Annotated in this window: 54 protein-coding genes, 3 tRNA genes, 1 other RNA gene and 2 pseudogenes (1 of these 60 running past the window's edge); 24 read left to right on the forward strand and 36 right to left on the reverse strand. The window is 70.0% G+C overall.

Annotation, left to right across the window (positions count from 1 at the left end; translation table 11 throughout):
* The 3 genes from NZH93_RS46935 to NZH93_RS46940 all read left to right on the forward strand — a co-directional run.
* The coding region (locus NZH93_RS46935; protein WP_372507021.1) for a replication initiator at window positions 1–589 on the forward strand (589 nt) is incomplete at its 5' end.
* Complete coding sequence (locus NZH93_RS51365; protein WP_372507023.1) at window positions 586–777, forward strand: excisionase family DNA-binding protein; 192 nt, start codon at window positions 586–588, stop codon at window positions 775–777. The genes NZH93_RS46935 and NZH93_RS51365, both read left to right, overlap by 4 nt.
* Window positions 778–2,076, forward strand: coding sequence for a tyrosine-type recombinase/integrase (locus tag NZH93_RS46940; protein ID WP_259629866.1), 1,299 nt, complete (start codon window positions 778–780; stop codon window positions 2,074–2,076).
* An 81-nt stretch (window positions 2,077–2,157) separates the two neighbouring features.
* Here the strand turns inward: NZH93_RS46940 and NZH93_RS46945 are convergent.
* The 4 genes from NZH93_RS46945 to NZH93_RS46960 form a co-directional block, all read right to left on the reverse strand.
* Window positions 2,158–2,233 (reverse strand) — tRNA-Ala (locus NZH93_RS46945).
* A gap of 163 nt (window positions 2,234–2,396) precedes the next feature.
* On the reverse strand, window positions 2,397–3,197 hold the full coding sequence (locus NZH93_RS46950) for a DsbA family protein (protein ID WP_259629867.1): 801 nt from the start codon (window positions 3,195–3,197) through the stop codon (window positions 2,397–2,399).
* Window positions 3,198–3,269: 72 nt separating this feature from the next.
* Entirely contained in the window at window positions 3,270–4,526 is a 1,257-nt protein-coding gene (locus NZH93_RS46955) for an MFS transporter (protein ID WP_308214311.1), read from the reverse strand.
* Between the two features lie 106 nt (window positions 4,527–4,632).
* A complete protein-coding gene (locus NZH93_RS46960) occupies window positions 4,633–5,454 on the reverse strand; it encodes a GNAT family N-acetyltransferase (protein ID WP_259629869.1) in 822 nt (273 codons plus the stop codon).
* Window positions 5,455–5,526: 72 nt separating this feature from the next.
* On the opposite strand from NZH93_RS46960, the gene hrpB reads away from it, so the two are divergent.
* Both hrpB and NZH93_RS46970 read left to right on the forward strand, forming a co-directional pair.
* Complete coding sequence (hrpB, locus tag NZH93_RS46965) at window positions 5,527–7,914, forward strand: ATP-dependent helicase HrpB (protein WP_259629870.1); 2,388 nt, start codon at window positions 5,527–5,529, stop codon at window positions 7,912–7,914.
* A 35-nt stretch (window positions 7,915–7,949) separates the two neighbouring features.
* A complete protein-coding gene (locus NZH93_RS46970; protein ID WP_259629871.1) occupies window positions 7,950–8,486 on the forward strand; it encodes a DinB family protein in 537 nt (178 codons plus the stop codon).
* Here the strand turns inward: NZH93_RS46970 and NZH93_RS46975 are convergent.
* Window positions 8,459–9,025 (reverse strand): TetR/AcrR family transcriptional regulator, encoded by a 567-nt coding sequence (locus tag NZH93_RS46975; RefSeq protein ID WP_259629872.1) that lies wholly within the window; start codon window positions 9,023–9,025, stop codon window positions 8,459–8,461. The genes NZH93_RS46970 and NZH93_RS46975 overlap by 28 nt on opposite strands.
* A 98-nt stretch (window positions 9,026–9,123) precedes the next feature.
* On the opposite strand from NZH93_RS46975, the gene NZH93_RS46980 reads away from it, so the two are divergent.
* Window positions 9,124–10,134, forward strand: a complete 1,011-nt coding sequence (locus NZH93_RS46980; RefSeq protein ID WP_259629873.1) for a glycoside hydrolase family 113 protein — start codon at window positions 9,124–9,126, stop codon at window positions 10,132–10,134.
* Here NZH93_RS46980 and NZH93_RS46985 read toward each other — a convergent pair.
* Entirely contained in the window at window positions 10,125–10,724 is a 600-nt protein-coding gene (locus tag NZH93_RS46985) for a TetR/AcrR family transcriptional regulator (RefSeq protein WP_259629874.1), read from the reverse strand. The genes NZH93_RS46980 and NZH93_RS46985 overlap by 10 nt on opposite strands.
* 160 nt (window positions 10,725–10,884) lie before the next feature.
* Here NZH93_RS46985 and NZH93_RS46990 point away from each other — a divergent pair, with 160 nt between their 5' ends.
* The 4 genes from NZH93_RS46990 to NZH93_RS47005 are packed head-to-tail and all read left to right on the forward strand — an operon-like array spanning window position 10,885 to window position 14,792.
* Window positions 10,885–12,102: a cytochrome P450 gene (locus tag NZH93_RS46990; RefSeq protein WP_259629875.1), complete on the forward strand. Its 1,218-nt coding sequence runs from the start codon at window positions 10,885–10,887 to the stop codon at window positions 12,100–12,102.
* A gap of 28 nt (window positions 12,103–12,130) precedes the next feature.
* The gene (locus tag NZH93_RS46995; protein WP_259629876.1) at window positions 12,131–12,325 is read left to right on the forward strand and encodes a ferredoxin; all 195 of its coding nucleotides are present in this window, start codon (window positions 12,131–12,133) and stop codon (window positions 12,323–12,325) included.
* Complete coding sequence (locus NZH93_RS47000; protein WP_259629877.1) at window positions 12,325–13,485, forward strand: NAD(P)/FAD-dependent oxidoreductase; 1,161 nt, start codon at window positions 12,325–12,327, stop codon at window positions 13,483–13,485. The genes NZH93_RS46995 and NZH93_RS47000 overlap by 1 nt, the downstream gene beginning before the upstream one ends.
* A gap of 59 nt (window positions 13,486–13,544) precedes the next feature.
* Window positions 13,545–14,792 carry a multidrug effflux MFS transporter gene (locus NZH93_RS47005; RefSeq protein ID WP_259629878.1) on the forward strand — a complete coding sequence of 416 codons (1,248 nt, stop codon included), beginning with the start codon at window positions 13,545–13,547 and terminating at the stop codon, window positions 14,790–14,792.
* Here NZH93_RS47005 and NZH93_RS47010 read toward each other — a convergent pair.
* The 3 genes and pseudogenes from NZH93_RS47010 to NZH93_RS47020 all read right to left on the reverse strand — a co-directional run bounded on the left by NZH93_RS47010 (window position 14,758) and on the right by NZH93_RS47020 (window position 16,642).
* Window positions 14,758–15,090 carry a DPP IV N-terminal domain-containing protein gene (locus NZH93_RS47010; RefSeq protein ID WP_259629879.1) on the reverse strand — a complete coding sequence of 111 codons (333 nt, stop codon included), beginning with the start codon at window positions 15,088–15,090 and terminating at the stop codon, window positions 14,758–14,760. The two genes, NZH93_RS47005 and NZH93_RS47010, sit on opposite strands and share 35 nt — an antisense overlap.
* A 65-nt stretch (window positions 15,091–15,155) precedes the next feature.
* Window positions 15,156–16,463 (reverse strand): annotated as a pseudogene (locus NZH93_RS51370) (serine hydrolase domain-containing protein); the annotation flags it as partial.
* A complete protein-coding gene (locus NZH93_RS47020) occupies window positions 16,463–16,642 on the reverse strand; it encodes a serine hydrolase (RefSeq protein WP_276025357.1) in 180 nt (59 codons plus the stop codon). The pseudogene NZH93_RS51370 and the gene NZH93_RS47020, both read right to left, overlap by 1 nt.
* On the opposite strand from NZH93_RS47020, the gene NZH93_RS47025 reads away from it, so the two are divergent.
* Window positions 16,610–17,383: a PaaX family transcriptional regulator C-terminal domain-containing protein gene (locus NZH93_RS47025; protein WP_259629881.1), complete on the forward strand. Its 774-nt coding sequence runs from the start codon at window positions 16,610–16,612 to the stop codon at window positions 17,381–17,383. The two genes, NZH93_RS47020 and NZH93_RS47025, sit on opposite strands and share 33 nt — an antisense overlap.
* A 217-nt stretch (window positions 17,384–17,600) precedes the next feature.
* On the opposite strand, the gene ssrA is transcribed toward NZH93_RS47025, so the two are convergent.
* Window positions 17,601–17,974: a transfer-messenger RNA gene (gene ssrA / locus NZH93_RS47030) on the reverse strand.
* A gap of 172 nt (window positions 17,975–18,146) precedes the next feature.
* Here ssrA and NZH93_RS47035 point away from each other — a divergent pair.
* Both NZH93_RS47035 and NZH93_RS47040 read left to right on the forward strand, forming a co-directional pair.
* Window positions 18,147–19,400 carry a sensor histidine kinase gene (locus NZH93_RS47035; RefSeq protein ID WP_259629882.1) on the forward strand — a complete coding sequence of 418 codons (1,254 nt, stop codon included), beginning with the start codon at window positions 18,147–18,149 and terminating at the stop codon, window positions 19,398–19,400.
* Window positions 19,388–20,032, forward strand: coding sequence for a response regulator transcription factor (locus NZH93_RS47040; RefSeq protein ID WP_259629883.1), 645 nt, complete (start codon window positions 19,388–19,390; stop codon window positions 20,030–20,032). Before NZH93_RS47035 ends, NZH93_RS47040 begins: the two co-directional genes overlap by 13 nt.
* Here NZH93_RS47040 and NZH93_RS47045 read toward each other — a convergent pair.
* From NZH93_RS47045 to NZH93_RS47070, 6 genes are all read right to left on the reverse strand, one after another.
* The gene (locus tag NZH93_RS47045) at window positions 20,014–20,922 is read right to left on the reverse strand and encodes an amidohydrolase family protein (protein ID WP_259629918.1); all 909 of its coding nucleotides are present in this window, start codon (window positions 20,920–20,922) and stop codon (window positions 20,014–20,016) included. The two genes, NZH93_RS47040 and NZH93_RS47045, sit on opposite strands and share 19 nt — an antisense overlap.
* On the reverse strand, window positions 20,919–21,404 hold the full coding sequence (gene smpB, locus NZH93_RS47050) for an SsrA-binding protein SmpB (RefSeq protein ID WP_259629884.1): 486 nt from the start codon (window positions 21,402–21,404) through the stop codon (window positions 20,919–20,921). Before smpB ends, NZH93_RS47045 begins: the two co-directional genes overlap by 4 nt.
* A gap of 29 nt (window positions 21,405–21,433) precedes the next feature.
* Entirely contained in the window at window positions 21,434–22,336 is a 903-nt protein-coding gene (gene ftsX, locus NZH93_RS47055) for a permease-like cell division protein FtsX (RefSeq protein WP_259629885.1), read from the reverse strand.
* 42 nt (window positions 22,337–22,378) lie between these two features.
* Window positions 22,379–23,068 (reverse strand): cell division ATP-binding protein FtsE, encoded by a 690-nt coding sequence (ftsE, locus tag NZH93_RS47060; protein ID WP_259629886.1) that lies wholly within the window; start codon window positions 23,066–23,068, stop codon window positions 22,379–22,381.
* A 79-nt stretch (window positions 23,069–23,147) separates the two neighbouring features.
* Entirely contained in the window at window positions 23,148–24,251 is a 1,104-nt protein-coding gene (prfB, locus tag NZH93_RS47065; protein WP_259629887.1) for a peptide chain release factor 2, read from the reverse strand.
* Between the two features lie 60 nt (window positions 24,252–24,311).
* A complete protein-coding gene (locus NZH93_RS47070) occupies window positions 24,312–24,812 on the reverse strand; it encodes a PadR family transcriptional regulator (protein WP_259629888.1) in 501 nt (166 codons plus the stop codon).
* A 415-nt stretch (window positions 24,813–25,227) separates the two neighbouring features.
* Here NZH93_RS47070 and NZH93_RS47075 point away from each other — a divergent pair, with 415 nt between their 5' ends.
* Window positions 25,228–25,440: a hypothetical protein gene (locus NZH93_RS47075; protein ID WP_259629889.1), complete on the forward strand. Its 213-nt coding sequence runs from the start codon at window positions 25,228–25,230 to the stop codon at window positions 25,438–25,440.
* Between the two features lie 974 nt (window positions 25,441–26,414).
* Here NZH93_RS47075 and NZH93_RS47080 read toward each other — a convergent pair.
* The 3 genes from NZH93_RS47080 to NZH93_RS47090 form a co-directional block, all read right to left on the reverse strand.
* A tRNA-Met gene (locus NZH93_RS47080) sits at window positions 26,415–26,488 on the reverse strand.
* A gap of 229 nt (window positions 26,489–26,717) precedes the next feature.
* A tRNA-Met gene (locus NZH93_RS47085) sits at window positions 26,718–26,791 on the reverse strand.
* 101 nt (window positions 26,792–26,892) lie between these two features.
* Window positions 26,893–29,895 carry a UPF0182 family protein gene (locus tag NZH93_RS47090; protein WP_259629890.1) on the reverse strand — a complete coding sequence of 1,001 codons (3,003 nt, stop codon included), beginning with the start codon at window positions 29,893–29,895 and terminating at the stop codon, window positions 26,893–26,895.
* Between the two features lie 172 nt (window positions 29,896–30,067).
* Between NZH93_RS47090 and NZH93_RS47095 the strand changes: the two genes are divergently transcribed.
* The gene (locus NZH93_RS47095) at window positions 30,068–30,601 is read left to right on the forward strand and encodes a PPA1309 family protein (protein ID WP_372507026.1); all 534 of its coding nucleotides are present in this window, start codon (window positions 30,068–30,070) and stop codon (window positions 30,599–30,601) included.
* Between the two features lie 59 nt (window positions 30,602–30,660).
* Here the strand turns inward: NZH93_RS47095 and NZH93_RS47100 are convergent, their stop codons facing one another.
* Window positions 30,661–31,788 carry a YlbL family protein gene (locus tag NZH93_RS47100; protein WP_259629892.1) on the reverse strand — a complete coding sequence of 376 codons (1,128 nt, stop codon included), beginning with the start codon at window positions 31,786–31,788 and terminating at the stop codon, window positions 30,661–30,663.
* 102 nt (window positions 31,789–31,890) lie between these two features.
* On the opposite strand from NZH93_RS47100, the gene NZH93_RS47105 reads away from it, so the two are divergent.
* Window positions 31,891–33,222 carry a zinc-dependent metalloprotease gene (locus NZH93_RS47105; protein ID WP_259629893.1) on the forward strand — a complete coding sequence of 444 codons (1,332 nt, stop codon included), beginning with the start codon at window positions 31,891–31,893 and terminating at the stop codon, window positions 33,220–33,222.
* 272 nt (window positions 33,223–33,494) lie between these two features.
* On the opposite strand, the gene NZH93_RS47110 is transcribed toward NZH93_RS47105, so the two are convergent.
* Window positions 33,495–34,037, reverse strand: coding sequence for a M48 metallopeptidase family protein (locus NZH93_RS47110; RefSeq protein WP_259629894.1), 543 nt, complete (start codon window positions 34,035–34,037; stop codon window positions 33,495–33,497).
* 236 nt (window positions 34,038–34,273) lie between these two features.
* On the opposite strand from NZH93_RS47110, the gene NZH93_RS47115 reads away from it, so the two are divergent.
* The 4 genes from NZH93_RS47115 (at window position 34,274) to NZH93_RS47130 (ending at window position 37,650) form a co-directional block, all read left to right on the forward strand.
* Window positions 34,274–34,429: a DUF5679 domain-containing protein gene (locus NZH93_RS47115; RefSeq protein WP_170156312.1), complete on the forward strand. Its 156-nt coding sequence runs from the start codon at window positions 34,274–34,276 to the stop codon at window positions 34,427–34,429.
* A 147-nt stretch (window positions 34,430–34,576) separates the two neighbouring features.
* The gene (locus NZH93_RS47120) at window positions 34,577–35,635 is read left to right on the forward strand and encodes a thiamine biosynthesis protein ThiF (RefSeq protein ID WP_259629895.1); all 1,059 of its coding nucleotides are present in this window, start codon (window positions 34,577–34,579) and stop codon (window positions 35,633–35,635) included.
* 60 nt (window positions 35,636–35,695) lie between these two features.
* Window positions 35,696–37,006: an ABC1 kinase family protein gene (locus NZH93_RS47125; RefSeq protein WP_259629896.1), complete on the forward strand. Its 1,311-nt coding sequence runs from the start codon at window positions 35,696–35,698 to the stop codon at window positions 37,004–37,006.
* Between the two features lie 86 nt (window positions 37,007–37,092).
* The gene (locus NZH93_RS47130) at window positions 37,093–37,650 is read left to right on the forward strand and encodes a hypothetical protein (RefSeq protein ID WP_259629897.1); all 558 of its coding nucleotides are present in this window, start codon (window positions 37,093–37,095) and stop codon (window positions 37,648–37,650) included.
* A 655-nt stretch (window positions 37,651–38,305) separates the two neighbouring features.
* On the opposite strand, the gene NZH93_RS47135 is transcribed toward NZH93_RS47130, so the two are convergent.
* From NZH93_RS47135 to NZH93_RS47155, 5 genes and pseudogenes are all read right to left on the reverse strand, one after another.
* On the reverse strand, window positions 38,306–38,479 hold the full coding sequence (locus tag NZH93_RS47135; RefSeq protein WP_259629898.1) for a hypothetical protein: 174 nt from the start codon (window positions 38,477–38,479) through the stop codon (window positions 38,306–38,308).
* Window positions 38,476–39,369 carry a class I SAM-dependent methyltransferase gene (locus NZH93_RS47140; protein ID WP_259629899.1) on the reverse strand — a complete coding sequence of 298 codons (894 nt, stop codon included), beginning with the start codon at window positions 39,367–39,369 and terminating at the stop codon, window positions 38,476–38,478. Before NZH93_RS47140 ends, NZH93_RS47135 begins: the two co-directional genes overlap by 4 nt.
* 360 nt (window positions 39,370–39,729) lie before the next feature.
* Window positions 39,730–40,065 (reverse strand): annotated as a pseudogene (locus tag NZH93_RS47145) (WhiB family transcriptional regulator); the annotation flags it as partial.
* 115 nt (window positions 40,066–40,180) lie between these two features.
* The gene (locus NZH93_RS47150; protein WP_259629900.1) at window positions 40,181–40,429 is read right to left on the reverse strand and encodes a hypothetical protein; all 249 of its coding nucleotides are present in this window, start codon (window positions 40,427–40,429) and stop codon (window positions 40,181–40,183) included.
* 150 nt (window positions 40,430–40,579) lie between these two features.
* A complete protein-coding gene (locus NZH93_RS47155) occupies window positions 40,580–42,631 on the reverse strand; it encodes an ATP-dependent DNA helicase UvrD2 (protein WP_259629901.1) in 2,052 nt (683 codons plus the stop codon).
* Between the two features lie 81 nt (window positions 42,632–42,712).
* Here NZH93_RS47155 and NZH93_RS47160 point away from each other — a divergent pair, with 81 nt between their 5' ends.
* Window positions 42,713–43,459, forward strand: a complete 747-nt coding sequence (locus NZH93_RS47160) for a DUF4191 domain-containing protein (protein ID WP_259629902.1) — start codon at window positions 42,713–42,715, stop codon at window positions 43,457–43,459.
* Window positions 43,460–43,539: 80 nt separating this feature from the next.
* Here NZH93_RS47160 and NZH93_RS47165 read toward each other — a convergent pair whose 3' ends face one another.
* Window positions 43,540–44,013: an RDD family protein gene (locus tag NZH93_RS47165; RefSeq protein WP_259629903.1), complete on the reverse strand. Its 474-nt coding sequence runs from the start codon at window positions 44,011–44,013 to the stop codon at window positions 43,540–43,542.
* A gap of 231 nt (window positions 44,014–44,244) precedes the next feature.
* Between NZH93_RS47165 and glnA the strand changes: the two genes are divergently transcribed.
* Window positions 44,245–45,669, forward strand: coding sequence for a type I glutamate--ammonia ligase (glnA, locus tag NZH93_RS47170; protein WP_259629904.1), 1,425 nt, complete (start codon window positions 44,245–44,247; stop codon window positions 45,667–45,669).
* Window positions 45,670–45,735: 66 nt separating this feature from the next.
* Here glnA and NZH93_RS47175 read toward each other — a convergent pair whose 3' ends face one another.
* The 3 genes from NZH93_RS47175 to NZH93_RS47185 form a co-directional block, all read right to left on the reverse strand.
* Window positions 45,736–46,767, reverse strand: coding sequence for a WXG100 family type VII secretion target (locus NZH93_RS47175; protein ID WP_259629905.1), 1,032 nt, complete (start codon window positions 46,765–46,767; stop codon window positions 45,736–45,738).
* Complete coding sequence (locus NZH93_RS47180; RefSeq protein ID WP_259629906.1) at window positions 46,764–47,120, reverse strand: type VII secretion target; 357 nt, start codon at window positions 47,118–47,120, stop codon at window positions 46,764–46,766. Before NZH93_RS47180 ends, NZH93_RS47175 begins: the two co-directional genes overlap by 4 nt.
* Before the next feature lie 372 nt (window positions 47,121–47,492).
* The gene (locus NZH93_RS47185; RefSeq protein ID WP_259629907.1) at window positions 47,493–48,137 is read right to left on the reverse strand and encodes a hypothetical protein; all 645 of its coding nucleotides are present in this window, start codon (window positions 48,135–48,137) and stop codon (window positions 47,493–47,495) included.
* A gap of 250 nt (window positions 48,138–48,387) precedes the next feature.
* Between NZH93_RS47185 and NZH93_RS47190 the strand changes: the two genes are divergently transcribed.
* Window positions 48,388–48,642 (forward strand): hypothetical protein, encoded by a 255-nt coding sequence (locus NZH93_RS47190; protein WP_259629908.1) that lies wholly within the window; start codon window positions 48,388–48,390, stop codon window positions 48,640–48,642.
* A 53-nt stretch (window positions 48,643–48,695) separates the two neighbouring features.
* Here NZH93_RS47190 and NZH93_RS47195 read toward each other — a convergent pair whose 3' ends face one another.
* From NZH93_RS47195 to NZH93_RS47220, 6 genes are all read right to left on the reverse strand, one after another.
* Window positions 48,696–49,616, reverse strand: a complete 921-nt coding sequence (locus NZH93_RS47195; protein ID WP_276025368.1) for an NADP-dependent oxidoreductase — start codon at window positions 49,614–49,616, stop codon at window positions 48,696–48,698.
* 52 nt (window positions 49,617–49,668) lie between these two features.
* Window positions 49,669–52,620, reverse strand: coding sequence for a bifunctional [glutamine synthetase] adenylyltransferase/[glutamine synthetase]-adenylyl-L-tyrosine phosphorylase (locus tag NZH93_RS47200; protein ID WP_259629910.1), 2,952 nt, complete (start codon window positions 52,618–52,620; stop codon window positions 49,669–49,671).
* A 39-nt stretch (window positions 52,621–52,659) separates the two neighbouring features.
* On the reverse strand, window positions 52,660–52,884 hold the full coding sequence (locus NZH93_RS47205) for a hypothetical protein (protein WP_259629911.1): 225 nt from the start codon (window positions 52,882–52,884) through the stop codon (window positions 52,660–52,662).
* The gene (locus NZH93_RS47210) at window positions 52,881–54,020 is read right to left on the reverse strand and encodes an inorganic phosphate transporter (protein WP_259629912.1); all 1,140 of its coding nucleotides are present in this window, start codon (window positions 54,018–54,020) and stop codon (window positions 52,881–52,883) included. The genes NZH93_RS47205 and NZH93_RS47210 overlap by 4 nt, the downstream gene beginning before the upstream one ends.
* Window positions 54,021–54,114: 94 nt before the next feature.
* On the reverse strand, window positions 54,115–54,870 hold the full coding sequence (locus NZH93_RS47215; protein WP_259629913.1) for a type 1 glutamine amidotransferase: 756 nt from the start codon (window positions 54,868–54,870) through the stop codon (window positions 54,115–54,117).
* A gap of 15 nt (window positions 54,871–54,885) precedes the next feature.
* On the reverse strand, window positions 54,886–55,305 hold the full coding sequence (locus NZH93_RS47220; protein ID WP_259629914.1) for a rhodanese-like domain-containing protein: 420 nt from the start codon (window positions 55,303–55,305) through the stop codon (window positions 54,886–54,888).
* A gap of 80 nt (window positions 55,306–55,385) precedes the next feature.
* On the opposite strand from NZH93_RS47220, the gene NZH93_RS47225 reads away from it, so the two are divergent.
* Window positions 55,386–55,853, forward strand: partial view of an Lrp/AsnC family transcriptional regulator gene (locus NZH93_RS47225; RefSeq protein ID WP_259629915.1) — the 5' portion only. 6 nt of this gene lie beyond the right edge of the window; only the first 468 of its 474 coding nucleotides appear in the window; the start codon lies at window positions 55,386–55,388; the stop codon falls past the right edge of the window.

The raw sequence follows: 55,853 nt of genomic DNA on the forward strand, positions 1-55,853 counted from the left end.
GGTCACGGCGGTCCGACCGGATGGAACCGAACTCCTCTTGGCGTGGGGCACCCAGGTCGACGCACAGCCGATCCGCGCCAACGCTGCTCACGAGGTGGAAGACGAGTCCGGCGCGATCAGCGAACAACGCCTCGCCGGATACGTCGCCAAGTACGCCACCAAGGGCACCGGCAAGACCGAAGCCGCAGACCGCCCGATCAAGTCCCAACTGGAGATCGACTACCTGCGGGTCGCCACTCACCACCGCGCGATGATCCAGACCGCATGGGACCTCGGGCACCTGCCGCAGTACGCCGAACTCAACCTCGTCCGCTGGGCTCACATGCTCGGCTTCCGCGGCCACTTCCTCTCCAAGTCCAAGGCCTACTCGACCACCTTCCGCGCCATCCGTGGGGAACGTCGCGCGTTCCGCGCACAGGAAACCCTCGACCGCCTCGGCTACACCGCCGACTCCGTCACCGTCGTCAACGACTGGCAATGGACCGGGTCCGGCTACGCCAACGACGCCGAACGCGAACTGGCCTCGGCCATCTCCGAACGAGTGCGCGAGCACCGTCGCCGCAAGTACGACGCCGAGGAGAACAAATGACCAGCAGTGTGACTCCGTCTCTCATCACCGTCCAAGCTGCCGCAGACACGCTGTCGGTCAGCAAGTGGACCGTTTATCGACTGATTTGGGATAACGCCGTTCAGTCCGTCCAGATCGGGCGTAGTCGCCGGATCGTCCAAGCATCCCTCGACGATTACGTGCGTGGGCTTATCGAAGAGGTGACATAAATGGCTGCGAAGACGGCAATCGGGTCTCCGGAACCTGACGACTCAAGCAGTCGCCGAAAGGCTTCCGGCAAGAAGCGCCGGAATGGCGAGGGACACATTCGGCAGCGCAAGGACGGCCGGTACGAGGCGCAGATCTTCGTCACGACGACCGAAGGCACCCGCAAGCGGGTAAGCGTCTACGGCAAGGACTGGGACGAGTGCCACGACCAAGTCACCAAGCTCAAGGATCAGGAACGGCGTGGTCTGCCCGCGATCACGACGACGATGACCGTGGGCGAGTACATGCGGTACTGGCTGTACGAGATCGCCGAGCCCTCGATTCGCCGGACGACGTTCACCACGTACGAGGGTGCCGTTCGGCTGCACATCATTCCGGGGCTCGGCAAGCGGAAGCTCAAGGCGTTGCAGGCCGCGCACATTCGGACGTGGCTCGGCGGGCTGCGCAAGGTCTGCCAGTGCTGTGCGCAGGGGAAGGATGCGGCACGAGCGGCAACGCGGAACGGTAAGGCTCAGTGCTGCGCGAAGGCCAAACCGGAATGCTGCAAGGCGTACCTGTCGTCCAGCTCGATCCGCCATCTCCTGCGAGTGATGCGGGCGGCTCTCCAGGACGCAGTGGACGAGGATCTGTTGGCGCGCAACGTTGCCCGCTTGGTCCAGCTCACCGTCACCGATGGCCACAAGGTCCGGGCGTTCACCGCCGAAGAGGCACGGCGGCTGCTCACCGCGGCTCGTGAACATCGGCTCTACGCACTCTGGGCGGTCGCGTTGGCGGTGGGGCTCCGACGGGGCGAATCCCTCGGCCTTTCGTGGGATGACGTCGACCTGGTGAACCAGCGGCTCACCGTTCGGCAGGCTCTGCACCGCGTTGATCGGCAACTCAAGTTGGAGGACGTGAAGACGGAGGGCTCGAACGCAACGATCCCGCTGCCGACTCCGCTAGTGAGGGTGCTCCAGGCTCACCGGAAACGGCAGCTCGAAGAACGCTTCGAGGCTGGGAAGGCCTGGCGGGAATCTGGACTGGTCTTCACGACCAAGCTGGGTGGTCCTATCGAGCCGCGCAACGTCAACAGGATGTTCGGCGTGCTGTGCACAAAGGCGAAGGTGCGGCAGGTTCGGGTGCACGACCTTCGGCACTCGTGCGCGACGCTGTTGTTCACGATGGGAGTGGAAGCGGCGACCGTTCAACGAATCCTGCGGCACAGCTCGATCACGGTCACGACCGGAACCTACGTCGAGGTGATCGAGCGTGTTCAGCGTGACGCACTGGACACCATGGGAACGTTCTTCGACGCTGACTGAGAGAGCGTCAGTTAGCCCACCGTTGCGGTACTGGTTGCGGTAAAAAGGCCGCTTACCGTGATCGGTAAGCGGCCTTAGTACTGGTGGAGCTGAGGGGACTCGAACCCCTGACCCTCACACTGCCAGTGTGATGCGCTACCAGCTGCGCCACAGCCCCGTGCTTCCACGTTTCCCGGCGGTTGGCCCGTCGTTCTCGTGTGCTCATACCGTACAACATCGTCCCCATCGAATAAAAATCGGGGGTCCCCCCACCGCGTTCGCCCTGATAGACGACCCGGCGACCGGCCCGTCTACGCAGGGCCGGTCGCTGGTGGTCGATCTCAGCCCTTGAGGAGGTCGGAGATCCAGTTCTCGTTGTCGATGCTGATGAGCTTGTCGCCCACGGCGACCGACGGGGTGCCTTGGAAGCCCTTGCTGCCGTCTCTGCGTTCGGCCTGGAGGTGGGGGGTGTTGTCGGCCTTGTCGAGGTCGGCTTCGAGGGCCTGGTGGTAGGTGCCGGATTCCACACAGGACTTGAAGGTGTCGCCGGTGATGCCGAGGTCGGTGCCGAGCTGCACCAGTTGGGCCTTGGTGTAGCCGGGGCCGTTCTCCTCCGGTTGGCTGGCGTAGAGGGAGTCGTGGTACTCGGGGAACTTGCCCGCGTCGGCCGCGCAGACGGCGGCGTTGGCGCTGTCGCGGGAGTAGCCCTCGGGGTCCGAGAGGCGGACCAGGAGGGGTAGTACGTGGTAGCGGACCTTGAGGTCGCCTGCTTCCACGTGTTGCCTCAACTGGTCTCCGTACTTGTCCTCGAAGGTGCCGCAGACGGGGCAGAGGAAGTCCTCGTACACGTCGACGGTGACCTTCGCGGTGTCCTTGCCCACCAGCACGGTGGCGTCCGGCTGCCGCTGCACGGGGACGGACAGGGGTTTCAGGTTCGCCGCCGGGGTGAGGGCTTGGGGTTCGGACGGTTTGCTCAGCAGCACGGCGCCGATGACGCCCGCGGCGAGGACCGCCACGACGGCCACGCCGATGAGGATCTTGTTGCGGTCGGACGAGCTCGCTGAACCGCGGGCCGCGGTCACCGACTTCGCCGCCATCTGCTGCTGCTTCTTCTTGCGAGCGTTCCGCTCCGCGCCACCCACGTCGTTCGCGTCCTTCCCGGTCCGCCTGTTCGACCGAAGGCTAGCCGCGAAGACTGAGCAGAACCTGAGCGCTCACGCGTCCGGCTGGCTCGGGCGGCCTCCGACGCGTTCGCCGGTGGGCAGTTCGGGGCCTTCGCCGACCACGCCGCACTCGCCCGCCACGGCCACGCCGACATGCGGGTCGTCCGCCTTGGGGAGGGTTTCCTCGGCCACGAGCCAGAAGGCGAGGCCGATGAGCATGATGACGCCGGTCACGGTGAAAGCGGCCTGGTAGGAGAAGCGGTCGACGAGCACGCCCGCGAGCAGCGGGCCGACGATGGCGCCGAAGTCGGTGACCATCTGGAACGCGGCCAGCACCGGGCCGCCCTTGGCGTTCGAGCCGATGACGTCGGCGACGACGGCGTTCTGCGGCGGGTTGAGCAGGCCCGCGCCGATGCCCGCCACCAGCGAGGCGACCATGAACAGGGTCACGGTGCCGCTGAAGCCCATGCCGAACGTGCCGACGGCGGAGACGGCGAGGCCCGCGATGGCCATGGGCTTGCGGCCGATGCTGTCGGAGAGCCTGCCGGACAGCATGAGGACGGCGGCGTTGCCCGCGGCGAACACGGAGAGGGAGACGCCCGCCACGGCGGGGCTGCCGTGCAGCGCTTCCACGACGAACAGCGGCACCAGGGAGATGCGCAGGCCGAACACGGCCCAGCCGTTGGCGAAGCCGGACGCGAGCGAGGCGCGGTACGAGGCGTAGGCGAAGGCTTCGCGGACGGCCATCGTCGGCTGCGACCTGTTCTGGTCGATCGCGGCGAGCGTGGAGCGGCGCAGGAACAGCCAGACGAACAGGGCGGCGATGAACAGTGCGACGGCGTAGGCGACGAACGGGGTCTGGATGCTGAAGCCGACCAGGCCCGCGCCGACGATCGGGCCCGCGATGTTGCCGAGCAGGAAGCCGGTGGCCCACAGGCCGGACGCGCGGCCGCGCAGCGGGGCCGGGGTCAGCCGGATGAGCAGGCCGACGGCGGCGACGGTGAACATCGTGGAGCCGACGCCCGCGATCGAGCGGAACACGATGAGCTGCCAGAAGTGGGTGGCGAAGCCGCACGCGCCGGTGGCCAGTGCGACGATGACGATGCCCCAGATGTAGGTCTGCGTCTCGCCGAAGCGGGACACCAGGCGCCCGCCGACCGGCGCGAACAGCAGCCTGACCAGGGCGAACGCGCTGACCACCGCGGAGACGGCCGTGGTGCCGACGTCGAAGCTCGCCGCGTACATGGGCAGCACCGGGGCGACGATCCCGAAGCCGATGGCGATGATGAAGCTCGCCACAACGAGCACCCACACCTCGTTGGGAAGTCGGGGTCTGACAACGGCGATCCCCTGCACGCACGGCCTCCCAGCATCGTTTAGCTGTGCTAAAGATATAGCCCCGCGCCCTGGAATCTCAATCCAGGAGCTCGTCCACCCTGCGTGCGTACGCCGTAACCGGGTATCCGCCGGAAAATCCACAGGCTTCGGCGAACCGCTCACCGGCTCCGCCCTCGTCGACGTGAGCCGCCACGAGCAGCGCGCCGACCGACCTCAACGCGGCGGCGGTGCTCGCCACCAGGTCCCCTCCGAGCCCCCGACGACGCCGGGCGGGCAGCACCACGACCTGCTCCACGAGCCCCACGCCGCGTTCGGTGAACCCGCTCGCGAACCCGACGAGCCGCTCGCCGTCGTCGACCACGAGCTGCACGCAGCGCGGGTCGTCCCACCGCTGCCCGAGGTGCCGCACGAGCCGCCGCTGGCCGCTCATCCGCAACCCCAGCTCGTCCGCCACGAGCCCGCCGATGTGCTCCAGGTCGGTGTCCCGCGCCGGTCGCACGCGGGGTGAGGCGTCGGTCCGGCCGCAGTGCACGACGGCCATCGACTCCTCGACGGCGTACCAGCCCGCGTCGTCCGCGATGCCCTCGATCTCGGCCACGGTCGTCGGCGACGCGTACACCACGGCCTCGGCGCGGCCGATGTCCGCGAACGTCTGCTCCAGCCGCATCAGCGTGCCCGCGACCTCGGCCGACGACCCGTCGAGCGCGCACGCGAAGTTGCCGGACGGGAACGGGTTGTCGCGGTTGACCACGACGGTCGCGCAGCCGACCTTCCCGACCTTGCCGTACCGGACCGCGCCGGACGCGACCCTGGCCGTCTCCACGAGCGCGGCCAGTTCACGGGCGCGGTAGGGGTCGAGCAGGTCCGGGTCGTCGGGGTCGTGCAGCGGGTCAACCACCCGCTCAGCCTGACACGTCACGGCCCTTCCCCCGCACCGACGTCCGGCCGCGGGTTGGCACACTGGCTCACCGTGGAGCTGCCGAACCTGCCAGTCCGGGCCGTGCTCGGCGACGTCGTCGGCGCGCTCGCCGAGCACGGGTGCGCGGTGCTGGTCGCGCCGCCGGGCACCGGCAAGACCACGCTGGTGCCGTTGGCGCTGGCCGAGGCGCACACCGGGCGGGTGGTCGTGGCCGAGCCGCGGCGGATCGCGGCCCGTGCCGCCGCCGCGCGGATGGCGTCGCTGCTGGGCGAGCCGGTGGGGCGAACGGTCGGCTACTCGGTGCGCGGCGACCGCAAGGTGTCGGCCGCGACCCGGATCGAGGTCGTGACCTCGGGGTTGCTGGTGCGCAGGCTCCAGTCCGACCCGGAACTGGCGGGCGTGGGCACGGTCCTGCTGGACGAGTGCCACGAGCGGCACCTGGACGCGGACCTGCTGCTGGCGCTGCTGCTCGACGCCCGTGCCGGGCTGCGGCCGGACCTGCGGCTGCTGGCGACGTCGGCGACCGTCGCGGCGGACCGGCTGGCCGAACTGCTGGGCGACGCGCCCGTGCTGCGCGCCGAGGCCCGGACCTACCCCACCACGACGGACTACGTGACGCCCGCGCGCAAGGAGCGGATCGAGGCGTGCGTGGCCCGCGCGACCCGACGGGCACTGTCCGAAGTAGACGGTGACGTGCTGGTGTTCCTCCCCGGTGCGGCCGAGATCCGTCGCACGGCCGCGCTCCTGTCGCTGCCGGACGTGGACGTGCTCACCCTGCACGGGCGGCTGTCGGCGGGTACGCAGGACGCCGCGTTGAAGCCGGGGGCCCGCCGCCGGATCGTGCTGTCGACCGCCATCGCCGAGTCGAGCCTGACCGTGCCGGGGGTGCGGGCCGTGGTCGACTCCGGCCTGTCACGGGTGCCGCGCGTCGACCACCGGCGCGGCCTGTCCGGCCTGGCGACGGTGCGCGTGTCGATGGCCGTGGCCGACCAGCGCGCCGGTCGCGCGGGCCGTGAAGCGCCGGGGCACGTGTACCGGTGCTGGCCGGAGCACGAGCACAGCACGCTCCCCCGCTACCCCGAACCCGAGATCAAGACCGCCGACCTGACCAGGCTCGCGCTGGAACTGGCCTGCTGGGGCACTCCCGACGGCACGGCGCTGAACTGGTGGGACGCCCCGCCCGCGGGCGCGCTGGAGGTCGGCCGCACGGTGCTGCGGGCGTTGGGCGCGCTCGACGCCGACGGGCACGCGACCGACCGGGGCAGGCGGATGTCCGGCCTCGGCCTGCACCCCCGGTTGGCGCGCGCCCTGCTGGACGGCGCGGCCGAGGTGGGTGCGCGAGCCGCGGCGGAGGTGGTGGCGCTGCTGGACGACGACGCCCTCACCGACAGCGCGGAGCTGTCGACCGCGTTGCGGGACCTGCGTTCCGGGCACAACGACCGGTCCAAGCGCTGGTCCCGAGAAGCTCGCCGACTCGCCGAACTGGTCAGCGGCAAGGGGCACGACGACCCGGCTCTCGTCGTCGCGCTGGCGCACCCGGAACGGTTGGCGCGCAGGCGATCCGGCGGAGGCGGCGTGTACCTGATGGCCGGTGGCACGGCCGCCGAACTGCCGCACGGCAACGGGCTCGGGGACGCCGAGTGGCTGGCCGTCGCCGTGGCCGACCGCGAGCCGGGCCGCAGCCACGGCCGCATCCGGCTGGCCGCGCGGGTCGACGAAACGCTTGCCGTGCAAGCCGCTCCGGCACTGGTGTCCACTGTGGACGAGGTGCGCTGGGAGCAGGACGTGGTGGCGAACCGGGTCCGCAGGCTCGGCGCGATCGTGTTGTCCAGCAAGCCGTTGCGCGATCCGGACCCGGCCGCCGTGCGGGCGGCGCTGGTCGCCGGGCTGCGGTCCGAGGGGCTGGGCCTGCTGCGCTGGCACGCCGACGCCACGAGGTTGCGGGAACGGCTGGAGTTCCTGCACCGGGTGCTCGGCGACCCGTGGCCCGAGATGACCGACGAGGCGCTGCTCGCGGGCGTCGACGGCTGGCTCGGCAACGCCCGCAGGCGCGCGGACCTGACGAAGGTCGACGCGGAGAAGGTGGTCCGCCAACTCCTCCCGTGGCCCGCGGCCAGTCGGCTCGACGAACTGGCGCCCGACCGCCTCGAAGTGCCGTCGGGGTCGCGGATCCGGGTCGACTACACCGGCGACAACCCGGCGCTGCCGGTGAAGGTGCAGGAGGTGTTCGGCTGGGTCGACACGCCCCGCATCGCGGACGGCCGGGTACCCGTGGTGTTGCACCTGCTGACGCCCGCGGGCCGCGCGACGGCCGTGACCGGCGACCTGGCCTCGTTCTGGCGAACGGGGTACGCGCAGGTCAGGTCCGAGTTGCGCGGCCGGTACCCGAAGCACCGGTGGCCGGAGGACCCGATGACCGCCCCGCCCGCCCGTCGGTGACAGCCGTTGTCCGCGATGGGTCCTACGGTCGGGACATGGACCTGAACTGGACGAACGAACTGGTCGAGCAACTCGACTTCCACTGGCACAAGCACCTGGTGCCGCGGTTGGAGGGGCTCACCGACGAGGAGTACCTCTGGGAGCCGGTCGACGGGTGCTGGAACGTGCGCCCGGACGGTGGGGGCGGGTTCACGCTCGACTGGGCGACCCCGCCGCCCGTGCCGCCGCCGTTCACCACGATCGCCTGGCGGATCTCGCACATCGCGTCGGTCGTGCTGGACGCGCGAGCCGCCAACCACTTCGGCGACGGGTTCGACCTGGACGCCGTGCGCTGGCCGGGTACCGCGCAGGCCGGTCTGGACTACCTCCAGGAGTCGTACGCCGCCTGGCACAAGGGGGTTTCGGCGCTGGACGACGAAGGACTCGCGCGGCCGTGCGGTCCCGCGGAGGGCCCGTACCACGCCCACCCGTTCGCCACGCTCGTGCTGCACGTCAACCGCGAGGTCATCCACCACGGCGCCGAGGTCGCGACCCTGCGGGACCTCTACCGCGACCGGAGCAGCGGCAGGTAGACCTCGTCCACGATCTCGACCAGCACGTCGTCGGGCGCGTTCGGCACGCCTCGGGTGACGAACTCGTTGCGCAGCAACGCCACCGCGACCGTGGCCACGCGCGGGTGCAGTGCTCCGGGCCGCACCTCGCCCCTGGCCACGGCGCGGCCGAGGACGGTCAGCCACATCCACGCCCCGTCGTCGGTGGACCGCTCCCGCATGCGCTCCAGCAGGTCCGGGTCCGCCAGCAGTCCGCGCAGGATCTCGCCATAGGGCGACGACCACGTCCGGTTCGCCATCCGCAGCAGTTCCAGGACGTCGCCGCGCAGCTCGCCGGTGTCCGGCACCTCGACGGTGGTCGTGGTCAGCCGGTGGTACGCGGCGATGCCGAGCGCGGCCCGGTTCGGCCACCGCCGGTAGATGGCGTTCTTGTTGGTACCGGCCCGTTTCGCGACCCGGTCCATGGTCAGCCCCGGATAGCCGGACTCGGTCAGCTCCTCCACCGCGGCCTGGAGGATCGCTTCCTCCAGCGCGGCTCCGCGCCGTCGCGCACCGACCATGCACCCTCCCGGATTAGGTACTCACCGTACCTTGCGCCGACTGTCGACCGCCCGCTACGGTCCTCCTTAAGGTACTCCCAGTACCTTAAGGAGGAGTCATGAGGCACGGCATCACCTACGACACGGGCTTCCGCAGCGGGGGCTCCAGCACGCACGAGCCGTTCGACCCGGACGTCGTGCGGCGCGAGATGCGGATCATCCGCGAGGACCTGCACTGCGACGCCGTCCGGATCACCGGCGGCCACGTCGACCGACTGGAGGTCGCCGCCGTCCACGCCGCCGCGGTCGACCTGGAGGTGTGGATCTCGCCGTTCACCAACGACCTGACCACCGGCGAACTCCTGGACCTGCTCGCCGACGTGGCCGAACGCGCCGAGAAGATCCGCCTGGGCGGCGCGGAGGTCGTGCTGGTCACCGGGTCCGAGCTGACCCTGTTCACGACCGGCTTCCTGCCCGGCGACACGCTCGACGAGCGGCTCGCGCTGATCACCGGACGGCCACCGGAACTCGGCGTCGCGCTCGCCGCCGTCCCCAAGTTGCTCAACGACTTCCTCGCTCGGGCCGTCGACGTCGTGCGCGAGCGGTTCGGCGGCCGGATCACCTACGCGTCACTGGGTTTCGAGCAGGTCGACTGGGAGCCGTTCGACATCATCGCGACCGACGCGGGCTACCGGTCGGTGGAGGTCGCGGACGGGTACGAGGACGAGATGCGGGCCTTCGGCGCGCTGGACAAGCCCACGGCGATCACCGAGTTCGGCTGCACCACCCACCGCGGCGCGGCCGACCTCGGCGCGCGCGGCGCGTTCATGCTCGACTGGGACGGCGCCCGGCCGGTGGCGCTCAAGGGCGAGTACGTCCACGACGAGCAGGAGCAGGCCACCTACCTGCGGGAGGTGCTCGACGTGCTGGAGAGCACGGGCATCGGCACGGCGTTCGTGTGCACGTTCGTCACCTACAACCTCCCGTACGGCGAGGACCCCGCGAAGAACTTCGACGTGGCGAGCTACGGCGTGGTGAAGGTGCTGGAGAACGGGTTCGGCGAGACCTACCCGGACCTGCGCTGGGAGCCGAAGGCGGCGTTCGCCGCGCTGGCCGAGCGCTACGCCTGATCCGGCGTCGGCACCGGGATCTTCCCGTCGCGCAGCAGGGCCGTCGTCTCGGCGGCGAGGGTGCGCATGTCCGCCGTGCCACCGCTGTTCACCCAGGACCGCACGACGACCTCGATGACGTTGATGGCGAGCGCCGCCGTGAGTTGCGCGGTGACGCGGTCGGACGGATCGTCGAGCCGCTGGGCGACCTCGGCCGCCAGCGCGTCGCGCCACGACCACAGGACGTCGCCGAGCTGCGCCCGCACCGAGCCGTTCGGTCCGGAGATGTCGTAGACGGCCAGCACGCGCGCCGGGTCGGTCGCCATGACGTCGAGGACGCGGCCGATGACCGTGTTCAGCGCGACCGGCAGCGGCGCGACCGGCTGGGCGTGGAGTTCCTCCAGCGCGTCGAAGAGGCTCGTCCGGACGAACTCGACGACGAGCGTCTCCTTCGTCGGGAAGTAGCGGTAGAGGGTGCGCGGGCCCACCTCGGCGGCGACGGCGATCTGCTCGATCGTGGTCTGCTGGTAGCCGTTGCAGGTGAACAGCTCGAAGGCCTTCTCCGAGATCAGCCGGCGCGTCCGGGCCATCTTCTGCTCTCGGATACCCACGCCCACCTCCTCGGGTCGGACAACCGAAGGGGAGGCTAGCACCGCCACCAGCGCGTTCCCGGTACGTGACTTCGGCCACTTGCCGTCACGACTCACTCACTGGCAGTGTGGACATCGTGGCAGTTACTGCCACGATCTTCACCACCACGAGGGGTACGCGATGACCGAGGCACTGAGCAAACCGAGCACCGGGACATTCCCGACAGAACGGTCGAAGGACTGCCCGTTCGACCCCGCCGTGGGCTACCAGGAGTTCCGCGAGAAGGAGCCGATCGCCCGCGTCTCCTGCCCCGCGGGCATCGACGCCTGGCTCGTGACCAGGTACGACGACGTCCGCGTCGTGCTCAACAGCCCCGGCCTCAGCTCCGCGGTGCCCGTCATGGGCCACGCCAACCCGCAGGCCGACTTCACCACGCCGATGAACCCCGGCTCGATCATCCAGACCGACGGCGAGGCGCACGCCCGCCTGCGCAGGCTCCTGACGGCCGAGTTCACCGTCAAGCGCATCCAGGCCCTGCGCCCGTACATCCAGAAGCTGATCGACGACCACATCGACGCGATGCTCGCGAGCACCGAACCCGTCGACCTGGTCCGCGACTTCGCCCTGCCGATCCCGTCGCTGGTGATCTGCGAGCTGCTCGGCGTGCCCTACGAGCAGCGCGACCGGTTCCAGCAGCAGAGCGGCATCCTGACCTCGGTCGACGTCGACCCGGACGTCGCGATCCAGGCCAACGCGGAGATCCAGGGGTTCGTCTCGCAGCTCGTCGTCGACAAGATGCGGAACCCCACCGACGACCTGATCTCCCGGCTCATCAAGCGCGCCCAGGACGCGGGCCAGCCCCTGACCGTCGCGGAGCTCGTCGTCCTCGCCCTGTCGCTGCTGGTCGCGGGCCACGAGACGACCGCGAACATGATCACGTTGAGCACCTTGACCCTGCTGCGCAACCCCGACCAGCTCGAAGAGCTGCGGGCGAACCCCGACCTGGTGCCCGCGGCCGTCGAGGAGATGCTGCGCTACCTGTCCGTCGTGCAGTTCGGCCTGTTCCGGGCCATCACCGAGGACATCCCGCTCGGCGATGAGACGCTGCGCGCGGGCGAATGGCTGGTCACGTCGCTGGCGTCGGGCAACCGCGACACCGCCGCCTTCCCGAACGCCGACCAGCTCGACGTCCACCGCAAGGCGTCCGCGCACCTCGCGTTCGGCTACGGCGCCCACCAGTGCCTGGGCCAGCAGCTCGCGCGGGTCGAACTCCAGCAGGTGTTCAGCACGCTGTTCACCCGCATCCCCACCCTGCGCCTGGACGTCCCGTTCGAGGAGCTGAGGTTCAAGGACAACACCCTCGTCTACGGCGTCCGCTCGCTCCCCGTCGCCTGGTAACCCCACACCTCTTCAAGGAGAACACCCCATGCGCGTGAGCATCGACGAAGACGGCTGCGTCGGCGCGGGCCAGTGCGTCCTCGCCGCCCCGGACGTCTTCGACCAGCGCGACGAGGACGGGATCGTGGTGCTGCTGGACGAGGCGCCCGCTCCCCACCTGCACGACGCGACGCGCGAGGCCGCCGTGCTGTGCCCCGCACTCGTCATCCACCTGGCCGAGTGATGCCCGACATCGGACGCGTCGTGGTGGTGGGGGCCTCGGCGGCGGGGCTGACCACCGCCGAATCCCTGCGCCGCGGGGGCTTCGACGGCCTCATCACCCTGATCGGCGACGAACTGCACCTCCCCTACGACCGCCCGCCGCTGTCCAAGCAGGTGCTGCTGGGGACGTGGGAACCGGAGCGCACCGCGTTCCGCGACGACGCCACCTACCAGCGCCTGGACGTCGGCCTCCGGTTGGGCGCGACGGCCACCGGCGTCGACCTGGGGAAGCGGTCGGTCGCGCTGGCGTCCGGCGACCACGTCCCGTACGACCGGCTGGTCATCGCCACCGGCGTCCGCCCGCTCAAGCTCCGGCAGGGTCACGACCTGCGCGGCGTCCACGTCCTCCGCACGGTGGACGACGCGCTGGCGCTGCGGGCGGCACTGGCCGGGGCCACCTCGGTGGCCGTGGTGGGCGCGGGGTTCCTCGGCTCGGAAGCCGCCGCGGCGGCCCGCACCCTCGGCCTCGACGTCACCCTCGTCGACCTGGCGCCGGTCCCGATGTCCCGCCAGTTCGGCGACGAACTGGGCGGCTGGATCGGCGACCTGCACCGGGACAACGGCGTCGTGGTGAAGACCGGTGTCGGCGTGAACCGGCTGCTCGGCGACACCGAGGTCACCGGCGTGGAACTCGCCGACGGCACCACCGTCGACGCCGACGTGGTCCTGGTGGCCATCGGCTCCACGCCGGCGACCGACTGGCTGGAGTCGAGCGGCATCCCCCTGCGGGACGGGGTCCTGTGCGACTCCACCTGCCAGGCCGTCCCGACCGTCTACGCCGCGGGCGACGTGGCCCGCTGGCACAACGAGCGCTTCAAGGTCGACATGCGGGTCGAACACCGGATGAACGCCACCGAGCAGGCGATGGCCGTGGCCAAGAACATCCTCGGCGACCCGAAGCCGTTCACGCCGATCCCGTACTTCTGGACCGACCAGTTCGACGCGAAGATCCAGGCGTACGGCATCTTCCCGCCCGGTTCGACGATGACCGTCGCGCAGGGCAACCCGGCCGACCGCAAGTTCATCGCCCACTACCACCACGACGGTGACCTGGTGGGCGTCCTCGGCTGGAACATGCCGCGGGAACTCCGCGCGGCCCGCGCCCTGCTGACGCAGGACTAAAAACCCGCAGCGGTGGCGTTGCTCCAAGCGACGCCACCGCACACTTCGCCGGGGAGAAGATGACGCCCACCGAGGCAGGCCCGACCAGACTGAAGCTAGTGGGGCTACTGGGGGCCCTCTGCACCCTGGGCCCGATGTCGATCGACATGTACCTACCAGCGTTCCCCAGCATGGCCACCGAACTGGAAGCGGCGGCCCCGCAGATCCAGCTCAGCCTCACCACGTTCATCATCGGCCTGGCACTGGGCCAACTGCTGGCGGGCCCGATCTCGGACGCCATCGGCCGCCGGAAACCGCTGCTGGTAGGCCTGGCCGCCTACATCACGTTCTCCCTGCTCTGCGCCATCGCCCCCACGGCGCTGGCGCTGGCGGGCCTGCGCTTCATCCAGGCCCTGGGCGTGGCGGCGGGTTTCGTCGTGGCCACGGCCGTCGCCAGGGACCTCTTCTCCGGTCTCGCCATGGCCAAGTTCATGAGCCTGCTCATGCTGGTCAACGGCCTGGGCCCGGTGATCGCGCCGGTGCTCGGCGGCCAGGTGCTCCGCCTCACGAGCTGGCGGGGCACCTTCCTGGTCCTCGCCATCATCGGCGCGATCCTGCTGACCATCCTCGCCTTCGCCCTACCGGAAACCCACAAACCCGAGAACCGGGTCCCCGCCAACCTCAGGGGCACCCTCAGGACCTTCGGCAAACTCCTCAGGGACCGCTACTTCCTCGGCTACGCCCTGGCGGCCTCGTTCGCCCTCGGCAGCCTCTTCGCCTACGTCTCGGGCGCCAGCTTCGTACTCCAGAAGGTCTTCGGCCTGAGCCCCCAGCAGTTCAGCCTCGTCTTCGGCGTCAACTCACTGGGCATCCTCCTGGCAGGCCTGCTCAACACCTGGCTAACGGGCAAGCTCATGCCCAGGACGCTCCTCAAGGCAGGCCTGGGCATGGCCACCACGGGCGGCGCCGGCCTGCTGGCCGCGGGCGTGCTGGGCGGCGGCCTGCTCACCTTCCTGCCTGCGCTCTTCCTGCTGACCACCAGCGTCGGCGTCCTGCTCCCCAACGCCGCCAGCCTCGCCATGAACCGCCACCCGGAAGCGGCGGGCAGCGCCTCGGCCCTGCTGGGCGTCCTGCAATTCCTCGCGGGCGGCCTCATCGCCCCGGTGGTGGGCGCGGCGGGCACGGAGAGCGTCCTCCCGATGGCGGCCGTCATGGCAGGCCTCACCATCGCGGCGACCCTCGCCTTCACCCTCTTGACCAGAGGCGACAAGGGCATCACCAGGGAACCGGACGCTATCCCGCGACCAGCGGAGGCCGCCGCCCACTAGCCGAACGGTGGAGGACGCCGTAGACCGGGGTGGTCCCGTCGGCGGCGAGCGCCCGAAAGCGCTCCGGTGGTGTCCAGCCCGTGGCCAGCAACGCCGTCGGGTCGGCCCGTTCCAGCGGCAGCACCTCGCCGGTGTCGAGGCCGCGCAGGACCGAGACGGACGGGGTGGCCAGGTCGGAGGCGACGTCGACGGCGTACCGCCCGGACGGGGACGCCGCGAGGTCGTGCTCGAGGTCGTCGTCGGTGACCCGCCGGAGGTCCCCGCCGTCGAGGCCGACCCGGTAGACCTGCCGGTGCACACCTCGGGGTCGTTCACCATCGCGTACCGGAAGGAGCGCAGCTCAGGTCGACCGCCGTCCGGCGGGGCGGCGCGAACCAGGTGCATCAGACCCAGTCCGCGCTGGTCGATGCGGTGGGTGAGCAGGCGGGTGGAGTCCGGTGACCAGACGGCCAGCGGCGGCGGGGAGATGCCGAAGGTGGCCAGCAGCGCGGTGCTGTCGTTCGCGTCGGGCGTGCGCGCGTAGGGCTGGTCCTCGGTGCCGTCGGAGGTGAGCTGCCGTTCCAGGCCCGTCGCCGCCTCCCGGACCCACAGGTCGTGCCCGCGCCGGAAGGCCAGGTGCTTGCCGTCGGGCGAGGGGAGCTCGTGCGGTGCGTGGTCCGGGGTGGGGTCCGGGACGGGGGTCCTGGTCCACGCCGCGCAGTCGACCTCGTAGCTCTCCGTGCCGTTCTCGCCGAGGACCGCGTACTGGAAGGCGTCGGCTGTCCCGAGCCGGCGGGGACGAACACGGGACCGGGTGACCAGTTCCCTCGTCCGGGCGGGCAACAGGCGTTCCGCGACTGCGTAGCGTGCGGCGAGGTTGGTCACCTCCAGCCGGACCCCGCTCATCTCGCAGGCCCCGACGAGCCGGGCGGCGTCGTGGACCGGTGAGCAGACCGGTGCCGGAGCTCGCGGGGTGATCCCCGCCAGGCTCCCGAACAGCTCGCGGAAGACCTCGTCGGCGAAGGGGTAGCCGAGGGAGGGGCAGTTCACCGTGGTCGCGACGGCGAGGTCGTGCTCCGGCGCCCACAGCAGGTAGGAGGATCCGGCGACGTTCGTGCCCGAGTGCCCGACCAGGGTGCCGCCGTCCCAGGAGCGTCCGCAGGGGCCGAGCCCCCACCAGTCCGCCACCAGCGTCGGCGGCACCGCCACCTGCGGGGTCACCATCCGGTCGACCGAGGAGGCGGCCAGGATCTTCGCACCGGTGAGCGCGGTGCCCCGGCTGAGGAAGACCGCGGCGAACCGGGCCAGGTCACCCGCGCTCTGGCACAGCGTGCCGCCCGCCGGTCCCATCGAGCGCGTGAGCGACCAGTGCCGCAGCACGCGCGGGTCCGCCCCGCCCACGTGCCCCAGCGCGTGCCGCCTCCAGATCGCCTCCTCGGCGGTGGTGGCGGAGTTGACCAGGCCGGCGGGTTCGAGCAGCCGCTCCCGCAGCACCCGGTCCCATGGCAACCCGGTGACGTGCTCGACGAGCCTGCCGGAGATGGTCGTCGAGGCGTTGGAGTAGCCGAAGCCCCGGCCCGGCTGGAACGACAGCGGCACGTCGGCCAGCGCCTCGACGTAGCGGGTCACCGCGTCCGCTCCCGCGCCGTGGTCGGTGTACGGACCGTTGTCGATGCCGCTGGACATGCTCATCAGGTGCCGGGGCGTGACGGTGCGGGTGGCGTGACGGTGCGGGTGGCGTGCGCGTCGGGGAGCCGGAAGCCGGGCAGTTGCTCGCCGACCGGCTCGTCCAGCCCGATGCGGCCCTCCTCGACCAACCGCATCACCAGGACAGCGGTGTGCACCTTGGTCGTGGAGCCGATCTGGAACAGCGTGTCCGGGGTGACGGGGACCCCTGGCTGCCGACGGCGGTCTGGGTGCGGCTGCTGGCGTCCCTCGGTCTGCCCGCCGCGACCGCGCGGACCTCACTGCACCGGATGGACAAGGGCGGCTACCTCGACCGGGCGGCACGGGACGGCGTGTCCGGGTACGCCATGAGCGGGGCCTGGCACCGGTTCGTCGCGGCGGGCGAACCCGGCTGGGCGGACCGGGTCGACGAGCAGACCCGTTGGCTACTGGTGCTCTTCAGCGTCCCCGAGGCCCGGCGAGACCTCCGGCACGCGCTGCGCGCGCTGCCGGAGCGCTCCGGTCTCACCCCGATGGGCAACGGGACGTGGCTGGGCCCCGAGGTGCTCGCCCCCGAGGTGGAGCGAGTGCTGCGGGAGTCCGAACTGAGCGGCTACGCGGACCTGTTCCTCGCCGAACACCAGGGCTTCGGACCGGGCCTCGCCGAACGGTGCTGGAACCTCGACGAAGCCGCGCGCGAAGCGGGCGACTTCGTCCGGGCAGTACACGAGGCAGCGAACCGCCACTCGGCCGAGCACGCCTTCCTGGACGTGGTGACCCTGCACAACGCCTGGCGAAGGCTGCAACCACGCATCCCGCCGCTGCCATCCAGGATGTTCCCCCCGAACAGCGGTTCCTGGGTCAAAGCCGAAACGGCGCTAAAAGACCTGCTCACCACCCGACTACCCGCCGCACGAACCTGGGTAGACACACTGCGCGCACAGTAAGTACCTCTAACCAGCCACAAGGCCACAAGATCAGCAACCCGCACCCATCGACACCCACGCCCACCCGCAGGCGGCCGACCAAACCCGCACCCATCGGCAGCCACGCCGGGGGGTGCAGGGGGCGAAGCCCGCCCTGCCTCGGGGTCCGGGGCGGGAGCCCCGGTGTGATGACCGAAAAGAGCCATGCCCGCGTCCTCCGCGGGCATGGCTCTAGGACGAATGGAGGTGCCGGGAATCGAACCCGGGTCCTCTGCCGGCTCATCAGGGCTTCTCCGTGCGCAGTCAACTACGTCTCTACTCGGCCCGACCGATCACGTTGACAAGTTCGGTCTGACAGGCCCAGACACTGTGGGATTCCCAACCAGTTCCCGTGCCCGGAACTGGAGGTGAGCCTCCTAGCTGATGCCGGGATCCGGAACGGAGGCGCTTCCGGGCCGACAGCGTTTTCCCTAGCCTCAGGCGGCGAGGGCGAACGCGCGCTGGTCGTTAGACTTGGCGCTTATAGGTTTGCGATGACGCTTGCGGTGGTCTCTCGCCTGCACCGGCACGCTTCCCCTGAATCAACGAACAAAGTCGAAACCGTTCACCCCCGTCGGGTGTTGCTGATGTTGCTCCGCACAGCATAACGCCCCCGCGCCCGAGTCTCATCCCAATAGGCTTGGTAGGGCTGGCCCCACCCCCGGCACGCTGGTCTACCTGATGGTTCGGGGGACCCGCTCCGGTGATGCTGGTCTGGCACACCGAGACGGACCTAGGCGGGGACATGACGACGCGAGCACTTTCGAAGATTGCCAGGACCAGCGTGTTCCTGCTGCTCAACTTCTTCCTCAGCACGCTGTGGTTCGTGCTCCTCGTCAGCCTGTTCTCCACCAGCATCGGGTTGGCGGTCGTCTGGGTCGGGGTGCCGCTGCTGGCGGTGACACTGCTGGTGGCGCGCGGGGCGTCGACGTTGGAGCGGGCTTGGACGCGGACGATGCTGGACGTCCACATCCCGAGCCCGTACCGGCCGCTGCCGGAGGAGGGCGGGCTGCTGCCGCGGATGAAGGGGATCCTCACCGATCCGGCGAGCTGGCGGGACTTCGGCTACTGGATGCTGATGTTCCCGGTGAGCATCGTCGAGTTCGTCGCGGTGGTCGTGTTCTGGCCGGTGGTGATCAGCCTGGTCGCGTACCCGCTCTACCTGGGCAACCTGCCGTCGTACTTCGTCGTGGACCTGCCGACCGGCGGCGAGTGGGCGATCAACTCGTTCACCAACGCGCTGCCCGTGACGGTGCTGGGCCTGCTGCTGGGCCTGCTCACGGTGCCGCTGCTCCGGGGTATGGGCCACCTGCACGGGCTGCTGGCGTCGTCGATCCTCGGCCCGTCCCGCACGGCCGTGCTGTCCGCCGAGACGAAGCGGCTGGCGGCAAGCCGGGCACGCGGCGTCGACTCGGCGGAGGCGGAGCGGCGGCGCATCGAACGGGACCTGCACGACGGCGCGCAGCAGCGGCTGGTCTCGGTGGCGATGACGCTGGGCCGGGCGAAGACGAAGATGGAGTCGGACCCGGACGCCGCCCGCGAGCTGATCGCCGAGGCGCACGTGGACGCGAAGCTCGCCATCTCCGAGCTGCGCGACCTGGCCCGCGGCATCTACCCGTCCGTGCTGGGCGACCGCGGGCTGGACCCGGCGCTGTCGTCGCTGGTCTCGAAGTGCCCGATCCCGGTCGACCTGAGCGTGGACGTGGAGCCCCGGCCGCCGACGGCGGTGGAGAGCGCGGCCTACTTCACGGTCGCCGAGACGTTGACGAACATCGCCAAGCACGCGGGTGCGACGCGCGCCCAGGTGAAGGTGTTCCGGACCGACCACTCGGTGGTCGTGGAGGTCACGGACGACGGCAAGGGCGGTGCCGAGGTGCGTCCGGGTGGAGGCCTCGCGGGGCTCGCGGACCGTGCTGCGACCATTGACGGCGTGGTCGTCGTGGTCAGCCCCATCGGTGGGCCGACAGTGATCCGGACGGAGCTGCCGTGCGCGTGGTGATCGCGGAGGACTCGGTCCTCCTGCGGGTGGGGGTCCAGCGGTTGCTGGCCGACGAGGGCATCGAGACGGTGGCCGCCGTCGACGACGGTGTGGCGCTGCTCAAGGCCGTCGAGGAGCACCGGCCGGACCTGGCGCTGGTGGACGTGCGGATGCCCCCGACGTTCACCGACGAGGGGCTGCGGGCGGCGATCGAGGCCCGCAAGCGCATCCCGAACCTGCCGGTGCTGGTGCTCTCGCAGTACGTGGAGGAGCGCTACGCGGTCGAACTGCTGGCCGGTGGCGCGAGCGGCGTCGGGTACCTGCTCAAGGAGCGGGTGGCCGACGTCGCCGAGTTCGTCGCGGCCGTGCGCCGGGTCGCGGGCGGCGGCACGAGCATCGACCACGAGGTCATCACGCAGCTCATGGCGCGCAGCAAGCGCAACCCGGTCGACAACCTGACCGCGCGGGAGCGCGAGGTGCTCGGGCTGATGGCCGAGGGCCTGTCGAACGCGGCCATCGCGGCGTCGCTGGTGGTGTCCGACGGGGCCGTCGAGAAGCACGTGGGCAACATCTTCGCGAAGCTCGGGCTGGAGCCCAGCACGTCCGAGCACCGCCGCGTCCGGGCCGTGCTCGCCTACCTCGACGTCGGGTAGCCCAGGAGGCGCGCGGGGTTGTCGTGCAGCACCGCGCGGAGGAACGGCGTCCCGAGGCGGTCGTCTGCGGCCGCCCAGCCCGCGATGGCCCGCAACTGCTCCGCGTAGGAGTACGGGATGTTGGGGAAGTCCGTGCCGAGCACGACCCGGTCCGGCACGTCCGCGATCCGCGCCGCCCAGTCCGCGGGCAGCGGCTGGGTCCGCTCGGTGAACGGCACCCCCACCATCGTGGTGTCCAGGTGCACGTTCGGGTACTCGGCCACGAGGTCCAGTGCCGCGCCGTAGTCCGGCATCCCCGCGTGCGCGATCACGGCCGTGAGCCGCGGGTGCCTGCGCAGCACGGCCTCGTAGCGGTCCAGGCCCGTGTGCGCGCCGGGCACCGGTCCGTGGCCGCAGTGCACGACGGCGGGCACGCCCGCTTCGGCCAGCAGCCCCCACGCGGCGTCCAGCAGCGGGTCCGCGGGGTCGTACGCGCCCACCTGGACGTGCGCCTTGACGCACCGGGCGCCCGCGTCGAGCGCCTTGGCGAGGTAGACCTCCACGCCCGGTTCGGGGAACACGGTCGCGGTCGGCACGGCCCCCGGCGTGCGCCGCCCGAAGTCGACGGCCCACTCGGTGAGCCACTCCCCCATGCCGGGCTTGTGCGGGTACACCAGCGGGGCGAACCCGACCACGCCGAGCGCCCGCAGGCGGTCCAGGCGGTCCGGCTCGGGGAGGCGGTAGTGGATCGGCCACGGCGTGCCGTAGTGCGCGGCGGCGCGGTCGAAGAACGCCCACACCTTCGCGAGCACCCGTTCGGGCATGAAGTGCACGTGCAGGTCCACGAGACCGGGAAGTCCCAGGCCGGTGACCCAGCCCGGGACTCCCTCGTCGTTCTCGGGCCCGTTCAGTACCGGCCCCCGCGGCCCTTCAGCGCCCGGCCGTAGGCCTTCTGGATGTCGCGGTCGGCGTCGCGCTTGGCGATGTCCTGGCGCTTGTCGTAGGCCTTCTTGCCCTTCGCCAGCGCCAGCTCGACCTTGACGTACCCGTCGCTGAAGTACATCGACAGCGGGATCAGGCTCAGACCGCTCTCCTTGGTCTTGCCGATCAGCCGCTCGATCTCACCCTTGTGCAGCAGGAGCTTCCGCCTGCGCCGCACCTCGTGGTTGGTCCACGTCCCCGCCACGTACTCGGGGATGTGCAGCGCGTGCAACCAGATCTCGCCGTCGTCGACCTGGGCGAAGGCGTCCACAAGGGACGCTCGCCCGAGCCTGAGGCTCTTCACCTCGGTGCCGACGAGCACGACACCCGCTTCGAAGACGTCGAGGATGGTGTAGTCGTGCCGAGCCTTGCGGTTCGACGCGATCACCTTCCTGCCGCGTTCCTTGACCATGATGCGACTTTACGTGACCGGGCCAGCGGTTAAAGCCGGACGTACAGGCGCAGGGTGACGTAGCCGGTCAAGGCCGAGATCAGCACCGACACGCCGAACAGGATCGGCGCGATGATCAGCACGTCGAGCTGCCCGAGCGTCGGCAGGATGCCGGACGAGAACAGGTCCCCGAGCACCCTGTCCAGGATGAACGCCTTGAACAGGATCAGGCCCACGACCGAGACGACGGCGCCGATGATGCCCGCGACCACCGCCTCGATGAGGAACGGCAACTGCGTGTACCACCGCGTCGCGCCCACCAGGCGCATGATGCCGACCTCTGTCCGCCGCGTGTACGCGGAGACCTGGATCGTGTTCGAGATCAGCAGCAGGGCGGCCAGGGCTTGCAGCAGCGCCAGGAACAGCGCGCCGTCGCGAACGCCGTTGAGGACGTTGAACAGCCGGTCCAGGAACTTGCCCTGGTCGTCGACGCTCTTCACGCCCGCCTTGCCGGAGAACTCCCGCACGATCACGTCCGCGCGTTCCGGGTCTTCGAGCTTCACCCGGAACGTGGCCGGGATGGCCTCCGGACGGGCCAGCTTCACCAGTTCCGGCTGGGCCTCGAAGATCCGCTTGAAGCGCTCGAAGCCCTTCTCGCGGTTCTCGAAGACGACCGTCTCGACGCCGGACGTCGTCTGGAGCGAGGTGCGCAGACCGGAGCAGGGCTGACTGGAGCAGTCCTGGTCGTTCGCGCTGACGTCGTTGGTGAGCAGGACCGCTACTTCGAGCTTGCCCTGGTAGTTGGCCTGCATCTTGTCGACCATGCGGACGACGAGCAAACCACCACCGAGCAGGCCGAGCGAGATAGCGGTCGTGAGGATCATCGCGATGGTCATCGTGACGTTCCGGCGCAGGCCGGTGACGACCTCGCTGAACACGAAGCTGGTACGCATCGGGGGTGGCGTTCCTTGGGGTCGGGGAAAGGAGTGCGGGGGCTAGCGGCCTACGCCGTAGACGCCCCGCGCGTCGTCTCGGACGACACGACCGTTGTCGAGTTCGACGACGCGTCGCCGCATGGAGTCGACGATCCCGTGGTCGTGGGTGGCCATCACGACGGTCGTGCCGGTGCGGTTGATCCGCTCCAGCAGCAGCATGATGTCCTGGCTGGTGTCGGGGTCCAGGTTTCCGGTCGGCTCGTCGGCGATGAGCACGAGCGGGCGGTTCACGAACGCGCGCGCGATGGCCACGCGCTGCTGCTCACCACCGGACAACTCGTGCGGCAGGCGGTCGGCCTTGCCCTCCAGCCCGACGAGCTGGAGCACCTCGGGCACCACCTTCACGATGGTGTTCTTCGGCTTGCCGATGACCTCCAGCGCGAACGCGACGTTCTCCGCCACGGTCTTCTGGGCGAGCAGTCGGAAGTCCTGGAAGACGCAGCCGATGGACTGGCGCAGGCGGGGGACCCTGCGCCGGGACATCTTCGCGACGTCGAAGTTGGACACGTAGACGCGTCCCTTGCTCGGAACCTCTTCACGGAGCAGCAAGCGCAAGAACGTGGATTTTCCGGACCCTGAAGGTCCGATGAGGAACACGAACTCGCCCTTGTCCATCTCGACCGAGACATCGTCGAGTGCGGGGCGCGTGGAGGTCTTGTAGACCTTGGAAACGTGTTCGAGGCGAATCACGAGGGCGGAGTCTACTCGCGGGCCCGGTAAAGCCTTCGTCTCGCCCGCTGAAGTGCGGAGCGTGACGACTCGTCACCGGTCAGGACGACTGCTGCTGCTTGCGCCACCGGATGCCCGCCTCCAGGAAGTCGTCGATCTCCCCGTCGAGCACGGCGCCGGGGTTGCCGACCTCGTGCTCGGTCCGGAGGTCCTTGACCATCTGGTACGGGTGCAGCACGTACGAGCGCATCTGGTTGCCCCAGCTCGACCCGGTGTCCTTCAGCGCGTCCATCCGGTCCTTGTCCTCCTGGCGCTGCCGTTCGAGCAGCTTCGCCTGGAGGACGGCCATCGCGGTCGCCTTGTTCTGCAACTGCGAGCGCTCGTTCTGGCAGGACACGACGATCCCGGTCGGGATGTGCGTGAGGCGCACGGCGGAGTCCGTCGTGTTCACGCCCTGACCACCGGGACCGGACGACCGGTACACGTCGACGCGGAGGTCCTTCTCGTCGATCTCGACGTGGTCCGTCTGCTCGACCACGGGCACGACCTCGACGCCCGCGAACGACGTCTGGCGGCGACCCTGGTTGTCGAACGGGGAGATCCGCACGAGCCGGTGCGTGCCCTGCTCGACGGACAGCGTGCCGTAGGCGTACGGGGCCGTCACGCGGAACGTGGCGGACTTGATGCCCGCCTCCTCGGCGTAGGACGTGTCGAACACGTCGACGCCGTAGCCGTGGCGTTCGGCCCAGCGGGAGTACATGCGGAGCAGCATCTCGGCGAAGTCCGCCGCGTCGATGCCACCCGCCTCGGCACGCACGGTGATGAGCGCGTTGCGCTCGTCGTACTCGCCGGAGAGGAGCGTGCGGACTTCCAGGGAAGCGATTTCCTCGCGCAGCTTCGCCCGTTCGGCGTCGGCGTCGGCGATGCTGTCCGCGTCGTCCTCGGCCTCGGCGAGCTCGTACATGATGCCGAGGTCTTCGAGGCGGCTGCGCAGGTTCGTGATGCGGCGGAGCTCACCCTGCTTGTGCGACAGCTCGCTGGTGAGCTTCTGCGCCTTCTCCTGGTCGTTCCAGAGGTCCGGGAGAGCGGCCTGCTCCTCCAGATCGGCGACCTGGGCGCGCAACGTGTCGAGGTCCATCACCGCCTCGATGCTGCCGAGAGTCGCGGAGAGGTCCTTGATGTCTGCTTCGACGTCCGGGTTCACGACGAAAGATTACGCCGGCACCGGCCGCGATGAGCGACCGGTGGCCGGGTAACCGGGGCTTCAGGCCGTCGGAATGGCGTCCAGCAGCTTCAGGACGGCCTTCGCATGAGCGAGGCCGAACTCGGCCACCGCCTTCGCGTAGGGGTCCTCAGCCGTCTTCACGGCGGTCTTGGCGCTCTCCTGCTCGGCGCCGTACACCCCGCGGGCGGTGTCCACGAGGCCCGTCCGCTGCTTCGCCGTCAACGACCCGGCGTGCACCAGGCGGAGGATGAGCGGGCTGCGGAGGTGGTCAGGACCCGGCTCCGAGAGGAGCCAGTTCTTGAACGCCTTCTTGCCCGCCGCGGTCAGCACGTACTGCTGGCTGGAGCGCGGTCCCTGCTTGCCAAGCCGCAACAGACCCGCGTCGGCGAGCGCGGGCAGTTCGCGGTAGACCTGGCTGCGGGTGACGCTGAAAAACGCGCCGAAGCGCTCTCCGGCCTCGGCCACGAGCTGGCCACCGGTCTTGGGTCCGTCGTGCAGCAGCCCGAGCAGGGCCGCGGCGGTCGCATTGAGGTCCGACATAACACCAACGGTGCCACGATGTCGGACCGCTGTCCACAATGGTCAACCGTTCTGTCCACAGTGGCTGATCACGGGCTAGTGGAATTGGGCCATGCGGAGCAACGGAAAGCTTCATACGGTGACGACGCCCTGATCGACACCACGCTTTCGGCCGCTTGACCGCCCTCGTCCATCTCGCGTGGAAAACCCCTTGGGGCCAACGGAAGTCAGGCATGCGCACGACCGCCTCACTCGAACGGCAGCAAATGTGCGGTCCGATCTCACCCGCCGCAGCCGAACCGGGCGGAACCGGGGCTTGGACGTTCGCACAACAGGCTGGACTTCGCCTCGGAGCCTGGCGCGGGGCTCGAGGGCTGGAACGATCAGTCTTGGCGCGTGGCCTGGTCGGGGCTCGCCCTAGTCGGAGGTGCGGGAGATGGGCATCAAGTGGATGGACGGCAAGGTCGCTCGTGGCGCCAAGGTCGTTCGAGGCGCGCGGGCGTGGGCGAGCGGGACGATCCCCGAGCAGTCGGGGAAGGACGAGTGCATGGTGTGCGGCAAGCAGATCCGTCGCAGTCGGAACGTGAGCGGCGAAGGTCGGATCTGCTCGTTGGCGTGCAACCAGTACTGGGTGGAGAACATGAGCTGACGCGCTTTGAGTGTTGGTTCGGGGTTGGGTGTTGGGTTTGGTGCTGGAGGGGTCCGTCCTGGGTTGGGGTGGGCCTCTTCCGCATTTTTCGGGGTTGGGTTGGGGGGTTGGTCGGCGCGGCTGGCGGTTCCAGCGGAGTCGGTCGCGGGTGGGTGGCGGTTCCAGCGGGGTCGGGCAGGGTGGGTGGCGGTTCCAGCGTGGTGTGGCCGATTTGACTTGGGGCCCCTAGATTTGCCCCTTTGTCGGGCCTAAAACGGCAGGTCAGAGGCCGATGCCCGACTGAGTTTAAGGGGCAAATCCCCCAAGTAAAATCGGCCACGCTCTAGGGCCTCGTACCTACTTGGGTTGTGGGTCGCCACGCGACTCCCGCAGGTGGGTCCGTTCGAGTTGGGGCGGCGCGAGTGGAGGTGCGGGCTGCCGCGCGGTGCTGGGAGGCGATCCCGTGTCGGTCACGCCGCGAGATGGGCACAACCCACAGTCCAGTCAGCCAGTCCAGCCAGTCCCGGCGGCCAGTCCTGACAGCCAACCAGTCCAGCCAGCAGGTCCGGGCGGCCAGTCCAGTTAGTCAGCCCAAGCGACCAGTCCAGGCAGGCGGCCAGCCAGTCAGTCCAGTAGTCCAGTCCAGACAGCCACCCCAGACGGCCAGTCCAGCCAGCCAGTCGGCCACGCCAGGCGGCCAGCCAGCCCAAGCGGCCCGCAGCCAGCAGTCCAGTCGAGGCGGCCAGCCAGCCTGAACCAGCCAGTCCAGGCAGCCAGCCAGTCCAGTGAGTCGGCCCAAGCGGCCTGTCCAGGCGACCACCCCACCCAGCCAGTCCAAGCGGCCAGGCTCCGACCAGCCCTTGCCTTACCTGGCCTCTGGCCTCTGGCCCGACCAACTCTCACCCCTGCCCGGCTCGCAAGTCACACTTCCCCCGCGCCGCGACACAACAAAAGATCCCCGCCGACCCAAAGGCCGACGGGGATCTTCATATAAGTAGCGGGGACAGGATTTGAACCTGCGACCTCTGGGTTATGAGCCCAGCGAGCTACCGAGCTGCTCCACCCCGCGCCGCTTAACTTCATTTACTTGTTTCACTCTGTCCTGCTGAGAACAACTATACACCCTTCCGCACCCGCTTTTTACCACCCCCACCTACACCACGTTCCCGCAGCTCAGAGCACCGCAGCGCCCACCTGGCCCTCATCGGCCACACCAAGCCCCGCAGCCTCACCAGCAACTGGCGCAAAAGCAAAAGACCCCCGTACGACCGAAGTCGTACGGGGGTCTTTTGAACCAGTAGCGGGGACAGGATTTGAACCTGCGACCTCTGGGTTATGAGCCCAGCGAGCTACCGAGCTGCTCCACCCCGCGCCGTTGTTGCTGAGCAGAACTGTACGCGGTCCCTCCGGAAACATGCAAATCGGGTGGCCCCCAATGGTGGGGACCACCCGATTTCGCAGCTCAGGCGCTCGTCAGCCCGATGGTGTCGCGGTGGGTGCGACGACGGACGACGACGAAGGCGCCGATGAGGTGCCGGTGGCGCTGGCGGCCTCGAACCTCTTCGAGGCGTCGTCCAGGGCCTTGTAGGCGTTGCCCAGCGCGGCGAAGTCGCCGCTGGCCTGCGCGGCCCTGATGGCGGTGATGGCCGCCTGCATGTCCTTCACGGCCTGCGCCAGGTCGCCGCTCCCCTGTCCGTTGGTGGGAGGGGTGGTGGTCGTCGGTGACGTGGGTGTGGTCGACGGCTGGTTGGTGCCGCCTGGGACGTTCGGGACCTGGGTCGAGGCGCCGGTCAGCACCTGTTCCAGTGCCTCGGCCAGCGTCGGTGCGTACCCGACCTTGTCGCCGAAGCTCACGAGCACCTTCGACAACTGCGGGAACGACGTGTTCTGGCTCGCCCGTTCGATGTAGACGGGCTCCACGTACAGCAGGCCGCCGCCGACCGGCAGGGTCAGCAGGTTGCCGTAGACGACCTTCGTCTTCTGCTGCGTCAGCAGGTTCAGCTCCGAACTGACCGTCGCCGACGTCAGGAACTGGGTCTGGATCTGCTGCGGACCCTTGGCCTCGTTGTTCAACGTCAGGACGCTGATCTTCCCGTAGTTGTCCGGGTCGGATCTCGCCGTGACGTACGAGGCCATGAACTCCCGGTTCTGCCTCACCAGCGAACTGGTCAACTGGAAGCTGACCTTGTTCGGCTCGGTGGAGGTCGGGTCGCCCGCCACGACGTAGAACGGCGGTTGCTGGTCGCGCGGTTGCTGCGCGGCCTGCGCCTGCTGCTCCAGGGTCGTCGCGTTGTCGATCGTCGGGTCGGACGGGACGCCCCAGAACGAGACGCCGGAGAAGAACGAGCGCGGGTCGTCGACGTGGTACTTCGACAGCGTTTCGCGCTGGACCTTGAACAGGTCCTCCGGGTAGCGGAAGTGCTCGCGCAGCGACGCGGAGATCTCGCTGTTCGGCTTGACCGTGCCGGGGAACACGCCCATCCACGCCTTGAGGACCGGGTCCTGCTGGTCCATCTCGTAGAGGGTCACGGTGCCGTCGTAGGCGTCCACAGTGGCCTTGACGGAGTTGCGGATGTAGCTGATCTCGTCGTTCGGCAACTGCGCGACGCCGGGGAGCGAGTCGTTGGTGACCTCGCCGAGGGGGGTCTTCTTGGCGTACGGGTAGTTGTCGAGCGTGGTGTAGCCGTCGACGATCCAGGTGATCTTGCCGTCCACAATGGCCGGGTACGGGTCGCCGTCGACCGTCAGCCACGGGGCGACCTGCTCGACGCGGTCCCTGGGGTGCCGGTTGAAGATGATCTTCGACTCGTCCGTGATCGCCTGGTTGAACAGGATGTTCCGCTCGCCGTAGGCCGCGGCGAACACGAGCTTGTTGAACAGGCCGCCGATGCGCACGCCGCCGGAGCCGGTGTAGGTGTACGACGAGCTGTCGGTGTCGTACTCGCCGGGTGCGCCGGAGTCGCGGCCGCCGACGATCGCGTAGTCACCCGCGCTGCCGAGCTCGCCGTAGTACGTGCGCGGCTGCTCCACGCCGAAAGGACCGGGCTGGACCTTGCCGTCCGGCGCGACCTCGCTGGCCTGGAACACCGGGTAGCCACCGTTGCCGCCGTTGTCGGCGGGGGTGTTCACCTTGCTCGCCTCGGCGGCGACGAAACCGTTGCCGTGGGTGTAGATCAGGTGCTGGTTGATCCAGTCGCGCTGGCCCTGCGGGATGCCCGCGGTGTTCAGCTCGCGGACCGCGACGATGTAGTCCTGGAGCTGGTCGTCGATCTTGTACCGGTCGACGTCGAGCTTCTCCGGGAAGGCGTAGAACGGCCGCAACTGCTGGAACTGGGTGAAGGTCTTGGCCACCACGGCGGGGTCGAGCAACCGGATGTTGCCCAGCGTCGCCTGGTCCTTCTTCAGCTCGTCGAGGGACACGTTCTGCTTGCCCTCGTACGGTTTCGTCTCGACCTTGTCGTCGGTGAGCCCGAACGCCTCCTTGGTCGCGTTGATGTTGCGCTTGATCGACTCGGCTTCGCGCTCGATGGCGTTCGGCTTGACCGAGAACTGCTCCAGCACGGCGGGCCACGCGGCGCCAACGAGCACGCTGGACAGGATCAGCAGCACCGTCGCGATGGCGGGGAGCTGGACGTTGCGCAGCACCGCGCCGACGAAGAACGCGATGGCGCAGAACACCGCGATGCACAGCAGGATCAGCTTGGCGGGCAGCACCGCGTTGAGGTCGGTGTACGTCGCGCCGTTGAACTTGTCGTTGCGGTCCGAGAACAGCAACATGTACCGGTCGAAGAAGTACGCGACCGCCTTGAGCAGCACGAACACGCCCGCGACGATGGCGAGGTGCGCGCGCGACGGGCCGGAGAGCTGGCCGCCGCGGCCCGCGAGGCGGATGCCGCCGAACAGGTAGTGCGACACGACGGCGCCGACGAAGGACACCGCGGTGGCGATGAACAGCCACGACAGCAGCCACGTGTAGAACGGCAGCTTGAAGGCGTAGAAGCCGATGTCGTGACCGAACTGCGGGTCGGTCACGCCGAACGGGGTCGCGTTGAGGAAGAGCTGGAACTGCTGCCAGTCCGCCTGCGCCGACACCCCCGCGATCAGGCCGATCACGGCCGGGATGCCGATCGCGAACAGGCGCATGCGGCGCGACACGACGGCGCGGTAGCGCGCCACCGGGTCGTCCGGGCCCGTCACGGGCACGAACACCGGTCGGGTGCGGTACGCGATGATCAGGTTGATCGCGACGAGACCGCCCACGAGCAGCCCCACGCCGAGGAAGAGTCCGAGCCGGGTCAGCAGCACGGTGCTGTACACACCGCGGAACTGGACCTCGCCGAACCACAGCCAGTTGACGTAGGTGCCCAGCAGGCGTGATCCGGTGATCAGCCCGACCAGGATCACGCCGCCGATGATGAGCAGCAGCCTGCTTCGTCGGGACAGTTTGGGCAGTCCGACCGGGGGCCGTGTGGCCACGGTGCACCCTCCAGGTTCGCAGTGTGTCGATAGTCGGCTGGCCGACGTCTTCAATTAGTACGTTCTGTCCAACTCTACGGAGGCCGTGCCGAGTTCCCCGATCGGTTGTCCGTTTCGGCCCTGCCGGCGCTCCGAGGTGCTGTGGGATGCGACCATAACGACCGTGTCAGACATTCATTCGACGGAGAACTCGCCCGTGCTCCTCCGCGCCGTCGCGCGCGAGGTGGAGGAGTTCGTGGCCACGGCGGGGTGGGACCAGGGGCTTCAGCTCTTCGCGCTCGTGCCGACGGCCGAACTGCTCGCGCAGCAGCCCGAGCTGGCGGGCCAGCTCGACCCGGAGGCGTCGCCGCTGACCCCGATCGCGCAGGACGAGCTCCCCGACACGGACCTGGCCGAGGCCCTGCTGGGCATCGTGTGGCCGGACGTGGTCGTCGGATGCGCCCTGGCGCAGGAGATCCTGGTGCTGCCGCCGGAGGCCGAGGAGAAGCTGCGCGCCGAGGAACTCGGTGACGAGGAGGCCCGCGCGTTCGCCGCGGCCCACCCGCAGCGCCGCGAGGCCCGCCTGGTGGCGGCCGTGCTGCGCGACGGCACCGCCGCTTGCGTGCTGCACCTGCGCGGGAACACTGAGATGCCCGACGAGGTCGTGGAGCACCCGGAGCTGGCACCGAACCTGACCAACGCGCTGCTCGACACGTTCAAGCCCTAGTCGGGCGCTGTTCGCGACGGGCGAACGCCCGGCCGGGCGTGTCCGGGCCGGGCAAGGGGTCAGCAGCCGGGCGCGTCCTTGCCGGCGATGATCGCCTCGATGGACTGCACGGCTCCGGTCAGCGTCTCGACCCTGACCAGGCGCAGCCCCTCCGGGGCCTGCTGCTTGGCCTCGACGCAGTTGTCGGCGGGGACCAGGAAGGTCGTGGCGCCGCCCTCCTTCGCGGCGATCATCTTGAACGGGATGCCGCCGATGGGGCCGACCTCGCCGTTCTCGTTGATCTCGCCGGTGCCCGCGATGGACTGGCCGCCGTTCAGCTCACCGGGCGTCAGCTTGTCCACGATGGAGAGCGCGAACAGCAGGCCCGCGGACGGGCCGCCGACCTCGGGCACCCCGATCTTGATCTCGAACGGGGCGTCGGCGCGGTCGACCGCCAGCACGCCGAGGAAGCCGGTCTCGCGGCCGTCCGTGCGGCCGAGCGGCACCCGTGACGTCTGCTGCTTGCCCTCGCGGTCGTAGGTGATCTCGATCTCGTCGCCGGGCTTGGTGGTCTCCAGCGCGGCCTTCACGTCGTCCGCCACGGTGATCTGCTTGCCGTTGACGACGCGCAGCCGGTCGTTCGGCTGGAGCACGGCGTCGGCGGCGCTGCCCTTGGTGATCTCGGCGGCGAGCACCTTCACCGGGTAGCCGAGGTAGCGGAGGGCGGCGACCTCGGCGCTGGTCTGCGAGTCCTGGAACGCCTTCGTGTTCTGGTCGCGGACCTCGTCCTTGGAGACGCCGGGCTTGAAGAACTCCTCGCGCGGCGCCAGCGCGTACCGGCCGCTCACCCACAGGCCGAGCGCGCCGAACAGCGACAGCTCGTCGATCAGCGACACGGTCGTCATCGTGAGGTGGCCGCCGGTGGGGAACGTGTCCTGGCCTTCGATCGACACCACGTTCGCGCCGTCGACCTGGCCGAGCGTGTCGTAGGTCGGGCCGGGACCGAGCGCCACGTACGGCACCCGCGCGAACCCGCCCGCCAGGCCGAGGCCGATGACCACCAGGAAGCTCAGCACCAGCGTCCAGGTCCGACGGCTCAGGCCGGAGTCGTCCGACGGTGGCGGCACCGGGGGCGAGGCCGGGCCGATCGTCGTCCCACCGTCGCCCACGACGGTGTCCGTGGTCCCGCCCTCGCTGTGCTCGCTCACGGTTCGACAGAGTACGACCACCGCATGTGGATGACGTGACGTCCTCACGCTCGTCGCGAACCTGAGCCGCGCTCTCAGACGCGTCCGCGTAACGTTGTAGCCATGACTGACCTGCCGTTCGGGTTCGGGCCGTCGGACCCGGACGATGCCAACCGCAAGCCCTCCGACCAGGCCGGGCAGGGCAATCCCTTCGACTTCAACCAGCTCGGCGCGATGTTGAGCCAGCTCGGCGCGATGTTCAGCAACCAGAACTCGTCAGCCGGTCCGGTGAACTACGACCTGGCCAAGCAGATCGCCCTCCAGCAGCTCGCGGGCAAGGGCGGCACCGGCATCGGGTTCGCCCCCGACCAGGACAAGGCCGTCACCGACGCCGTGCACCTGGCCGAGATGTGGCTGGACCCGGCGACCTCGCTCCCGGCGGGCAGCCGCACGGTGCAGGGCTGGACCGCGCGGGACTGGGTGGAGCGCACGCTGCCGACGTGGCAGCGCCTGTGCGACCCGGTCGCCCAGCGCGTCTCCGGCGCGTGGGTCGACGCGATGCCCGCCGAGGCGAAGGAGGCGGCCGGTCCGCTCCTGTCCATGCTCGGCCAGATGGGCGGCATGGCGTTCGGCTCGCAGTTGGGCGGCGCACTGGCCCAGCTCGCCGACGAGGTCCTGACCTCCACCGACGTGGGCCTGCCGCTCGGCCCCGAGGGCGCGGCCGCGCTGCTCCCGGCGAACATCGAGAAGTTCACCGAGGGCCTGGAGCGCCCGGCCAGCGAGGTCATGGTCTTCCTGGCCGCCCGCGAGGCCGCCCACCAGCGCCTGTTCACCCATGTCCCGTGGCTGCGCCAGCGCCTACTGGACACGGTCGAGGAGTTCGCCAAGGGCATCAAGGTCGACACCAGCGCCCTGGAGCAGATGGCGGGCCAGATCGACCCGTCGAACCCCGAGAGCATCGAAGAGGTCATGAAGTCGGGGATGCTGGAGCCCCAGACGACCCCCGAGCAGAAGGCCGCGCTGGCCCGCCTGGAAACCCTCCTGGCCCTGGTCGAGGGCTGGGTCGACGTGGTCGTCTTCGACGCCGTCGGCGAACGCCTCCCCGGCGCGGCGGCACTGCGCGAAACCCTCCGCAGGCGCCGCGCGAGCGGCGGCCCCGCCGAACAGACCTTCGCCACCCTCGTAGGCCTGGAACTCCGCCCCCGCCGCCTCCGCGCCGCCTCGGCGCTGTGGAAGCTGGTGGGCGACCAACACGGCCTGGAAGTCCGCGACAGCCTGTGGGAACACCCGGACCTCATCCCCAGCGCGGCCGACCTGGACGACCCGCTGGAATTCGCCGAACGCCTGGGCAAAACCCGCAAGGCCCTGGAAGACCCGATGGCCGAACTGGAACGCACCCTGGCAGAGGAGAAGAAGTCCGAGGAAAAGAACCCGGACGACACCCCAGAAGCCTAGACACGCAAAGCAAAAGGCCGCCACGACCACCGTGGCGGCCTTTTGCTTTCCCTTTCCTGAAAACCCGACCACCACGCAAGCCGAACCAGCCGGCAGCACCCACACCCCTGCCGCCACCCCGATCCCCAGCCGCTTCGTGCCTGACCAGCGCTTGTCAAGGCATCTTTCCCGCCTTGACAAGCGCTGGTCAGGCATCGAGATAATTGCCGGAGCGGGGTGACGCCACCCACTACACCCAACCCCTCCACACCCGAGTCCCCAACCCCCTCCCCCTAATCCTCCTCAATACCCAACCCGGCAGCCGCGGAAATACCCTCCAAATACCCCATGGCCCGCTCGGACTTCGGATACCGGTGCACCAGTTCCCAGAAGTCCTTCCCGTGGCCGGGCACCCTCAGGTGCGCCAACTCGTGCACGAGCACGTAGTCGAGCACCCAGGACGGCACGTCCCTCAACCGCTCACTGACCCGGATCGTCCCCTCGGCGGGTGTGCAGGACGCCCACCGCGTCCGCATCGGCGGCACCCACCGCACGCTCGTGGGCTCCGCGTCGTCGTCCAGGTACCGCTCCGCCAACTCCTCGCACCGCGCCAGCAGAGCGGCGTCCGACGTGCGAGCAGGTGACCGTCTGCGGGTCTCGCTGCGCTGGAGGCGGCTGAGCATCTCGGCCACCCAGTGCTCTTCCTCGCCCTTGCTCATCCGGGCCGGAAGCAGCACGACAACCTTGTCCCCCTCCCGGTACGCGCTGACCATGCGGCGCCGCCGCGCGCTGCGGCGGACCTCCACATGGGTTTTGGCTACCTGCGGTTCGGCCATGGTTCCCACGGTAAGGCCACCCACCGACAATTCGGGGCCACCAAGCGGCCGTGAGGGATGACACGGTCGGGGCAGATTCCTCCGAAAGGCGGCTGGACACGCGCTGGTGGACATGCAGGCATCAGCGCGCATCCGGAGGTAGCGTGCTGCGCAGGCCCCGAGTGCGGTGCAGGACGCCCCGCTCTCACGACGCTGTCGCCGCCCGGCGGACGTCAGCCAAAGCAAGGGAGGAACCCGTGGCCGAGACCTACAACGGCTACTGCGTGAAGTGTCGCGAGAAGCGCGACTTCTCTGGAGAGATCCACGAGAACAACAACCGCAGGATGGCTAAGGGCAAGTGCCCCACGTGCGGCACCACGGTCACCCGAATCCTGGGCAAGGCCAAGGTCTGACGAAACCTGCTGGTGGGCGGCCTGCGCGCCGTCCACCAGCACGTTCGTCGGCCTCTCGTCAACACCTGGTCTCACGCCCTGTGGACAACTCCGCGGCCTGTGGACAAGCGTTTTGCCCCTGTCGATTCCGGGAGCACGCTGATCCCCGTGAGCACCGAAACCCCTGACCGAGACCTCTCCAGCAGGCCCCGCGTCCTGCCCGGCCTGCCCGTGCTGCTGCGCCGCGAGGGCGAGGTCCAGATCGGCACCGATCCCCGCCACGCCATCGTCGTGGACGACCTGCCGCCCCCTTTCGTGGACGAGTTGATGGCTCTCGACGGCCGCTTCACCGTCGCTGAACTAGGTGAACGTCTGGCCGCGAAGGACGCCGATCCGGCCGAGTTCCTGGGTCTGCTCGACCAGCTCGCGGAGATCGGTCTGGTCGACGAGGCGGTGCCGGTCCCCGGTCGTCTGACGGCGGACACGACGAGCCGGGCGCTGCGCACCGGGCGGCCTGGCACGGGGATCGTCGCGGCCCGCGACAGGAGGGCCGTGGTGGTGCACGGCAACGGCCGGATCGCGGTCGCGGTGGCGTCGCTGCTCGCCGCCGCGGGCATCGGGCGGGTGCACGTCGTGGCCAGTGGCCGCGTCGGTCCGGAGGACACCGGGTCCGGGTACCTGGACATCGACGTCGGCCGCCCCCGGCGGGAAGCCGCGGTCGACGCGGTGGGCCGAGCGTCGGGCGACGTGCGCACGGGGTGGCTGACCAGCACCGGAGCCCCGGACATGGTGGTGCTGACGGACTCGCTCGTGCCCCCTCCGCAACTGCTGACCACGCTGATGCTCGAGGGCACCCAGCACCTGCTCGTCCGGGTGCGGGACGGCACGGGCGTCGTCGGCCCGCTGGTCGTGCCGGGTCGCACGAGCTGCGTCCGCTGCACCTACCTGCACCGGACGGACCGGGACGGCCGCTGGCCCGCGGTCGCGACCCAGCTCGCGGACAAGACGCAGCAGGCGGACGTGGCGTCGGCCGCGGTGTGCGCGGCACTCGCGGTCGGGCAGGTCCTCGCCGCGCTGGACCCCGTCGAGGTGGGCCTGAGCCCGCCGACGACGTGGAACGCGACCCTGGAGGCGAACCCGCAACTGGGAGTGGTCGAGCGCCTCGACTGCCCGCCGCACCCCACGTGTACCTGCGGCAGCGCGAGAGCCCTCTACTCCTCTGTGTAGGTTTCGTGGTGGACACGAGTTCCACTGCGACCGAGGCAAGGGGCGGGGGAGAATCACCGGGTGAGCGAGATCCCGCGCAAGGCCGTGCAGCGCACCGCCAAGCTGGCAACCCTTCCGATCGGGGTCGCCGGCCGTGTCGTCGGTGGCTGGGGCAAGCGCCTGACCGGCATGAGTTCCGAAGAGGTCACGGCCGACATGACCGCGAAGACGGCCGAGCAGGTGTTCGCCGTGCTCGGGCAGCTCAAGGGCGGGGCCATGAAGTTCGGCCAGGCCCTGAGCGTGTTCGAGGCCGCGGTGCCGGAGGAGATGGCCGCGCCGTACCGGGAGGCGCTCACCAAGCTGCAAGCCGGGGCTCCACCGATGCCGACCCGCACCGTCCACCGTGTGCTCGCCGAGCAGCTCGGGTCGGCGTGGGCGAAGCGCTTCGTCGAGTTCGACGACGAGCCCGCGGCGTCGGCGAGCATCGGCCAGGTGCACCGGGCCGTGTGGCACGACGGCCGCGAGGTCGCCGTGAAGGTGCAGTACCCCGGCGCGGACGAGGCGTTGAACGCGGACCTGAAGCAACTGCTGCGGTTCAGCAGGCTGGTGCAGGCGATCATCCCCGGCGCCGAGGTGAAACCGCTGCTGGAGGAGCTGCGCGACCGGATGGTCGAGGAGCTGGACTACCGGACCGAGGCGGACAACCAGCGGACGTTCGCCAAGGCGTTCGACGGCGACGAGCACGTGCTGGTGCCGAAGGTGGTCGCCAGCGCGCCCAAGGTCATGGTCAGCGAGTGGATCGACGGCACTCCCCTGGCGACGATCATCCGCGAGGGCACGCGGGAGCAGCGCGACCTGGCTGGCAGGCGCTTGGCGGAGTTCCACTTCTCGGCGCCGAGCCGGTCCGGGCTGCTGCACGCCGACCCGCATCCGGGGAACTTCCTGCTCGGTGCGGACGGCAGGCTGCGCACGATCGACTTCGGCGCGTGCGCCCGGCTGCCGGACGGCCTGCCGAGGACGTTGGGCCTGATGACCAGGCTCGCGCTCGACAGGCGCTCGGACGACCTGCTCGACCTGCTGCGCAGCGAGCACTTCATCCGCCCCGGCACGGAGTTGGAGGGCGAGGACGTCCTCAACTACCTCGGGCCCTTCGTCGAACCGCTGCGCACGGAGAACTTCAAGTTCACCCGCAAGTGGCTGCAAAGCCAGGCGGAACGGGTCGGCGACCTCCGCAAGCCCGACTCTCGCACCGGCCGCTCGCTCAACCTGCCGCCGCAGTACCTGCTGATCCACCGGGTCACCCTCGGCGCCACCGGCATCCTCTGCCAACTCGACGCCGAGGTGCCGACCCGTTCCATCGTCGCCCGCTGGCAGCCGGGCTTCGACGACTGAGCCGAGTTGTCCACAGGCGACCAGGTTGTCCACAGATTCGAAAAGGCCGCTCGCGCTGGACCCCGCCATCGCGCACGATCGTTGACATGACGATCCAAGACGGCGTGACCAGCACCGCTGACCTGCTCGAATCCGGTGTCGCGAGGTACACCATCGACACCAGGTGCCGCCCCGGCGGCCCCTGGCGCCGCCTCCTGCCCGGTGTCCTCCTGCTCAGTCCGGGAGAGCCGACGAGGCGACAACGCCTGCGGGCCGCGCACGTCTACGCGGGCCCGCGAGCGGTCATCACCGGCATCGACGCCCTGCACAACCAGGGCCTGCCCGGCCTGCCGCTACCGCCGCGCGTGCACGTCCTCCAGCAACCCGACCAACGCCTCAACAACCACGACTTCCTCCTCCTGGAACGCACCACCAGACGCCCACCGGTGATCACCAACGCCAACCTGCCCCTGGCCACCCCGACCAGAGCCACCCTCGACGCCGCCCGCCGCGAACAACACCCGCTGCGCCTGCACCACCTGCTCGCGGCCGTGCTCCGCGCGGGCCTCTGCACCGCCACCGACCTGCTCGCCGAACTCGACGCGGGCAGCAAACGCGGCGCGGCCGCCCCCAGAGCGGCCTTGAGAGCCCTGACGGGTCGTTGACCTGCGCTTTCCCGCTCGCTGGGGCCGTGCGCGCCGTCCTCACCCCACATCGGACCGGCCACAGACACCCAACAGCCGCCGCACACCACACCCGCCCAGCGGTGGCTAACTCCCCGATCGGCTGCGCCAACCACACTGGCGACCCCAGCAGGCCCGTAGCCCTGACAGTCCCGACCAGCCCGGCGATCCCAGCAACCTGAGCGCCCGCCAGTCCCGCATCAGCCACAGGAGTCAGACGACCCGGAAACCCACTACGCAATCCCGCAGCTCAGACAACACCAACACCCCGCCGCCCACCCGGCCAAGCCGCCCCGCCCGCCCAGATAGGTCCAACCGCCCATCCATCCCGGCAGTCCGGCAGTCCGGCAGTCCGGCAGTCCGGCAGTCCGGCAGTCCGGCAGTCCGGCAGTCCGGCAGTCCGGCAGTCCGGCAGTCCGGCAGTCCGGCAGTCCGGCAGTCCGGCAGCAGAGCATCGATCGCGCCCGGTCAGCCGCGCAAGACCGACCATCCCCAGCCAAAGGAGGCCGTATTCAGCGACTCGACATCCGGTAGTTCAGTTCACCCGAAGGGCCTTCGCGTTCCAGCGGCGGTCCGCTTCGACTCGCCGCTCTGCCAAGCACGGTCGTGTCCCCAGGGGTGGCGGGGACTCGGCGGTTCACCAGTACTCGGTCGGGAGTTTGCACTCCAGGTCGCGGACGTGGGTGCGGGCGCAGGTGTGGCAGAGCCAGGTTTGGCGGCCGCGGTCGCGGTCGGTCACCCAGGCCAGGCGTTGGACCGGGTCGGTGACCGTGGCGCGCGACCTGCCGCAACGGGAGCAGGTTTCGGTCACGGTTTCTGTCCTGTGTGGACCGTGTTGGTCTGGAGGAAGAAGACGTCTTCGCGCAGGCCGACGTAGTTCGGGTCGCTCGGGTCGAGGAGGGTGCGGAGGGCGGTGCGGTCCGCTGGGTGGAGGAGGTCGCCGGTGACGTCGTTGCGCCAGCGGAGCCAGTCCTCGATGGAGTCGCGGACGATCGGCTTGGTGGGAGCGGGGTGGTCGACCAGGTAGCTGAAAGCGCCGACGTCGTGGAGGCCCGCTTCGGTCAGGACGACGTTCCAGCCGGTCGTGAGGCGGACGGCGTTGGGGATCTGGTCGCGCATCCGGGTGAACCACTGGTCGCGGGCGGCGGCCAGGCGGTCTTGCAGGCCGGGGTCGCCGACGCCGAGGTCCCACGGGAGGCAGCGGGTTTCCAGGCCGCCTTCGGCGAGGGCGAACCAGCCGCCCGCGGCCAGGGCGCTGATCAGGTTGAGGGCGCCTTGGCGCTGGTCAGGGAGGTGGTGCAGGACGTTCGACGCCCACACGAGGTGTGCGGCGGCGGCGAACTCGGTGGGTTTCTCGGTGGCGATGTCGGCCAGCACGGGGCGGACCCGGACCGTGGTGGTCTTGCTGTCGGACTCGTAGGAGGCGGCGGCTCTGGCCGCGGTGGTGGCGGCGTCGAGCAGTTCGGGCACGGCGTCGACGAGGACGATCGTGCCGCCGCCCCGTGCGCACAACGCCTCGGTGAGGGCGACGCTCATGCCGCCCGCGCCCGACCCGACGTCGATGACGGTCGGGTTGTCGGGCAGCGCTCGGACCAACCTCCGAGCGACGACGCGCAGGGCGTCCGCGTGCAGTTCGTCGGCCCGGCGCATCGCGATCAACCGCGAGGGCCAGTCGATTCCGTCGTGCGTGTGTCGTGCCACCTCCGCACCGTACCCATGACTCGGGCCGCTCTCCCGTCGAAAATGGGAGAGCGGCCCGAGTCGCTCGGATCAGAGGTCGCGAGCTGAGTGGAGCGCCCGCTTCTGGGCCCAACCGGACAAGCGGCGCCAACGGTTGGCGACGATGAGCCGGCGGGCCAGTCGTTGGCGTTCAGCGAGGTTTTCGGAATCTCTCATTCGGGCACGTGCGAGGTCTTCATGGAGCAACATTCGGCCGATCCCCTGGTTCTTGTGGTCGAGGTGGTGCAGTTCGTCGCTGGTGATTCGGTTCGTGGTCACGCGGCGGCCTCCTGGCTGGTAGCCCCCCCGGACAACGGTCGCGGCGGGTGCCGCGGGAACAACAGGTGCCGCGTCCTTGCGCGGACGGCCACGCGGACGCTTGCGCGCGATGACGGCACCGCGCTCGAAGATCTCGCCACCCCAGACACCCCACGGCTCGTGGCGGGCCAGTGCTCCGGCCAGGCACTCGGCGATGACCGGGCAGCCGACGCAGAACGTCTTGGCCTTCTCCAGCTCGGCGGGTGCGTCCGCGAACCACAGGTCGGGGTTGTTGGTGCGGCAGGGCAGGTCCAGACCGGCGTCGGGCGCGGTGTCGATCAAGCAGGCGACACCGGCTCCTCCGTGGTCAGCGGTCTCGGGGAACGTTCCGCTGGTTATCGGAACGGTTGCGGTCAACATCAGGTGAACTCCTGTCGAGGTACAGCGATGGGGTTGTTTTCGGGACAGCAAAAAGGCCGCGGTCCCTGTGCGGGTCCGCGGCCTAGGTGAGCCAGGTAGTCCTGACAGTCCTGTGTCAGGTCCTACTTCGCTCGTGCGCGGACAGCGCATCGATCCGGATCGAGTTGTGCTTGGTGGTGACGCCAGCAGTGACGCCGCCCGCGTAGGCGGTCGGCTCCTGGACTGGCAGGCCTCGCTCGGCGCTCCACACCTGGGCGTGGCGAACGCGGGCAGACTTCTGCCCCGCAGCGAGTTCCATCGGCGACACGCAAACGATCCCGGCCGTGAGGTGACCAGGCGTCGTGAAGAGGTTGAGAGTCTTCACAGTGGTCACCTCCATCAACGGGCTCGTGGTTGGCATGTCGGTTTGTTCTCTTCCCCAGTCGGGCACTCCGTGCCCGGCATCAGCAGGTTACGAGGCCTCGTAGGAGGCGTGCAACCGGTTTTTAGAAATCTCTTCCGATCGGATGGATTTTCACCGTTCGCCCTGGACAACGCCCAGTACGTCGGCTCCGAACTTGTCGAGCTTCGACGCCCCGATCCCGGAGATCGACACCAGCCCGGCGTTGTCCACCGGACGCACCTCGGCGATGGCCACGAGGGTCGCGTCGGTGAACACGACGTAGGACGGCACCTTCAGCTCACGGGCGCGCGAGGCCCGCCAGGCGCGCAGCCGCCCCAGCAGTTCCTCGTCCACATCGGACGGACACCGGCCGCACCGGCCGATCTTGATCGCCTGCGTGCCGACCAGCGCGGACTCGCACACCCGGCAGACCGGTTTCGGCTTCTTCTGGAGGGGTTCGCGCCTCGTGCCGAGCGCGGCGGGGTGGTCGTCGGGCACGAGCCCGTACATGAACCGGCTGCGCCGCCGGTACTTGCGGCCGCCCGCGGCGCGGGCCAGCGCCCACGACAGCCAGAGGTGTTCACGCGCACGGGTGACGCCGACGTAGAGGAGCCTGCGCTCCTCCTCGATCTTCGCGTCGTCGCCGTCCGCGTGCATGATCGGCATCGTCCCCTCGACGAGGCCGACGAGGAAGACCGCGTCCCACTCCAGGCCCTTGGCCGCGTGCAGCGACGCGAGCGTGACGCCCTCGACCGTCGGCGGGTGCTGCGCCTCGGCCCGGACGTCCAGTTCGACGGCGAACTTCGCGAGGTCCGCGCCCTCGACGGTCGTCGCCAACTCCTCGGCGAGTTCGACGAGCGCGAGCAGCGACTCCCACTTCTCCCGCGCGGTGCCGCCCGCAGGGGGCTCGTCGGTCAGGCCGAGGCGGGCGAGCACCTGCCGCACCTGGCCGGGCAGGTCGCCCTCGGGCGGGGTGTGGCTCGCGGTGCGCAGCGCCACCATCGCCTGCCGCACCTCGGTGCGCGCGAAGAACCGCTCGCCGCCGCGCACCTGGTACGGGATGTCCACCTCGGTCAGCGCCTGCTCGAACACCTCGGACTGCGCGTTCACCCGGTAGAGGATCGCGATCTCGCTCGCGGACACGCCCTCGGCGAGCAGCTTGCGCACGCGCTGGGCGACCATCGCGGCCTCTTCGGGCTCGTCGCCGAACTCGGTGAACGTCGGCCGCGGCCCGGACGGGCGCTGCCCGATCAACTGGAGCCGCGAGCCAGCCGGACGGCCGCGCGCCCACTTGATGACCTCGTTCGCCAGTCCCACGACCTCCGGCGTCGACCGGTAGTCGCGCTCCAGTCGCACCACGTGCGCCTCGGGGAACCGGCGGCCGAAGTCGAGCAGCGGGCGCGGCGAGGCGCCCGCGAACGAGTAGATGGTCTGGTTGGCGTCGCCGACGACGGTCAGGTCGTCGCGCTGCCCGAGCCACGCGTCCAGCACGCGCTGCTGCAACGGGGTGACGTCCTGGTACTCGTCCACCACGAAGCACCGGTAGCGGTCGCGGAACTCGTCGGCGACCTCGCTGTGCTCCTCCAGCGCGGCGGCGGTGTGCAGCAGCAGGTCGTCGAAGTCGAGCACCTGCGCGTTGTTCTTGAGCTGCTCGTACGCCTGGTAAACGAGGGTGAGCTGCTCGGCGGGCACCGGCGTGTCCCGGTGCGTGCTCGCCGCGGCGGCCGGGTAGCCCTCCGGCGTGATCAGCGACGCCTTCGACCACTCGATCTCGCTGGCCATGTCCCGCAGCGTCTCGGGCGACGTCGGCGCGCCGACCCGGTTCGCGGCCTGGGCGATGTAGCGGAGCTTGCCCTCGACGAGCTGCCACTGGTCGCCGCCGACGACCCGCGGCCAGAAGTAGCGGAGCTGCCGCAGCGCCGCGGCGTGGAACGTGCGGGCCTGCGCCGCCGTCACGCCCAGCGCCCGCAGGCGCGTCCGCATCTCACCCGCGGCGCGGGCGGTGAACGTGACCGCGAGGACCTGACCAGGGGCGACGTGCCCGCGCTGGACCAGGTAGGCGATGCGGTGGGTGATCGTTCGCGTCTTGCCGGTGCCCGCACCCGCGAGCACGCAGACCGGCCCGCGTGGCGCCTCGACCGCTGCGCGCTGCTCCGGGTCGAGTCCCTCCAACAGCGGGTCCATGCGGAGCAGTCTCGCAGACGGTCCGACAACGATTGTGGGAGGCGGTGAACGCGAAGTCGCCGCGGCCGTATCCTGGTGGGCATGGCTGGTAAGCAGGACAAGGCTGCCAAAGTGGACAAGACGGCTGCCAAGGAGGCGAAGAAGGCGCGACGCGCGGCTTCACGCGCCAAGCGCGGACAGATCTTCGAGGCGTTCAAGATGCAACGCCGCGAGGACAAGGCGCTTGTGCCGCTGATGCTGGGCGCGCTGCTGGGGGCCACGGCGTTGGCGTTCGGCATCGGCTACTTCTTCGACATGCAGTGGGTGTTCCTGCCGATGGGCATCGCGATCGGCGCGCTGCTCGCGGTGGTCATCTTCGGCCGTCGGGTCCAGGCGAACGTCTTCAAGAAGGCGGACGGCCAGCCCGGTGCCGCGGCGTGGGCGCTGGAGAACCTGCGCGGCAAGTGGCGGGTCACGCCCGCCGTCGCGGGGACGACGCAGCTCGACGCGGTCCACCGCGTGATCGGGCGGCCCGGTGTCGTGCTGGTCGCCGAAGGCGCGCCGCACCGGGTGAAGTCGCTGCTCGCGCAGGAGAAGAAGCGCATCGCCCGCGTGGTCGGCGAGACCCCGATCTACGACGTGACCGTCGGCGCCGAAGAGGGCCAGGTCCCGCTGCGCAAGTTGCAGGGCTACCTGATGAAGCTGCCGCGCAACATCTCGGCCGCGCAGGCCGAGACGATCGAGGGCAGGCTCTCCGCACTCGCCAGCCGCGGCGCGGCGCTGCCCAAGGGCCCGATGCCCGCGGGCGCGAAGATGCGCAGCGTCCAGCGCACCATGCGCAGGCGCTGACTCCCCCACTCGCACGGAGAAGGGCCCCCGGAGTTCCGGGGGCCCTTCTCGTTTCAGCGCGATGGAGCGTGGCGCGGCTCTCAGCGCACGCGGATGACCACGGTGTTGCTCGCCTTGTCGTGCAGGCAGCGGCCGTCGGCGTCCCAGATCACCGCGGGGATGACCAGGAAGATCAGCCCGGTGCGCAGCGCGGCCCGCGGGATGCCGACCGCCGGGGCGCCGTCGAGTCGGGCGACGCGCAGGCCGAAGATCGCGTGCCCCGGAGTGAAGCCGAAGAACGAGACAGCGACGATGGTGATCGCGAACCAGGCCAGCAGGCTCCAGTTGCGCGGCAGGTCGGGGTAGGTGAACAGGCCCGCGACGCCCGCCGCGAGCAGGAAGTCCGTGAGGATCGCGAACGCCCGGCGCCCGCTCGACGCGATCGAGCCGGGGCCGCTCTCCGGCAGCCCGAGGCGTTCACCCTTGAAGCGCTGGCCGGTCCCGTCGCCGGAGTCCGCTCCCGGTTCCAGGACGCTGCGCGGGCCCGAAAGCCACGAACCGGTCCATTTGCTCACACCTACAGAGTAATGCCGTGCTCACACGGTGAGTACCGGCAGGTCGGCTTGCCCCTCGCGCCCACCCCGTTAACACTGGCGAAACATCGGAGTGACGGCCGGGCAACACCAGCGACATAGCGTCACCCTCGATGGCCGACCGCGATCCTGTGGCGGCGTACACCCGCGCCCGCTCACTGTCGACAGGGCCAGCGGACAGCACTGCACTCAAGACGTGAGGAGTCGACGAGCGTGTTCAAGAATTCCGACGAGGTCCTGAAGTACATCTCCGACGAAAATGTGAAGTTCGTCGACGTGCGGTTCAGCGACCTTCCCGGCGTGATGCAGCACTTCACGCTCCCGGTGTCGGCCTTCGACGCGGACGCGATCAGCGAGGGCTTGGCGTTCGACGGGTCCTCGGTCCGGGGCTTCCAGTCCATCCACGAGTCGGACATGCTGCTGCTGCCCGACCTGGCCACGTCGCGCATCGACCCGTACCGGATCGAGAAGACGCTGGTCATCAACTTCTTCGTCCACGACCCGTTCACCCGTGAGGCGTACAGCCGCGACCCGCGCAACATCGCGCGCAAGGCCGAGCAGTACCTGGCCGAGTCCGGCATCGCCGACACCGCGTTCTTCGGTTCCGAGGCCGAGTTCTACATCTTCGACTCGATCCGGTTCGAGAACAAGGAGAACAAGTCCTTCCACGAGATCGACTCGATCTCCGGCTGGTGGAACACCGGCCGTGAGGAAGAGGGCGGCAACAAGGGCTACAAGGTCAAGTACAAGGGCGGCTACTTCCCCGTCAGCCCGACCGACCACTACGCCGACCTGCGCGACAAGATGGTGCTCGACCTGGAGTCCTCGGGCTTCGCCGTCGAGCGCGCGCACCACGAGGTGGGCACCGCCGGTCAGGCCGAGATCAACTACAGGTTCAACACGCTGCTGCACGCGGCCGACGACCTCCAGTTCTTCAAGTACATCATCAAGAACCGCGCCCACGCCGAGGGCAAGACGGTCACGTTCATGCCCAAGCCGCTGTTCGGCGACAACGGTTCCGGCATGCACACGCACCAGTCGCTGTGGAAGGACGGCGCGCCGCTGTTCCACGACGAGTCCGGTTACGCCGGCCTGTCGGACACGGCCCGCCACTACATCGGCGGCATCCTGCACCACGCGCCGTCGCTGCTGGCGTTCACCAACCCCACGGTGAACTCCTACCACCGCCTGGTCCCCGGCTACGAGGCCCCGGTCTCGCTGGTCTACTCCCAGCGCAACCGCTCGGCGTGCGTCCGCATCCCGATCACGGGCAACAACCCGAAGGCCAAGCGCATCGAGTTCCGCTGCCCCGACTCGTCGGGCAACCCGTACCTGGCCTTCGCCGCCATGATGATGGCGGGCCTGGACGGCGTGAAGAACAAGATCGAGCCCCCGGCCCCGATCGACAAGGACCTCTACGAGCTCCCGCCCGAGGAGGCCAAGGACGTCAAGCAGGTCCCGGCCACCCTCGACGCCGTGCTGAACAGCCTCGAGGCCGACCACGAGTTCCTCCTCGAGGGCGGCGTCTTCACGCCCGACCTCATCGAGACCTGGATCGCCCTCAAGCGCGAGCACGAGATCGACCCGCTCCGCCTCCGCCCGCACCCGTACGAGTTCGCCCTGTACTACGACGTGTGACGCGCGACTGAACGACGCCGAGGGCCCCGTGCGATTCGCACGGGGCCCTCGGTCTGTCCTACGGGGTCAGGACGTGGGCACCTTGTCCTCCGGGACGAAGCGGATGATGGTGCCGTCTTGCAGCCGCATCGTGTTCTGGCCGCTCTGGGGCAGGCGGCGGACGCCGTTCTCCCAGACCTCGGTCTGGGACGGCACGGTGTACACGCCGCCCGGTTTGGGGCGCAGGACCTTGCCGCCGGGGATGTTGAGGACCGTGCCGCCGCTCCTCCTGCCGCCGCCGGTGGTCTGGGCCTGGGCGAAGACGAGGCCGCGGGTGGTGGCGGGTTCCTGGGGGGCGCTCGCGGTGAGCGACTCCGGGCGGACGAGTGCGGCGGCGCGTGTAGTCGTGGACGACACGGCGGTCGTGCCGTCGGTGGTGGAGGACGTGGTGGTGGGGGCGCCCTGGATGGCGTTGGCCAGTTCGGTGAGCAGCGGGGTGACGTTGGTGATCGACTGGCGGACCTGCTGCTCGACCGCGGAGATCGGGACGCCGTAGGAGTTGATCATGCGGGTGGACTCGGCGAGCACGTTCGAGGTGATGCCGCCCTCGATCGCGATGGCCCGCGAAACGTAGGAGATCAGCCGCTGGACCAGGTCGGTGAGCAGGTCCGCCGCCTGCTGCCTGCCGCCCGCGACCGCGTTCCCGGCGGCGGTCGTCGCCGAACTGCCCGCCTTGGCCAGCGCGACGACCTGTTCCAACGCGGAGGCGATCCCGGCGCTGTGGGTCCGGTACCGGTCGCCCGCGGCACCGCTCCACTGGGCCGTGTCGGTCGTGGCCGAGCGGGTCAGCCGTTCCCGGACCTGGTCGGCCCTGGTCGACACCTGCTGCCAGGTGTCGGCGAACGAGCTGACCACCGAAGCCTTCCCCGCCATCCGGTCGCACACGTCCTGGAGCGGCTGGACGTACCCGGTGAGGAACCCGAACCCGGCGGACGACAGCGCGTCGACCGGTTTCACCGTGGCGTCCAACGCCGTCATGCTCCCGGCCCCCTGGCCGCCCGCGACCCACCCGCCGCCGGTGATGGTGCTCGCCAGCGTCGCCACCCGGTCGCCGCTCATGCCAGCGCCTCCGGTGCGACCGTGCCCGCGCGATCGGGACCGAGGCCCTCGCCGACCGACTGGAACCGGGCCGCTTCGCCCGCCTCCTGGTCGAGGTAGGTGGTGGCGGTGTCGCTCATGGCCTTGCCCGCGGACTCCAGCGCGTCCACGTCGGTCCGCAGCGCTTCCCGACCCGCCCTGGCGACTGCGGCCATCGCGGTGACGAACGGCTGCCCGATCTGCCCGAGGGCGTCGGAGGTCAGGTCGACCCCGTCCGCGGCGTCGGCCGCCTGCCCGAGTTCGGTTGCCAGGTCGCGGAGCGTGCGCGCGTGCCCTGCCAGCGCGTCGGTGACGACCTCGAAGGACTGGCTCATCGGCGATCCCCTCTCAACGGATGCCACCCGCCGGTTCCCGCTCCCGTGCCCGACGTCCGGCCCCCACCTCGGCCTGTCGAATCCGAGCGTGGCGCAACCGCATGTCGCGGACAAGGTCCGTTCAGACGATGTCCCCGGCACCGCGCGAGGACCGCGGTGGCAGGCGTGAACGCCGGTGCGGCCCCCGCTCCGGATCGCTCCGGGGGTGATTGGTGTACGAATTCGACGCCGCATTGTTCGCGGCGGTCGAGTGATCCTGGTCACATATATTCCCAGTGACTTTGTCGGGAATTTTCCAAGTCCCGACAACAATCTGCCGACAAATGCCAAAAGCCCCCGAACGCCTGGTTCGGGGGCTTTTGCGCGGGTTGTCTAGCGGGGAATCTCGATGCCGGGAACGGCCACCGCGCCACCGGTCGGGGCGAGGGAGCCCGCGATGCCGTTGAAGGCGATGTCGACCTTGGTGGCCGCCTTGCCGACGGGCTGGTCGAGCTCGACGGTGCCGGTGATGCTGGAGCCCTTGGCGACGCTGACGGGCCACTTGCTGGTGGCCAGGGAGGCGCCGTACTCGCGCTTCGTGTCGTCGACGGCCTTGAACGGACCGAGGGGGAGGTCCATCTTCGCGGTGCTGGCGTTGACCGCGGTGATGTACAGCTTGACCCGTCCGCCCTGGTTCTCGACCTTCGTGACCTCGACGGTCAGCAGTCCGCGGGACTGCTTGAACGAGCCTTCGAGCACCTTCGTCTCCGCGCTGGGCGAGGTGGGCGTCTCCGAGGACGTCGCCGTCGTGGTGTCGAGCGCGCCGTTGAGGCCGCCCTGACCGCTGGGCGATTCGCTGGAGGTGGTGGGGGCCGCCTGCGCCCTGTCGTCCCGCAGGTTGACGCTCAACGCGCCGACACCGACGGTGCCCGCCGTGACGGCCTGGATGACGCCCAAGAGCACCAGCACTCCGAGCATCACCAAACTGATCTTGAGGACCGTGTTGGTCTTCCTGAGGTGTTGGATCTCGTCGTCCATGACGTCCTTCGTCCGGGCGCGCGCCGTACTAACGTGAATGTGTTGTCTATGTTGAACCGAGTCAGTCTTGACATGAACAACGGTCGACGTCAATGCGAACCGGCATATCGTTCACACTATTCGACGCTGTGTGAGCGGACCTGAACGGAACGTTGTAGACCGTTCGGTCCTACACCCGTCCGGCGGAACATCCGGTGAACGCCGCGGGGCTGACCACGCGGCGGGCGCGGGCGGGGGTTAGGGTCGCGCGGTGTCTGATGACGTAGCCGAATTCCACGCCCCGCAGTTGCTCTCCACCCAGATCGTCGACTCCGCGGCCGAGGCCGTCGAGGCGGTGCTCGCGGCCGACACGCTCGACCTCGGCGTGCGCGTCTACAACCGCCTCGTGCCCGACGACGACTCCGACGACACGTTGGTCGAGGAGTGGGTCATCGAGATCTACACCAACGCCCCGGCCGTCGACCCCGATGACGACGAGGACGACGACACCCCCGCCGAAGACTGATCAACCGAACGAACCGGTGGGCCCGTGCGAGCAGCACGGGCCCACCGTCGTTCTCAGACCTCCAGCACGACCTTGCCGCGCACGTGGCCGCCTTCGAGCAGCCGGTGCGCGGCCACGGCCTGGGCGAGCGGGAACACCTGCTGCACCTCGACGCGCAGCGCTCCCGCCCCCGCCTGCTCCGCCAGCCACTCCAGGTCGGCCGCCACGGGTTTGGCGAACGTCCACCGCCCGCCGAGCCCCAGCACGTTGCGGTCCACAGTGGACGCGATGCGGGCGGTATCCCTTACCAACGCCGGAGAATCGCCGAGCGCGGGGCCGCCGACGCAGTCGAACGAGACGTCGACCTTGCCGTCACCACCGACCAGTTCGGCCACGTTGTCGACGAGCGCGTCGCCGTACGCGACGGGCTCCGCGCCCAGCGAACGCAGGAAGTCGTGGTTGCGCGGTGACGCCGTGCCGATCACCCGCGCCGCGCCCAGCACCTTCGCGACCTGCACGGCGAGGTGGCCGACCCCGCCCGCGGCGCCGTGCACGAGCACCGTGTCACCTTCCCCGACGCCGACGGCGCGCATCAGTTGCAACGCCGTCAACCCGCACAGCGCGAGCCCGGCCGCCTCCTCGAACCCGAGCGACGCGGGCTTGTGCGCCAGACCGCGTTCGGTGGCCGCGACCAGTTCGGCGTAAGTGCCGTCCTGCACGTGGTCCTGGCGCTGGTAGCCGAACACCTCGTCACCCGGCGCGAAACCCTCGACGGCCGGGCCGACCGCGACGACCACACCGGACACGTCCCAGCCGGGAACCAGCGGGAAGTGGTGCGGGAACTGGGTTTCCAGCCGTCCGGCCCGCACCTTGGCGTCGACCGGGTTGACCCCCGCCGCTCTCACCCCGACCAGCACCCGGTCCGGCCCCAGCAGCGGTTCCGGCAGGTCGCGCAAGGTCATGACCTCGGCGTCGCCGAACGCGTCGTACGCCATCGCTTTCACAGCAGCCCCTCACTCCGGTTCCGGCAGTGATCGACTCCAGTGTCTAGGAGTCGTAGAAGACCCGCTCGACGACGGCCCGCGCCCTCCTCGTGGTGCGCCGGTACTCGTCGAGGAACTCCCCCGGATCCGTGCCCGGCGGGTGGCCCATGACGGCCGCCACGGCGGTCAGGTCCCGGCCGGTGGTCGGGAGCTGGTCACCCGGTTTGCCCTTCACCAGCATCACCGCGTTGCGCGCCCGCGTCGCCATCAGCCACGCACTCTTCAGCTCCTCGGCATCCCCCGCGTCGAGCAGCCCGGCCTCCGTGGCCGCCCCGATCCCCCGGATGGTCGACGGCGTGCGCAGAGACGGGACGGCGTGCGCGTGCTGGAGCTGGAGCAACTGGATCGTCCACTCGACGTCGGCGAGCCCGCCGCGGCCGAGTTTGGTGTGCGTGCTGGGATCGGCGCCGCGCGGCAGACGTTCGGCGTCGACGCGCGCCTTGATCCGCCGGATCTCCCGCACGGCCTTCGCGTCCAGACCGCCGTCGGGGTAGCGGATCGGGTCGATCATCTCGGTGAACCGCTCGCCGAGGCCCGCGTCACCCGCGATGGGCCGCGCACGCACCAGCGCCTGCGCCTCCCACACCTCCGCCCACTGCCGGTAGTACGCGCGGTAGGACTCGAACGTCCGCACCAGCGGCCCCTGCCTGCCCTCGGGCCGCAGGTCGGCGTCCACCTGGAGCGCCGGGTCCTGGCTCGGCGAGCCGAGCAGCCGCCGCACGGTCTCGGCGAGGGAACTGGCGTACTTCACCGCCTCCCCGTCCGTCGCGCCCTCCACCGGTTCGCACACGAACAGCACGTCGGCGTCCGAGCCGTAGCCCAGCTCACGGCCGCCGAGCCTGCCCATGCCGATCACCGCGACCCGCGCCGGCCGCGCCTCACCCGACGCGCGCACGGCGGCGTCCAGCGCGGCCTGCAAGACCGCGACCCACACCTCGGACAGCGAGACGCACACCGTCCGCAACGTCGTCAGCCCCAACAGGTCCGCGCTCGCGACCCGCAGCAACTCCTGGCGCCGCAACGACCTCGCGGCGGCGACCGCCCGTTCCAGCGCGTTGTGCCGGGCCACCGCGCTGCGCAACGGGTTCCCGACCTTCATCGGGTCGCGCCCGACCAGCGCCTCGGTGTCCGCCAGCATCGGCAGCACCTCGGGGGCGCGCACCAGCAGGTCCGGCACCAGCTTCGACGTGCCGAGCAGCGCCGCGAGCCGTTGCACGACCGCGCCCTCGTCGCGGAGGAGCCTGAGGTACCAAGGGGTTTCGGCCAGCGCCTCGGACACCTTCCGGTACGCCAGCAGCCCACCGTCCGGGTCGGGCGTGGTGGCGAACAGGTCCAGCAGCAGCGGCAGCAGCGCGCCCTGGATGCGCGACCGGCGCGACATGCCCGACGTCAACGCCTGGATGTGCCGCAGCGCCCCGTCCGGCGCGGCGTACCCCAGCGCGGCCAACCGGGCCACGGCTTCCTTCGTGGTCAGCCGCATCGCCTCGGTCGGCACGTTCGCGACGGCCTCCAGCAGCGGCCGGTAGAACAGCTTCTCGTGCAGCCGCCGCACCTGGTTGCCGTGCCTGCGGAACTCCGCGAGCAGCACCTGGCTCTCCGACAGCCGCCCCTCCGCCGACAGACCCGTCGCGCGGGCCAGCCACCGCAGCCCCGCCGTGTCGTCGTCCGCCGGGAACAGGTGCGTGCGCAGCATCTTCTGGAGCTGGAGCCGGTGCTCCAACGTCCGCAGGAACCGGTACGAGCGGCCGAAGTCCACCGCGTCCTCACGACCGATGTACCCGCCCTTGCCGAGCACCGCCAACGCCTGCGTGGTCGCCGTGATGCGCAGCGACTCGTCACCCCGCCCGTGCACGAGCTGGAGCAACTGCACCGCGAACTCCACGTCCCGCAGCCCGCCGCGGCCGAGCTTCAGCTCCCGCCGCACCAGTTCGCTCGGCACGTGCTCCTCGACGCGGCGGCGCATCGCCTGCACCTCGGGCACGAAGTTGTCGCGGTCCGCCGCCGTCCACACCAGCGGCCGCACGACCTCCAGGTACTGCTGCCCCAGCTCCTCGTCACCGGCGACCGGGCGGGCCTTCAGCAGCGCCTGGAACTCCCACGTCCGCGCCCACCGCTTGTAGTACGAGGCGTGCCCGTCGAGCGTGCGGACCAGCGCGCCCGCCTTGCCCTCGGGGCGCAGCGCGGCGTCGACCTCGAAGCACGCCTGGCCCGCGACCTGCATCATCGTGCTGGCCACTCGGGTCGCCACGCCGATGTCGCCCTCACCGACGAACACCACGTCGACGTCGCTGACGTAGTTCAGCTCGCGGGCACCGCACTTGCCCATCGCGATCACCGACAGCCTGCACTCGGCGGAGCGGTGGGTCTGGGCGAACGCCACGGTCAGCGCGGCCCGCAGCGCGGCGACGGCGAGGTCGGAGATCTGGCTGGCGACGTCGTCGTAGCCGACGAACGGCAGGTCCGGGTCGACCACGTGCGCCAGGTCGTCGGCCGCGACCAGGCACAGCAGCGCCCGGTACTCCTGCCGGAGCGTGCGGATCGCCTCCTGGTCGCGCAGGTCGGCGACCGCGTCGACCAGCGTCGGCGTGAACCGCTCGACGTCGACGGACTCCGTGCCCGCGAGCAGCCGCCACCGCCCGGCGTCGGCGACGAGGAAGTCCGCCAGCGCGGTGGACGAGCCGAGCACGGCGAGCAGCCGGGCGCGGAGCACCGGATCGGCCCGCAGCGCGCCGGTCAGCTCGGACCAGCCGTCACCGAGGGCTTCGCGGACGCGGTCGACTCCGCGCAGCGCGAGGTCCGGGTCAGGGCTGCGGGACAGCGCCAGCAGCACCGGCTCGGCGCCTTCGGTCGGACGGCCGTCCGACCACCAGCCCGTCGCCCTGAGGTGTTCTTCGCTGCGCGGCCCGGTCAGCCCGAACCTGGCGGGTGAAGCGGACGTGCGGGACGGATCGCTCATCGGTGTCCACGGTAGTCCGGGTCACCGGAGGACGAGCGGTCAGCCCGCGACGACCAGGTAGAGCCCGAACAGCACCACGGCGGCGCAGGCCGCGAAGCTGACACCCGCGACGACCGTGCCGCTCACGCCGTTCCCGCCGCCCTCACGGGCGTCCTCCCGCGCGGACATCCCGCGCAGGCCGACGGAGAACAGCACGACGAGCCCGAGCACGACACCGGTGCTGACCGCGAACACCGCGCCCAGCGCCATCCAGTCGACCTTCATGCCGCCACGTCCAGCTTGTGCGGCTCGGACTGGGCCGCGATCTCGTCGACCACGTGCTCCGGCCGCACCGGCTCGCGCCGGGACAGCAGCCAGATGACGACCGCCATGGTGATCGCGAGCACCGACACCAGCACGACGCCGAACGTGCCCTGACCGGCGAGCAGACCCGCGAGCGCGCCGACGATGCCCGCGGCGGGCAGCGTGAACAGCCACGCCATGGCCATCCGGCCCGCGACGCCCCACCGGACGCCGTCGCGCTGGCGGCCGAGGCCGGAGCCCATGATGCCGCCGGACGCCACGTGCGTCGTGGACAGCGCGAAGCCGAGGTGCGAGGACGCCATGATCACGGTCGCCGCGCTGGTCTGGGCCGCGAAGCCCTGCGGCGCCTCGATCGTGGTCAGGCCCTTGCCGAGGGTCTGGGTGATGCGCCAGCCCCCGAGGTACGTGCCGAGCGCGATGGCGATGCCCGCGCTCAGGATCACCCACGTCGGCGGGCCGGAGCCGGGGCTGAGCGTCCCGGCGGTGATCAGCGTCAGGGTGATGATGCCCATCGTCTTCTGGGCGTCGTTCGTGCCGTGCGCGACCGACATCAGCGCCGCCGACGCGACCTGGCCGACCTTGAAGCCCCTGTCCGACACGGACGGACGGGCTCTCCTGGTCAGCCGGTACGTCAGGAACGTCGCCAGCAGCGCCACGATCCCCGCGACCAGCGGAGCCGCGATGGCGGGCACGAGCACCTTGTCCACGACCTTCGTGAAGTGCACGGCGTCCGCGCCCGACGAGACCCAGGTCGCGCCGATGAGCCCGCCGAACAGCGCGTGCGACGAACTCGACGGCAGACCGACGTACCAGGTCACCAGGTTCCACATGATGGCGCCGATGAGGCCGCCGAACACGATCGCCGGGGTGATCTTGGCGTCGTCGACGATGCCGCCCGAGATGGTCTTCGCCACCTCGACCGACAGGAACGCGCCGACCAGGTTCAGCACCGCCGACAGCGCGACCGCGGTTCTCGGGCGGAGGGCACCGGTCGCGATGGACGTGGCCATCGCGTTCGCGGTGTCGTGAAAACCGTTGGTGAAGTCGAAGGCCAACGCCGTGATGACCACGATGATGACTAGAAGTGAGGCATCCACTCTGATTCCCCCGGCTGAACCGACACAGTCGTGGATGAACGCTACCTGTCGTTCAGGTAAACGCAGGCCCTGCGGACGTAGGGAGAAAGGTTCATCACACCAACGGCAGCTCGATCCCGACGTGCCCACCGGGCTCCAGTTCGCCGCTGGTCAACCGCACGAAGCGCTCGGCGAAGGGCTGCCACACCTCGGCCACGTCCGCGTGGGCCTCGGCCAGGCGCTCGGCGTCGAACGTGCCCGGCCGCGCGAGAGCCGCGCTGTCCGGCTCGTGCAACGCCCACTGGAGGACGACCTCGGGCGTCGTCTCGATGTGGAATTGCAGCCCGTACCCGCTCTCACCGACGCGAAACGCCTGGTTGTCGTACTTCGGCGACGCCGCGAGGTGCTCGGCGCTCGGCGGCAGCACGTGGATCTCGTCGTCGTGGAACTGGATCACGTCCGGCGTCCACGGCAGGTCGGCGAACAGCGGGTCGCGGCTCGACACGTCCCGCTTCGCGACCAGCATCGCGCCCACCTCGGGGCCCTTGGTGCCGCGCCGCACCTGGCCGCCGGTCGCCACGGCCAGCAACTGGGCGCCGAGGCAGATCGCGAGTGCCGGGACCTTCTTCGCCACGGACTGGGACAGCAGCTTGCGGACGGCGGGGAGCCACGGGAACTCCAGGTCGTCCAGCGCGCTCATCCCGCCGCCCAGGCAGACCAGGCCCTGGTAGCCGTCGAGCGATTCCGGGACGGGCTGCTCGTAGGGCCGGACGACGTCCAGTTCGGCGCCTGCGCCGGTCAGCCATTCTTCGAGCACGCCGAGCGGGTCGGACGCGTCGGGTTGGAGCACGAGCAAACGAGGTGCGGTCACACGTTCGAGGGTAGGTCAGCAGGCGCAGGCGACCCCGTCCAGGCTGCCTTCGACGGGATACCCCGCGGCCTGCCACGCCGTGATGCCGCCCGAGAGCCGCTTGACCCGGAAGCCGAGGGCCGCCAGCTTCAGCGCGCCCTTCGTGGCGGCGTTGCACTGGAAGCTCTCGCAGTAGCAGACGTACACCACGTCCCGGTCCAGGTCCTTCGTGGACTCCTCGTCGATCCCGCGGTGGTCGAGGTGGATCGCCGTGGGGATGCGAGCGTGCGCGAACGCTTGCGCGCTACGGGTTTCGACGAGTTGGAACCCGTCCGCCGCACCGGCGCGCAGGTCGCGCACGACGTCGTCCGGATCTGCCTCGAAGGCGAGTTCGGCGGCGAAGAACGCGGCGGAGACGGCAGGCTCGGCGGGCGGGAAGCGCAGTGTGTTCGTCATGGCCACAATCCTGGTCGGACGGCGGTTCCGGGCACATGGGGAAGTCCAGCCGTGCAGGCGGATCTGCCTACGATTCCCCGGTGGAACTCGACGAGGTGGACTGGAAGCTCATCGGGCTGCTCCAGGAGGACGGGCGGCTGACGTTCGCGGAGCTGGGCAGGCGCGTGTCGCTGTCCGCGCCCGCCACCACCGAGCGGGTGCGGCGGCTGGAGCAGCTCGGGGTGATCGTCGGGTACCGCGCGGTCGTCGACGTGCGGCGGCTGGGGCTGCCCATCGAGGCCGTGGTGCGGGTACGCGTGCGGTCGCTGGACACGCCGCGGTTCCGGGAGCGGGTCGTGGTGCTGCCGCAGGTGCTGGACGCCGACCACGTGACCGGCGACGACTGCTGGGTGCTGCGGGTCGTGTGCCCGTCGACAGGTGACCTGGAGGCGTTCGTCGAGCTGGCGCAGAAGTACGGCGACACGACGACGTCGCGGGTGTTCTCGTCGCCGGTGCGGAACCGGGCGATCGGGCGGGAGACGTCGTGCGCGGTCGGAGAGGTCCCCCGG

It is taken from the genome of Umezawaea endophytica (assembly GCF_025061645.1).
Classification (GTDB): domain Bacteria; phylum Actinomycetota; class Actinomycetes; order Mycobacteriales; family Pseudonocardiaceae; genus Umezawaea; species Umezawaea endophytica.

Excerpts from the sequence above, each read along its gene's own strand:
- NZH93_RS47070 (WP_259629888.1), bottom strand. The coding sequence starts at position 24,812 with ATGTCGGACCTCAATGCGACCGCCGCGGCCCTGCTCGGGCTGCTGCAC.
- NZH93_RS46970 (WP_259629871.1), top strand. The coding sequence starts at position 7,950 with ATGGACCTGAACTGGACGAACGAACTGGTCGAGCAACTCGACTTCCAC.
- NZH93_RS47005 (WP_259629878.1), top strand. The coding sequence starts at position 13,545 with ATGACGCCCACCGAGGCAGGCCCGACCAGACTGAAGCTAGTGGGGCTA.
- ftsX (WP_259629885.1), bottom strand. The coding sequence starts at position 22,336 with ATGCGTACCAGCTTCGTGTTCAGCGAGGTCGTCACCGGCCTGCGCCGG.
- NZH93_RS47180 (WP_259629906.1), bottom strand. The coding sequence starts at position 47,120 with ATGAGCCAGTCCTTCGAGGTCGTCACCGACGCGCTGGCAGGGCACGCG.
- NZH93_RS47160 (WP_259629902.1), top strand. The coding sequence starts at position 42,713 with ATGGCTGGTAAGCAGGACAAGGCTGCCAAAGTGGACAAGACGGCTGCC.
- NZH93_RS46990 (WP_259629875.1), top strand. The coding sequence starts at position 10,885 with ATGACCGAGGCACTGAGCAAACCGAGCACCGGGACATTCCCGACAGAA.
- NZH93_RS46975 (WP_259629872.1), bottom strand. The coding sequence starts at position 9,025 with ATGGTCGGTGCGCGACGGCGCGGAGCCGCGCTGGAGGAAGCGATCCTC.
- NZH93_RS47195 (WP_276025368.1), bottom strand. The coding sequence starts at position 49,616 with ATGGCGTACGACGCGTTCGGCGACGCCGAGGTCATGACCTTGCGCGAC.
- NZH93_RS47105 (WP_259629893.1), top strand. The coding sequence starts at position 31,891 with ATGACTGACCTGCCGTTCGGGTTCGGGCCGTCGGACCCGGACGATGCC.
- NZH93_RS51365 (WP_372507023.1), top strand. The coding sequence starts at position 586 with ATGACCAGCAGTGTGACTCCGTCTCTCATCACCGTCCAAGCTGCCGCA.
- NZH93_RS46940 (WP_259629866.1), top strand. The coding sequence starts at position 778 with ATGGCTGCGAAGACGGCAATCGGGTCTCCGGAACCTGACGACTCAAGC.
- NZH93_RS46995 (WP_259629876.1), top strand. The coding sequence starts at position 12,131 with ATGCGCGTGAGCATCGACGAAGACGGCTGCGTCGGCGCGGGCCAGTGC.
- NZH93_RS47035 (WP_259629882.1), top strand. The coding sequence starts at position 18,147 with ATGACGACGCGAGCACTTTCGAAGATTGCCAGGACCAGCGTGTTCCTG.
- NZH93_RS47175 (WP_259629905.1), bottom strand. The coding sequence starts at position 46,767 with ATGAGCGGCGACCGGGTGGCGACGCTGGCGAGCACCATCACCGGCGGC.
- NZH93_RS47155 (WP_259629901.1), bottom strand. The coding sequence starts at position 42,631 with ATGGACCCGCTGTTGGAGGGACTCGACCCGGAGCAGCGCGCAGCGGTC.
- NZH93_RS47185 (WP_259629907.1), bottom strand. The coding sequence starts at position 48,137 with ATGGACGACGAGATCCAACACCTCAGGAAGACCAACACGGTCCTCAAG.
- NZH93_RS47200 (WP_259629910.1), bottom strand. The coding sequence starts at position 52,620 with ATGAGCGATCCGTCCCGCACGTCCGCTTCACCCGCCAGGTTCGGGCTG.
- smpB (WP_259629884.1), bottom strand. The coding sequence starts at position 21,404 with ATGGTCAAGGAACGCGGCAGGAAGGTGATCGCGTCGAACCGCAAGGCT.
- NZH93_RS47130 (WP_259629897.1), top strand. The coding sequence starts at position 37,093 with ATGACGATCCAAGACGGCGTGACCAGCACCGCTGACCTGCTCGAATCC.
- NZH93_RS47075 (WP_259629889.1), top strand. The coding sequence starts at position 25,228 with ATGGGCATCAAGTGGATGGACGGCAAGGTCGCTCGTGGCGCCAAGGTC.
- NZH93_RS47000 (WP_259629877.1), top strand. The coding sequence starts at position 12,325 with ATGCCCGACATCGGACGCGTCGTGGTGGTGGGGGCCTCGGCGGCGGGG.
- NZH93_RS46980 (WP_259629873.1), top strand. The coding sequence starts at position 9,124 with ATGAGGCACGGCATCACCTACGACACGGGCTTCCGCAGCGGGGGCTCC.
- NZH93_RS47110 (WP_259629894.1), bottom strand. The coding sequence starts at position 34,037 with ATGGCCGAACCGCAGGTAGCCAAAACCCATGTGGAGGTCCGCCGCAGC.
- NZH93_RS47220 (WP_259629914.1), bottom strand. The coding sequence starts at position 55,305 with ATGACGAACACACTGCGCTTCCCGCCCGCCGAGCCTGCCGTCTCCGCC.
- NZH93_RS47205 (WP_259629911.1), bottom strand. The coding sequence starts at position 52,884 with ATGAAGGTCGACTGGATGGCGCTGGGCGCGGTGTTCGCGGTCAGCACC.